51 protein-coding genes, 8 tRNA genes and 3 rRNA genes (2 of these 62 cut by a window edge) are annotated in these 57,671 nt (G+C 47.3%); 6 read left to right on the top strand and 56 right to left on the bottom strand.

The genetic code is table 11. The annotated features are described in order from the left end of the window. From H9Q78_RS08595 to aroE, 17 genes are all read right to left on the bottom strand, one after another. Positions 1-762, bottom strand: the beginning of a protein-coding gene (locus H9Q78_RS08595) for an ATP-binding protein (RefSeq protein WP_249300998.1). Its footprint begins 3,162 nt before the window's first position; only the first 762 of its 3,924 coding nucleotides appear in the window; its start codon is at positions 760-762; its stop codon lies beyond the left edge, outside the window. Positions 763-814: 52 nt separating this feature from the next. Continuing rightward, positions 815-2,302, bottom strand: a complete 1,488-nt coding sequence (locus H9Q78_RS08590; protein WP_249300996.1) for an extracellular solute-binding protein — start codon at positions 2,300-2,302, stop codon at positions 815-817. An 84-nt stretch (positions 2,303-2,386) separates the two neighbouring features. Further along, positions 2,387-3,064, bottom strand: coding sequence for a nucleoside recognition protein (locus tag H9Q78_RS08585; protein ID WP_249300994.1), 678 nt, complete (start codon positions 3,062-3,064; stop codon positions 2,387-2,389). 623 nt (positions 3,065-3,687) lie between these two features. Next, complete coding sequence (locus H9Q78_RS08580; RefSeq protein ID WP_249300992.1) at positions 3,688-5,265, bottom strand: hypothetical protein; 1,578 nt, start codon at positions 5,263-5,265, stop codon at positions 3,688-3,690. Then, positions 5,258-5,968, bottom strand: coding sequence for an ABC transporter ATP-binding protein (locus H9Q78_RS08575; protein ID WP_249300990.1), 711 nt, complete (start codon positions 5,966-5,968; stop codon positions 5,258-5,260). Before H9Q78_RS08575 ends, H9Q78_RS08580 begins: the two co-directional genes overlap by 8 nt. Before the next feature lie 119 nt (positions 5,969-6,087). Next, the gene (locus H9Q78_RS08570) at positions 6,088-7,143 is read right to left on the bottom strand and encodes an NAD(P)H-dependent flavin oxidoreductase (RefSeq protein WP_249300988.1); all 1,056 of its coding nucleotides are present in this window, start codon (positions 7,141-7,143) and stop codon (positions 6,088-6,090) included. 46 nt (positions 7,144-7,189) lie between these two features. Further along, positions 7,190-8,923, bottom strand: coding sequence for an acetyl-CoA carboxylase carboxyltransferase subunit alpha (locus H9Q78_RS08565; protein ID WP_249300986.1), 1,734 nt, complete (start codon positions 8,921-8,923; stop codon positions 7,190-7,192). Positions 8,924-8,935: 12 nt separating this feature from the next. Then, positions 8,936-10,252, bottom strand: coding sequence for an acetyl-CoA carboxylase biotin carboxylase subunit (gene accC, locus H9Q78_RS08560; protein WP_249300983.1), 1,317 nt, complete (start codon positions 10,250-10,252; stop codon positions 8,936-8,938). Positions 10,253-10,281: 29 nt separating this feature from the next. Next, positions 10,282-10,704, bottom strand: a complete 423-nt coding sequence (gene fabZ, locus H9Q78_RS08555) for a 3-hydroxyacyl-ACP dehydratase FabZ (RefSeq protein WP_147597114.1) — start codon at positions 10,702-10,704, stop codon at positions 10,282-10,284. Positions 10,705-10,774: 70 nt separating this feature from the next. After that, complete coding sequence (gene accB / locus H9Q78_RS08550) at positions 10,775-11,263, bottom strand: acetyl-CoA carboxylase biotin carboxyl carrier protein (protein ID WP_249300981.1); 489 nt, start codon at positions 11,261-11,263, stop codon at positions 10,775-10,777. A 29-nt stretch (positions 11,264-11,292) separates the two neighbouring features. After that, positions 11,293-12,531, bottom strand: coding sequence for a beta-ketoacyl-ACP synthase II (gene fabF / locus H9Q78_RS08545; protein WP_249300979.1), 1,239 nt, complete (start codon positions 12,529-12,531; stop codon positions 11,293-11,295). A gap of 32 nt (positions 12,532-12,563) precedes the next feature. Then, the gene (fabG, locus tag H9Q78_RS08540; protein ID WP_249300977.1) at positions 12,564-13,304 is read right to left on the bottom strand and encodes a 3-oxoacyl-[acyl-carrier-protein] reductase; all 741 of its coding nucleotides are present in this window, start codon (positions 13,302-13,304) and stop codon (positions 12,564-12,566) included. 1 nt (position 13,305) lies between these two features. Further along, complete coding sequence (gene fabD, locus H9Q78_RS08535; RefSeq protein ID WP_249300975.1) at positions 13,306-14,235, bottom strand: ACP S-malonyltransferase; 930 nt, start codon at positions 14,233-14,235, stop codon at positions 13,306-13,308. Then, positions 14,223-15,164 carry an enoyl-[acyl-carrier-protein] reductase FabK gene (gene fabK / locus H9Q78_RS08530; RefSeq protein WP_249300973.1) on the bottom strand — a complete coding sequence of 314 codons (942 nt, stop codon included), beginning with the start codon at positions 15,162-15,164 and terminating at the stop codon, positions 14,223-14,225. Before fabK ends, fabD begins: the two co-directional genes overlap by 13 nt. 40 nt (positions 15,165-15,204) lie before the next feature. After that, complete coding sequence (acpP, locus tag H9Q78_RS08525; protein ID WP_249300971.1) at positions 15,205-15,438, bottom strand: acyl carrier protein; 234 nt, start codon at positions 15,436-15,438, stop codon at positions 15,205-15,207. Positions 15,439-15,521: 83 nt separating this feature from the next. Next, on the bottom strand, positions 15,522-16,502 hold the full coding sequence (locus H9Q78_RS08520) for a beta-ketoacyl-ACP synthase III (protein ID WP_249300968.1): 981 nt from the start codon (positions 16,500-16,502) through the stop codon (positions 15,522-15,524). Positions 16,503-16,614: 112 nt separating this feature from the next. Next, positions 16,615-17,469: a shikimate dehydrogenase gene (gene aroE, locus H9Q78_RS08515; protein WP_249300966.1), complete on the bottom strand. Its 855-nt coding sequence runs from the start codon at positions 17,467-17,469 to the stop codon at positions 16,615-16,617. Between the two features lie 140 nt (positions 17,470-17,609). On the opposite strand from aroE, the gene H9Q78_RS08510 reads away from it, so the two are divergent. Further along, the gene (locus H9Q78_RS08510) at positions 17,610-18,413 is read left to right on the top strand and encodes a Cof-type HAD-IIB family hydrolase (RefSeq protein WP_249300964.1); all 804 of its coding nucleotides are present in this window, start codon (positions 17,610-17,612) and stop codon (positions 18,411-18,413) included. 107 nt (positions 18,414-18,520) lie between these two features. Further along, the gene (locus H9Q78_RS08505; protein WP_249300962.1) at positions 18,521-19,291 is read left to right on the top strand and encodes an IclR family transcriptional regulator; all 771 of its coding nucleotides are present in this window, start codon (positions 18,521-18,523) and stop codon (positions 19,289-19,291) included. A gap of 805 nt (positions 19,292-20,096) precedes the next feature. On the opposite strand, the gene H9Q78_RS08500 is transcribed toward H9Q78_RS08505, so the two are convergent. The 39 genes from H9Q78_RS08500 to dnaA all read right to left on the bottom strand — a co-directional run bounded on the left by H9Q78_RS08500 (position 20,097) and on the right by dnaA (position 55,605). Next, on the bottom strand, positions 20,097-20,483 hold the full coding sequence (locus H9Q78_RS08500) for a 4Fe-4S binding protein (RefSeq protein WP_249300960.1): 387 nt from the start codon (positions 20,481-20,483) through the stop codon (positions 20,097-20,099). Between the two features lie 155 nt (positions 20,484-20,638). Beyond that, on the bottom strand, positions 20,639-21,481 hold the full coding sequence (gene rsmI / locus H9Q78_RS08495; RefSeq protein WP_249300958.1) for a 16S rRNA (cytidine(1402)-2'-O)-methyltransferase: 843 nt from the start codon (positions 21,479-21,481) through the stop codon (positions 20,639-20,641). A 14-nt stretch (positions 21,482-21,495) separates the two neighbouring features. Next, positions 21,496-22,233 carry a tRNA1(Val) (adenine(37)-N6)-methyltransferase gene (locus H9Q78_RS08490; protein ID WP_249300956.1) on the bottom strand — a complete coding sequence of 246 codons (738 nt, stop codon included), beginning with the start codon at positions 22,231-22,233 and terminating at the stop codon, positions 21,496-21,498. Then, on the bottom strand, positions 22,223-23,143 hold the full coding sequence (locus H9Q78_RS08485; RefSeq protein WP_249300954.1) for a PSP1 domain-containing protein: 921 nt from the start codon (positions 23,141-23,143) through the stop codon (positions 22,223-22,225). The genes H9Q78_RS08490 and H9Q78_RS08485 overlap by 11 nt, the downstream gene beginning before the upstream one ends. Next, entirely contained in the window at positions 23,140-24,135 is a 996-nt protein-coding gene (holB, locus tag H9Q78_RS08480) for a DNA polymerase III subunit delta' (RefSeq protein WP_249304793.1), read from the bottom strand. The genes H9Q78_RS08485 and holB overlap by 4 nt, the downstream gene beginning before the upstream one ends. Positions 24,136-24,235: 100 nt before the next feature. After that, positions 24,236-24,835: a nucleoside/nucleotide kinase family protein gene (locus tag H9Q78_RS08475; protein WP_249300952.1), complete on the bottom strand. Its 600-nt coding sequence runs from the start codon at positions 24,833-24,835 to the stop codon at positions 24,236-24,238. Positions 24,836-24,887: 52 nt separating this feature from the next. After that, the gene (locus H9Q78_RS08470) at positions 24,888-26,324 is read right to left on the bottom strand and encodes an aminotransferase class I/II-fold pyridoxal phosphate-dependent enzyme (RefSeq protein WP_249300950.1); all 1,437 of its coding nucleotides are present in this window, start codon (positions 26,322-26,324) and stop codon (positions 24,888-24,890) included. A 17-nt stretch (positions 26,325-26,341) separates the two neighbouring features. After that, a complete protein-coding gene (locus tag H9Q78_RS08465) occupies positions 26,342-26,758 on the bottom strand; it encodes a C-GCAxxG-C-C family protein (protein WP_249300948.1) in 417 nt (138 codons plus the stop codon). Further along, the gene (gene yfcE / locus H9Q78_RS08460) at positions 26,758-27,312 is read right to left on the bottom strand and encodes a phosphodiesterase (protein WP_249300946.1); all 555 of its coding nucleotides are present in this window, start codon (positions 27,310-27,312) and stop codon (positions 26,758-26,760) included. The genes H9Q78_RS08465 and yfcE overlap by 1 nt, the downstream gene beginning before the upstream one ends. A gap of 37 nt (positions 27,313-27,349) precedes the next feature. Beyond that, complete coding sequence (locus H9Q78_RS08455) at positions 27,350-28,183, bottom strand: Mrp/NBP35 family ATP-binding protein (RefSeq protein WP_249300944.1); 834 nt, start codon at positions 28,181-28,183, stop codon at positions 27,350-27,352. A 172-nt stretch (positions 28,184-28,355) separates the two neighbouring features. Further along, positions 28,356-29,198, bottom strand: a complete 843-nt coding sequence (locus H9Q78_RS08450) for an MBL fold metallo-hydrolase (protein WP_249300942.1) — start codon at positions 29,196-29,198, stop codon at positions 28,356-28,358. A gap of 268 nt (positions 29,199-29,466) precedes the next feature. After that, positions 29,467-29,958, bottom strand: a complete 492-nt coding sequence (locus H9Q78_RS08445; protein ID WP_249300940.1) for an L-2-amino-thiazoline-4-carboxylic acid hydrolase — start codon at positions 29,956-29,958, stop codon at positions 29,467-29,469. A 25-nt stretch (positions 29,959-29,983) separates the two neighbouring features. Continuing rightward, positions 29,984-31,249: an L-cysteine desulfidase family protein gene (locus H9Q78_RS08440; RefSeq protein ID WP_249300938.1), complete on the bottom strand. Its 1,266-nt coding sequence runs from the start codon at positions 31,247-31,249 to the stop codon at positions 29,984-29,986. A gap of 40 nt (positions 31,250-31,289) precedes the next feature. Beyond that, positions 31,290-32,012, bottom strand: coding sequence for an ABC transporter ATP-binding protein (locus tag H9Q78_RS08435; RefSeq protein WP_249300936.1), 723 nt, complete (start codon positions 32,010-32,012; stop codon positions 31,290-31,292). Continuing rightward, positions 31,999-32,799 (bottom strand): ABC transporter ATP-binding protein, encoded by an 801-nt coding sequence (locus H9Q78_RS08430; RefSeq protein ID WP_249300934.1) that lies wholly within the window; start codon positions 32,797-32,799, stop codon positions 31,999-32,001. Before H9Q78_RS08430 ends, H9Q78_RS08435 begins: the two co-directional genes overlap by 14 nt. Beyond that, the gene (locus tag H9Q78_RS08425) at positions 32,799-33,833 is read right to left on the bottom strand and encodes a branched-chain amino acid ABC transporter permease (protein ID WP_249300932.1); all 1,035 of its coding nucleotides are present in this window, start codon (positions 33,831-33,833) and stop codon (positions 32,799-32,801) included. Before H9Q78_RS08425 ends, H9Q78_RS08430 begins: the two co-directional genes overlap by 1 nt. Continuing rightward, a complete protein-coding gene (locus tag H9Q78_RS08420; protein WP_147597066.1) occupies positions 33,833-34,711 on the bottom strand; it encodes a branched-chain amino acid ABC transporter permease in 879 nt (292 codons plus the stop codon). The genes H9Q78_RS08425 and H9Q78_RS08420 overlap by 1 nt, the downstream gene beginning before the upstream one ends. 164 nt (positions 34,712-34,875) lie before the next feature. Continuing rightward, positions 34,876-36,096: an ABC transporter substrate-binding protein gene (locus H9Q78_RS08415; RefSeq protein ID WP_249300930.1), complete on the bottom strand. Its 1,221-nt coding sequence runs from the start codon at positions 36,094-36,096 to the stop codon at positions 34,876-34,878. A 513-nt stretch (positions 36,097-36,609) separates the two neighbouring features. Then, positions 36,610-37,644, bottom strand: a complete 1,035-nt coding sequence (locus tag H9Q78_RS08410; protein WP_249300928.1) for a LacI family DNA-binding transcriptional regulator — start codon at positions 37,642-37,644, stop codon at positions 36,610-36,612. 294 nt (positions 37,645-37,938) lie between these two features. Beyond that, positions 37,939-39,081 (bottom strand): hypothetical protein, encoded by a 1,143-nt coding sequence (locus tag H9Q78_RS08405; protein ID WP_249300926.1) that lies wholly within the window; start codon positions 39,079-39,081, stop codon positions 37,939-37,941. A gap of 349 nt (positions 39,082-39,430) precedes the next feature. Then, positions 39,431-39,503 (bottom strand) — tRNA-Lys (locus tag H9Q78_RS08400). Positions 39,504-39,530: 27 nt separating this feature from the next. Beyond that, a tRNA-Phe gene (locus tag H9Q78_RS08395) sits at positions 39,531-39,603 on the bottom strand. 21 nt (positions 39,604-39,624) lie between these two features. After that, positions 39,625-39,698, bottom strand: a tRNA-Met gene (locus H9Q78_RS08390). Positions 39,699-39,724: 26 nt separating this feature from the next. Beyond that, positions 39,725-39,806 (bottom strand) — tRNA-Tyr (locus H9Q78_RS08385). A 6-nt stretch (positions 39,807-39,812) separates the two neighbouring features. Beyond that, positions 39,813-39,885 (bottom strand) — tRNA-Thr (locus H9Q78_RS08380). Positions 39,886-39,930: 45 nt separating this feature from the next. Next, positions 39,931-40,003 (bottom strand) — tRNA-Val (locus H9Q78_RS08375). Positions 40,004-40,023: 20 nt separating this feature from the next. Further along, positions 40,024-40,097 (bottom strand) — tRNA-Asp (locus H9Q78_RS08370). A 63-nt stretch (positions 40,098-40,160) separates the two neighbouring features. Beyond that, a 23S ribosomal RNA gene (locus tag H9Q78_RS08365) occupies positions 40,161-43,047 on the bottom strand. A 230-nt stretch (positions 43,048-43,277) separates the two neighbouring features. After that, positions 43,278-43,395, bottom strand: a 5S ribosomal RNA gene (gene rrf / locus H9Q78_RS08360). A gap of 65 nt (positions 43,396-43,460) precedes the next feature. After that, a 16S ribosomal RNA gene (locus H9Q78_RS08355) occupies positions 43,461-44,995 on the bottom strand. Together the 16S, 23S and 5S rRNA genes with 8 tRNA genes alongside form the textbook arrangement of a ribosomal RNA operon. Positions 44,996-45,327: 332 nt before the next feature. Next, positions 45,328-45,415: transfer RNA gene (locus H9Q78_RS08350), tRNA-Ser, on the bottom strand. A gap of 72 nt (positions 45,416-45,487) precedes the next feature. After that, positions 45,488-46,036, bottom strand: coding sequence for a Fe-S-containing hydro-lyase (locus tag H9Q78_RS08345; protein WP_249300924.1), 549 nt, complete (start codon positions 46,034-46,036; stop codon positions 45,488-45,490). A gap of 44 nt (positions 46,037-46,080) precedes the next feature. Next, positions 46,081-46,926: a fumarate hydratase gene (locus H9Q78_RS08340; protein ID WP_249300922.1), complete on the bottom strand. Its 846-nt coding sequence runs from the start codon at positions 46,924-46,926 to the stop codon at positions 46,081-46,083. Between the two features lie 99 nt (positions 46,927-47,025). Then, complete coding sequence (gyrA, locus tag H9Q78_RS08335; protein ID WP_249300920.1) at positions 47,026-49,551, bottom strand: DNA gyrase subunit A; 2,526 nt, start codon at positions 49,549-49,551, stop codon at positions 47,026-47,028. A gap of 20 nt (positions 49,552-49,571) precedes the next feature. Further along, positions 49,572-51,485, bottom strand: a complete 1,914-nt coding sequence (gene gyrB, locus H9Q78_RS08330) for a DNA topoisomerase (ATP-hydrolyzing) subunit B (protein ID WP_249300918.1) — start codon at positions 51,483-51,485, stop codon at positions 49,572-49,574. A gap of 13 nt (positions 51,486-51,498) precedes the next feature. Beyond that, a complete protein-coding gene (recF, locus tag H9Q78_RS08325; RefSeq protein WP_249300916.1) occupies positions 51,499-52,587 on the bottom strand; it encodes a DNA replication/repair protein RecF in 1,089 nt (362 codons plus the stop codon). A gap of 11 nt (positions 52,588-52,598) precedes the next feature. Then, positions 52,599-52,808: an RNA-binding S4 domain-containing protein gene (locus H9Q78_RS08320; RefSeq protein ID WP_249300913.1), complete on the bottom strand. Its 210-nt coding sequence runs from the start codon at positions 52,806-52,808 to the stop codon at positions 52,599-52,601. Between the two features lie 9 nt (positions 52,809-52,817). Beyond that, positions 52,818-53,915, bottom strand: a complete 1,098-nt coding sequence (gene dnaN, locus H9Q78_RS08315) for a DNA polymerase III subunit beta (RefSeq protein ID WP_249300912.1) — start codon at positions 53,913-53,915, stop codon at positions 52,818-52,820. A 313-nt stretch (positions 53,916-54,228) separates the two neighbouring features. Continuing rightward, entirely contained in the window at positions 54,229-55,605 is a 1,377-nt protein-coding gene (gene dnaA, locus H9Q78_RS08310; protein ID WP_249300909.1) for a chromosomal replication initiator protein DnaA, read from the bottom strand. 396 nt (positions 55,606-56,001) lie between these two features. Between dnaA and rpmH the strand changes: the two genes are divergently transcribed. The 4 genes in view from rpmH to H9Q78_RS08290 are tightly spaced (at most 50 nt apart) and all read left to right on the top strand, a layout consistent with a single transcriptional unit that may run on beyond the window. Further along, the gene (rpmH, locus tag H9Q78_RS08305) at positions 56,002-56,136 is read left to right on the top strand and encodes a 50S ribosomal protein L34 (protein WP_147597494.1); all 135 of its coding nucleotides are present in this window, start codon (positions 56,002-56,004) and stop codon (positions 56,134-56,136) included. 50 nt (positions 56,137-56,186) lie between these two features. After that, positions 56,187-56,522, top strand: a complete 336-nt coding sequence (rnpA, locus tag H9Q78_RS08300; RefSeq protein WP_147597495.1) for a ribonuclease P protein component — start codon at positions 56,187-56,189, stop codon at positions 56,520-56,522. 9 nt (positions 56,523-56,531) lie between these two features. Beyond that, positions 56,532-56,747 carry a membrane protein insertion efficiency factor YidD gene (gene yidD, locus H9Q78_RS08295; protein WP_147597496.1) on the top strand — a complete coding sequence of 72 codons (216 nt, stop codon included), beginning with the start codon at positions 56,532-56,534 and terminating at the stop codon, positions 56,745-56,747. Between the two features lie 16 nt (positions 56,748-56,763). Then, positions 56,764-57,671: the 5' portion of a YidC/Oxa1 family membrane protein insertase gene (locus tag H9Q78_RS08290; RefSeq protein WP_249300907.1), read on the top strand. The gene runs 316 nt beyond the window's last position; only the first 908 of its 1,224 coding nucleotides appear in the window; its start codon is at positions 56,764-56,766; its stop codon lies beyond the right edge, outside the window.

Here is a 57,671-nt window from a genome sequence, read left to right as displayed (position 1 = left end):
CATGATGCCGTACACAGTGCCGTCCTTATGAATCAGCGGTACAGAATAAGTGATGACCTCAGATCCGCCGTTCTTCCAGTCTCCCTCCAAATAAAATGGGCGGCTCCAATAACAGAGATTTTTATATCCCAGCTGAGGATTTTCCTCCGCCTCCATGAGCGGTTCATAATAAAAACTATCCGCCTCTTTTTCTCCGGCCGCTCCAAAAGCAAAATCCGTAGTCCAGTAGCTGTCAAGCGGCACATTTAATTCATGGGAGAAACGTGAACTTCCCCGTTTCATCAGTACATCCGAATAATCTCCGGGATTTGTCATGGGGTCCGCGTCGTGAAAATAAACACCCTGGCATTCCTGGGCGCTCAAACCGTCCCGCCCATTGGCCAGGATAATGAAAGTACCAGTCACAGAATTTTTTCGCAGCATATAAAGGCAGGAGGAAAGCATTTTGTGCAAAAGCTCTTCCTTCATTTCACTGCTGTTTAGAAACTCAGAAATGGACACATCCCTGTTGTTTAGGATCTCTCCAAGTCCGTTTTCAATCGTTTCCACTTCTTCGCTCACATTGGACCACTGCTGGATCATATTATTCTCCAGCAAGATCTGTCTGTTCTCCACTGTCCTATCCTGGATGCTCACCAGATACTGGTCCAGAAGGGAAGTCGTACCCCCGAAGATTACCGTTCCGAGGGAGACCACCGCCTGTACCAGCAGGATTACAAGAAGCGGTATGATAAACAGCCTGTAAATTGTACGTTTTTTCATCGCTTTCACCGTTTTCGACCACTTTCAAAAGAGCGCCCCGTCATTCAGCATCTCACTGCGCCGGTTCCTCCGCCGCAGCGTCAAGTCCCGCCTTCAGTGACTCATACCAGGCGTCAAAGGCTTCCTCCGTAATAAATGGAGCCGCCGCTTCTTCCAGCGTCTTTCCCGCTTCCAGCTCCGCTTTCACTTGTTCCCTGTCCGCGGCGGCTTTATCCGACAGATTGTATTCCAATACCTTTCTTGCGGCGCTTCCGCCATCAAATGCCTTATTGGTATACATCTTATTTTCAGTTACAGTATCAAAGCCGATTATCAGTGAATCATATGTTTTGTCCGATACATCAATATTATGCTCACGGATCGTATCGTCCAGCTTATCTTTATCATAGGCATCCTTCTTGACCGGCATATAACCGCTGCTGCAGCCAAAATCATAGCTGTTCTGTTCCTCGGTAAACCATTTCAGAAATTCCACAGAGGCCTTTTCCTTGGCCTCGTCTGATTTCGTCACTACCATGCCCGCACCCTGCTGCACCGCATACGGCTCTCCGCCCTCAAACTGAGGCGCCGGCATCACGACATAGCCGATTGGATAGGTTTCTCCATTTTCCAGCTCCACCGTATCGGGGAAATAGGTGGCAGACGTGATGGATCCGGTAAAGGAAATGATCTCCCCAATCTTTACATCGTCCGAACGGAACCGTCCGTAAGCACTGAAATATCCCTTTATAAAGGGAACATAATAATTATCCCAGATCTTTTTCATTACATCCCGGTCTACATTATAAGTCACCTTGCCATCCTTCACCTGGAAAATCTCCGTTCCCAGCTGCATGGAACCTACAATGAAATAATTCGCCATAGCGTCTCTTCCATAAAAAGCATGTCCGTCATTGGGCACATCCGGCGTCAGGCTGTCCGTCCAGTTGTAATAATCCTCCGCCGTTTTGGTCACGCCCTCGATGGTCGAGAGCTGAGACATATCCGCTCCGGTAGCTTTTGCGAACTTCTCCCAATCCTCCTTGTTCAACATAAATACTTCACTGGATTTCGCCACGGGAAAGATATAAAGCTCTTCCCCGGAGCCAATCCGCCCTTCCTCTATGTAAGAGTCCACATAGCTGTCAAACTCATCCTCACCCATATATTTTGAAATATCCGCCAGGCAGCCCATCTTTTGGACGGCATAAGCCGTATCCGCATAAGATGAAAAAATGTTGGGAGCGTCGCCGCTTCCGACCTCTTTATTAAGCGCTGCCAGCACGTTAGTCTCCAGCTGGTTCACATCTCCCTGGCTGTGCCCTTCCACATGGATTCCTTTTTCCTGTCCGACTGTGCGGTTGAATTCTTCCACCAGATTATCAAATGCCGCCTGCTGCACCCCGTTGTAATAATGCCATACGGTGATCGCCACAGGGCTGTCTTTGCTCTGCTTACTTTCCTTCGGAGCCGTTCCGCAGCCCGAGAGCCCCAGAAGCATCACTGCCATCCCTGCCGCCGCAGCCCGTATCCACGCCTTTTTCTTTTGTATCCTTCTCATCTTTTCTCCTCACATGGCCTACCCGGCCCATTTTTATTCTTCCTCATAATTGTAGGTGATTTTAAATCAGATGTAAAGGTATATCTACTTTTTCCTTACTCCTGCGATCTTTGCAAAGGCCACGCCTGCGGCGGTGCTGACGAGTGTGGCCAAAATCGCGGGGGCCACAATGGCAGTGGGATTCACCGCGCCATACTGAGCCCGGTAAGCAATCATATTTATGGGAATCAGCTGAAGGGATGAGATATTCAGGATGAGGAATGTGCACATTTCCGTGCTGGCCGTCCCTCTGGGCACCGCTTTCCTCCGTCCGCGGAGTCTTTCCCCTGTCCCTGCTGTCCGTCCGCGCTCATTGCCGCCGTCACTTCCGACAGCGGCGCCGTTTCTCCGTTCTTCTTCCAGCTCCTCCAGGCTTTCCATAGCTTTCAGTCCGGCGGGAGTGGCCGCCCATCCAAGTCCCATGACATTTGCCACGATATTTGTCGAGATCTCGTCCCTGGCTTTGTGTCCAGGCGGGATATCAGGGAACATAAAGCCTACGAACGGCCTCAAGAGCCTGGTGATCTTCTGAATGATGCCCGCTTCCTTGGCCACCTCCATCATGCCGGTCCAGAAGGCCATTACCCCCGCCATGGTAATGCAGAGGGAGACTGCGTCCTTCGCCCCTGTAAGGATTCCGTCGGTCAGCTCCGCCGGCCTTCCCAATAGGACTCCCCATACGATGCCGAGAATCAGCATGGCGCCCCATAAATAATTTAACATGCTCTGTCTTCTCCTGAATCATCTTCTTTTCCACCACCATATGAAAAACGGACGGAAATCATTCCGTCCGTTTCTGTATGAAACGCGGTTTTCATCTCATACCTTGCCGCACGAAGTGCGCCTGCCCGGAGGGCATAAATTAAGGGATGCCCTTGGGTATACCTTTGAATACTTTTAAAACAAATATGTCTTATGAATCAGATGAGACAGGAGGAAATCCGCATCCATCCAGGCGGCTCGCTGGCAGCCGTAACCAGAATTTTTACGGCCTCCAGTCGGTCCTTTCCAACTGACATGGATAAATCGATATTTTTCCATGTCAGATTCCAACAAAAATCCGCATGATATGCGATTTTTGCCTCCCTGCGTCCGGGAAAATTCTGCCAACGCCTTTGCGGCGCTCGCCTTACGATGGAATCGGATTGTTCCTCCTGCTCCTCTTTCCACACCGATATAAGGCTTCCGCGTGTTTTGAAAACCATTGGAGCGGACACTGCAGCCCGCTGCGGTACGCGTGCGGGCCGTTGGTCCTGATCTGGATACTTTTTGAGATCAGAACCTTTCATTGCTGCCAGAATAGTGCGGCAGGCAGGGCGCCGGCAGAAAGATTCCGAGCCGGCCTATCATCTCCGAAGCCGGAAGGTCTTTGGCGCATACCGATAGACCAGAAAAAGCGCCAACACGATATACACCGCGCAGAAAACGATCACCAGAACGCCAAACAGGAGGACCGGGATTCTCTTTCCCACGAGCACATAGCAGACCAGATAAGTAACGCCGTCCGCAATGCTGTAGAGCATACTTTTCATCTCAATCTCCACATTATAGGGCTGCAGCAGATAATAGAGCACCAGATTATGGACAGAGAAAAACACGCTCATGAAAAGGATGGACACAAACAATATCGCATAGTTCATGTATTGATCTGTACCGCCCGTAAGATACAATAAGAGCGGCAGTCCGGCGGCCAGGACCAGCGTAGGCGGAAGATTCAGCCAGATCACTGATTTAAGCCGCTCCCTGAACAGGCTCAGAATCACGTGGGGCTGCCGGTAAAACCGGTATGTCAGCATACTGTGGTCACAGTTCATGAACATGGCCTGGGAGACCACCTTTCCCCGGTTAGTCAAATACATCACAAACATGAAATATGGAAGAATGGTCAGCATCAACCCGTTTACCTGGACGCCGAACTCGGGTTTTATCAAGCATACCGCAGCAATCATCCCCCAAAGGAGGAGCAGAATGGCAGCCGTTCTTTTCGAGGACCGGATCAATATCTTTCTATGTCTTTTCATAAAAAGATCATGGAAATAGGCAAAGCCGGATTTTCCACTCTCTGCCTCCGCCGTTATATCGATTTTCTTCTGATAGCTGCCCTGCATGATCTCTCTTTTATTTTCCGCTGTATAAAAAATCACGGATGTTCCGCTCAGCATCTTTCGGCACATGGCGCTGTATTTCCGGAACCGAAAGACATAGACGAGGCATACAGTTCCCAGCACGATTCCTATAAGTCCTGCCGCCCAGGCGATTCTTTCATCCAGCGCGTATCCCCAGATCGGCGGGCCGTACGCGGCTGCCAGCAAAAGGGCCATAATAATCCAAGCCGCCGCCGGCAGGTTATTCTCACTTCTTGCCTTTCCATTTTTCTCATAATCCCGCAGCACACAGGCGCTGATCACCAGCTTGAAACCCACGATAAAAAATGGATACAAGATACAAAGCGACAGAGACAACCCGGCCTTGGTCCCGAGCCAGATCATAAACGGCATAAATCCCACTATCATCTTGATCAGGAAATACAGATAGTTGGATACCACATATTCCCGGGCATCCATGTTCATGAGGACAATCCCATAATATTTATCCTTTGTGGGATTGAAAAGATTGGTATTTGTGTAAGCCCCAATGAAGCTTAAAAATAACAAGATATGAGAAAACCCGGCCCCTGTTTCTGCCTTTGTGAGTCCTGTCACCAGGGAGACCATAATGAAAAGATACAGAAATTTCCCCAGAAACACCGACAAAATCTCCCACAGAACCGCTATGACATTGGCAAATGCCTTCAGCCCCCGGCTCGCGTACAGCCGGTCCGGCAAAAGCTTCTTTATTAGAGGTATCTGCTTCAGAGAATAAATCACACTGTTCGCTTTATAGGTATTTCTGAGACGGAAACCTGCCTTAAAGGTACTAATCATTTTCTTCCCCCTTAAGCGCCTGTATGATCTTATCCTTAAAGTCACGGTCAGAAAGGTTTTCTTTTGTGACCGGCTCCAGTACGCCGCCGTTCAAAACCGCGATTTCATCGCACAGATCCAGAGCAAGCTCCATAATATGCGTGGAAAAAATAATGATATGGTCCTTTTTAATCTGCCGGAGCAGCTGCTTCATCTCCTCCGCCACCACCACGTCAAAGGAGGTGAGGGGCTCATCCAGCAGAAGCACGGCCGGATCCGCGATCAGATTGACAAGAAGCTGCATCTTGTTCTTCATGCCGTGGGAATAATCCTTCAGCAGCCTGTCTCTGTCCTCCGAATCAATATCCATGAAATCAAAATATTCATCCTCTGATTTCACTTCCTGTATCCGTTTCCTGTTGATATCCAGAAAAAACTTAAGAAACTCCCTTCCGGTCAGGAATTCAGGCACCACCGGTGTGGACAGCACATACCCGATATCCTCCGCCGCAGGCTTCCGCGCTGCGCCGTCCTCGTCCTCCAGAAAAAACTCTCCGCCGTCGATTTCCATATCTTCATTGATACAGTTAAAAAATGTCGTCTTGCCTGCCCCATTCCGTCCCAAAAGCCCATAAATCTTTCCCTTTTCAAAGGAAAAGCTGGCCCCGCTCAGAACCTCCTTTTTGTCAAATGATTTCTTCAGCTCCCGGATAACTAATTTCACTGCTGTTTTATCCTCCTGTCATATGTCGTACATAAAATTTTGTATCCCTTCTATTATAGCAGATACTATATCCTATGGAAACCCCGGCATTATGAAAACAGATTTCACCGCTCTTTTTGTCACATCAGATCTGCGATCACTTCCCGGACCGTCTCAATCCTCTCGGCCCGAAATGCATTGGCTCCGCAGAACAGCAGAGCGTCCTGGATCTTCCCCCTGGCCGCGTTCAGCAGAGCGTCCGTGATGCAGTACGGCATCTCCTTTGGATTACATTTCTCCAGGCATTGGCGGCATCTGGACGCTGGCTTCCGCTTTTCCTTTACCTCCTGGAGGAACTTATTGAGAATCGCTCTTCCCGGCATGCCCACCGGGCTCTTTGTGATGACGATGTCTTCCTTTTTCGCGGCTATATAAGCCTGCTTATAAGCGGCCGGCGCGTCACATTCCCTGGTGGTCACAAACCGGGTTCCCACTTGTACGCCGTCGGCTCCCAGGTCATCCATGCAGTGTTCCACGTCTTTCCTGTCGTATACGCCCCCTGCCACGACAACCGGAATCTTTTTTCCATACTTCATTCCACATTGTCTGACCTCTTCGGCGATCTTCCGTATTTCTCCGTCATAATCCAGGTCCCCGATATGGGACAGTTCCTCCTCCCGGAATCCAAGATGGCCTCCGGCTTTTGGCCCTTCTATGACCACCATGTCCGGCGCCGTCTGATAATGCCGGTCCCACAGCTTGCAGATGACGGCCGCCGCTTTGACAGAGGAAACGATCGGTGCGATTTTCGTACGAAAACCGCGTACCAGCTCCGGAAGCTTTGACGGAAGTCCTGCTCCGGAAATAATAATATCGGCCCCGGCTTTTACCGCCGCCCGCACATAATCCTCATACCGTTTTGTAGCCACCATGATATTGCAGCCGATGATTCCTCCCGGCGCTATTTCCCTGGCCTTATTAATTTCCTCACCGATACATCTCAGATTTGTCTCGATGGGAGCCTCGTCAAATTCAGGATCCCGAAATCCAATCTGTGCTGTGGAGATGACGCCGATCCCGCCTTCCTTCGCCACGGCGCCTGCCAGCCCAGACAGGCTGATCCCGACTCCCATGCCACCCTGCACCAGCGGGATTTCCGCGGTCAGATCTCCAATGACCAATGGCTCTCTTTTCATATATATCTTTCCTCCATTGTCCGGACCCCCGGCAGTATTCCCAGGTTCACATGGCCCGGAAACGTCCATATCGGCGTGCCATGAGTTCTTGCCCGCTCATGGAACCGTACCGATCCAGGAACTCTTCAAATCCGTTTTCCAGTATTCCGCAGATAGTTCCACAGTTTGCCCGGCCGGCCGGCTCCTCCTCCGGAATTACACGCTCAATGATTCCAAGCTCCATAAGATCGGCCGCTGTGATCTTCATAATGGCGGCCGCCTCATCCGCCCTTTTGCTGTCTTTCCACAATATAGAAGCGAATCCTTCCGGGGAGAGGATCGAATAAATGGCATTTTCCATCATCCATACCTCGTCGGCTACCGCGAGGCCCAATGCGCCGCCGCTTCCTCCTTCTCCAATCACTACCGAAAGAACCGGCACCTTCAGTCCGGACATTTCAAATAAATTCCGGGCTATGGCCTCGCCCTGTCCCCGTTCCTCTGCTTCCAATCCGCAGAATGCTCCCGGCGTGTCCACAAAGCAGAAAACAGGACGGCCGAATTTTTCCGCCTGTTTCATCAGCCGGAGGGCTTTCCGGTAGCCGTCCGGCGAAGGCATGGAAAAGTTCCGCTCAATATTCTCCTTGGTATTTCTGCCCTTTTGCTGTGCGATCACTGTCACCGGACGTCCATGGAATTTCGCGATCCCTCCCACGACAGCCTTATCGTCACGGCAGTACCGGTCTCCATGAAATTCAATGAAATCGTCAAATATACCTTCAATATAATCAATCCCGGTGAGACGCCCAGGTTTTCTGGAAAGCTTTACTTTTTCCCAGGCAGGCAGATTCTGCTGTCTGCCGGAGCTCCGGTCAGCCATTATCCCGCCGGCCCGAGGCAGATCTTCTTTTTTATTCTGGGCTTCCGCATTGTATTTATTATTATCATGAAGCATAAGAATCCGAATGAGCATTTCCCTGGATTCTTCTCTTTTCATGATAGCATCCACAAAGCCATGGTCTTTCAGAAACTCGGAACGCTGAAATCCTTCCGGAAGCTTCTGCCCTATGGTCTGCTCGATCACTCGGGGGCCGGCAAAACCCACCAGCGCTCCTGGCTCGGCCAGAATGATATCTCCCAGCATGGCAAAGCTGGCGGTCACGCCCCCCATGGTGGGCTCTGTCAGTACCGAGACGTAGAGAAGTCCTGCGTCGCTGTGCCTTTTCAGCGCGGCGGAGGTCTTGGCCATCTGCATCAGCGACACGATTCCTTCCTGCATCCTCGCTCCGCCGGAACAGCAAAACAGGATCACCGGAAGCCGTTCCTCTGTGGCTCGCTCCACCAGCCTGGTGATTTTTTCGCCCACATTATGGCCCATGCTCCCCATAATAAACCGGCCGTCCATGACGCCAACAGCCGTTCCATGTCCTCCCATGGTCATTTTTCCCGTGATGACCGCCTCATCAAGTCCAGTCCTTTCCTGAAGCTCCGCTATCTTTTTTGGATAGCCGGACAGCTGCAGAGGATTCTGTACAGGAAGCCCTTTATCCCATTCTTCAAAGCTTCCTTCATCCGCCAGCATATGAATCCTACGGTAAGCATGTACGCGGAAATATCCTTTACATTTGGGACATATATAATTGCCTTCGATAACGTCTTCCGTATAAATGGGAGCGCCGCATTTATTGCATTTGCGCCACATTCCCTTGGGCACTTCCGGCTGCGCCGTTCCTTTTTTCTCTGGCATTTCAATTTTAATATAAGTATTGGACGGTGTCCTCTTAAATAAATGTTTCCGCATATTCTCTGCCTCTTATTTAAAATAAGTCTCCATAAAACCGGTATCTACAGGACCGGCTTCATAAACCGGATGGGTGAATATCTCGTACTGATCCTCCAGGTTTGTATCCACTCCTTCTATGACCAGCTCTCCCAGCGCGCACTGCATTTTTTTGACCGTATCTTTTCGGTTTCGGTCATGGACAATGAGCTTTAACAGCATGGCGTCATAGTTGGGCGGAACCAAATATCCGTTGTATACCGCAGTATCCACCCGGATGCCGTTTCCTCCCGGCACCAGGATATTCTTGATCTTTCCTGCCATCCGGGCGTTGATTCTGCACTCAATGGAGCAGCCGGTCAGGCGAACATCTTCCTGGCGGATGCTCAATGGCTCTCCCGCGGCAATCCGGATCTGTTCTTTGACAAGATCCAGACCCGTGACTGCCTCTGTCACCGGGTGCTCCACCTGTATCCGGGTATTCATTTCTATGAAATAGTAATGGCCGTCACGGTCCAGTAGAAATTCGATGGTGCCGGCGTTTATATATCCGGCGGCTTTTGCCGCTTTTACCGCCGTTTCTCCCATCTCTTTCCTGAGTTCTTCCGATATGGCGGCCGATGGTGATTCCTCGACCAGCTTCTGGTGGTTCCTCTGCACGGAGCAGTCGCGCTCGCCCAAGTGGATCACATGACCGTGTTCATCAGCCAATATCTGAAATTCGATATGCCTTGGATTCTTTACATACCTCTCCAAATACATCGTATCATCTGAGAACCCTTTTACCGATTCTCTTTGAGCGTTCAGAAAATTTGTCTCAAATTCCTCCTCCCGCTCTACGACTCTCATCCCTTTTCCGCCGCCGCCGGACGCTGCCTTTATCATAATTGGATAACCGATCTCCGCCGCCATCCGAATTCCCGTTTCCGCGTCCCATACCGGTTCTCTGCCTCCCGGCACCACCGGAACTCCCGCGGCGATCATGGTATTCCTCGCCTCCGACTTATTACCCATCCTGGCTATAACCTGGCTGTCCGGGCCGATAAACTTAATACCGCAAAGCGCGCACAGCTCCGCAAACCGGGCGTTCTCGGACAAAAAGCCGAAGCCGGGGTGGATGGCGTCGGCTCCCAGAGACACAGCCGCAGACAGGATTCTCTCCATATTCAGATAGCTTTCCGAAGATTTGGCCGGACCGATACAGATGGCCTCATCCGCCAGCAAAGTATGGAGCGCCTCGCTGTCGGCCTCTGAATATACGGCTGCCGTGTGGATTCCCATCTCCCGGCAGGCCCGGATGATCCGCACCGCGATTTCTCCTCTGTTGGCAATCAAAACCTTGTTAAACATGCTGCTCCTCCATTTCAGGCTCATCTGTGTCAGCCCACCATAAAGGTCAGCTCCGCCGTCACCGCTGTCTGTCCGTCCACCGTTGCCGTCGCTTTTCCGACGCCCAGGGGACCTTTTCTCTTAATCAGCTCACATTCCAGCTTCAGCTTATCTCCAGGCTGCACCTTTTTTTTAAATCTGGCGTTATTAATGGCGCCGAAATACGCCACTTTCCCTTTATTTTCTTCCAGGCTCAATATCGCCACAGCCCCTACCTGGGCAAGAGCCTCGACAATCAGGACTCCCGGCATCACCGGTTCCTGCGGAAAATGGCCTTTGAAAAAATCCTCGTGATAAGTCACACATTTATAACCTGAGGCCCTGACGCCCGGCTCCAGCTCCTCGATACAGTCCACCAGCAAAAAAGGATGCCTGTGAGGGATGATCGCCTCAATTTCTTTTATACCTAACATTTCCTGTGCTCCTTTCCCCTGTCCACCGGCGTTCTTTCTCTGGAAAATTCAAAACACCGTGCTGTCCATATCAGCGGATGCGGAACAACGGCTGGCCGTATTCTACCACCTGCTCATTTTCAATCAGCACCGCCTCCACGACTCCGTCATAATCGCATTCAATCTCATTCATGAGCTTCATAGCCTCGATGATACCCAAAACCTGGCCTTTTTTCACCGTATCCCCTGCCTTTACAAAAGGCTCCGCCTCCTCAGACGGCGCGGCATAAAAAATACCGACCAGCGGGGATTTCACAATCTGATCGGACTGAAACCCTACATCCTTCCGCACTTCCTCCTGGGTTAGGACTCCAGAAGCCTGGACGGCCGAAAAACCGGCCGTCTCAGAAACCGCACCGGAGGCTGCCGGTATGGATACCGGACCGGCCGCCTTCCTGTCCTCTGTGCAGCTCCTCCCCGCAGTAAGCGAAATCTTAGTTCCGCCATCCTCCAGCTCAAAGCTGGTCAGACCAGACGCCGACACCGTCTCTATTAATTTTATTATCTGTCCGAATTCCATAAAATTCCCTCCTGTCCCGGCACTTATATTTAATCCTTGTATTTTTTCACCAGGATGGTGGCGTTGTGACCGCCAAAGCCCAGAGAATTACTCATGGCATATTCCACGTCCATATGAACCCCGTTTCCGAGGGTATAGTCCAGATCGCATTCCTCATCCGGCACCTTGAACCCCACCGTGGGATGAATATATCCTTCTTCAATGGACTTCACACATGTGATAAATTCCACGCCTCCGGCCGCTCCCAGAAGATGGCCCGTCATGGATTTGGTGGAGCTTATCTTCACCGACGACGACGCTTTTCCCATGGCCAGCTTTATGGCCCTTGTCTCAAACAGATCATTATGGTGGGTTCCGGTGCCGTGGGCGTTAATATAGCTTATCTGGTCCGGCGAAACGCCTCCGTCCTTCATCGCTTCCTCCATGGCCCTGGCCGCGCCGGCTCCGTCCTCCGCCGGAGAGGTGATATGATACGCGTCACAAGTGGATCCATATCCTGCCACTTCGGCATAGATATGGGCGTTCCTGGAAAGGGCGTGGCCAAGCTCTTCCAGGATCACTACGCCGGCCCCTTCTCCCATGACAAAGCCTCCCCGCTCCTTATCAAAGGGAATAGAGGCTCTATAAGGATCCTCCGCGGTGCTGAGGGCCGTGAGAGCCGCAAAGCCGGCAATCCCCAAAGGCGTGATGGAGCTCTCGCTTCCTCCGGCGGCCATGATGTCCGCTTCCCCATACTGAATGGAACGATAGGCTTCCCCGATGGAATGAGTGCCGGTGGCGCAGGCCGTCACCACATTGATGTTCTTTCCCTTAAGACCGAACTGAATCCCCACATTTCCAGCCGCCATATTGCATATCATGAGCGGCACCATCAGCGGGCTGATTCTCCCAGGTCCTTTTTCAAGTAGTCTTGTATGTTCCCGCTCCATGGCCTGAAGGCTTCCAATCCCTGAGCCGATGCTGACTCCCAGACGATACGGATCTTCCTTATCCATTTGGATCCCCGCATCCTTGAGCGCCTCTCCTGTGGCCGCCACCGCGTACTGGCTGAAAAGCTCCATACGCTTCGCCGCCTTGAAATCCATGTGCTCTTTTCCCACAAAGCCTTTGACCTCCGCCGCCAGCTTCACTTTATAATCTGTGGTATCGAATCTGGTGATCTCACCGATTCCCACCTTATTTTCTTTGATGTTCTTCCAGAATTCCTCTGCGGTATTCCCGATGGGAGTGACGGCGCCCAGTCCAGTCACTACTACTCTCCTGCTCATGGGTTCTCCTTTCCTGCCTGTGTTCTTCTGATCTACATGGCCATGCCGCCGTCTACCCGGAGCACCTGGCCCGTGATATATCCCGCCCGGTCGGACGCCAAAAATACCACAGCGTCTGCTATATCCGCGGGGGTTCCAAAATGGCCCAGCGGTATCTGAGCCTCTGCCTTTCTTCTGACTTCTTCCGATAAGACTCTGGTCATCTCCGTGTCGATAAACCCGGGGGCCACCGCATTCACCGTGATCCCCCTGGACGCCAGCTCCCTGGCCGCAGATTTCGTCAAGCCGATGACTCCCGCCTTGGAAGCGCAGTAATTGGCCTGGCCCGGATTTCCCAAGACGCCGGAAACAGAAGAGATATTGATGATCCGTCCGCTTTTTTGTTTCAGCATCTGCCGGGATGCGTGGCGAATACAGTTGAAGGTGCCTTTGAGATTTATATCCAGCACCGCGTCAAAATCCTCCTCACTCATCTTCATGAGCAGTCCGTCTCTGGTGATGCCGGCATTGTTCACAAGAATATCGATTCTGCCGTACTTTTTTATCACCTCGCAGAGGAATACACCCGCGGCTTCAAAGTCGGCTACGTTACAGCGCACCGCCTCCGCGCAGCCTCCATTCTTCCGAATCTCCTCTGCCGTTTCTTCCGCTTTTCCTGCGGAACCATTATAATTTATGATGACAGCCGCGCCGGCTCCTGCGAGGGCCAGGGCGATCTCTCTCCCAATTCCTCTGGATGCCCCGGTCACAACCGCGATTTTCCTTTCTGGCATTTTAATTCCTCCCAAGCACTGTTTCCAGCTTATGGAGATCCTCCCAGACCTCCACATTATAGACCGACACGTCCCGGCGTATCTTTTTAATGAAAGAGCTGAGTGTCTTTCCCGGTCCGATCTCCACAAAGGTATCCACTCCGGACGAGAGCATGGTTTCTACGCTCTGCTGCCATTTCACCGATGAGAATACCTGTCTCTTCAGATAATCCTTTACGTTCTCTGTTCCCGTCACATATTCCGCCGTCACATTGGATACGTAAGGGATTTCATGTTCCATAAGCTTTACCGGCGCCAGCGCCTCATAAAGCTTTTCACCGGCCTCCTTCAGAAGTGACGAATGAAAAGGCCCGCTGACGTTCAGCTTCACCGTCCGTCTCGCTCCGGCCTCCTGTAAAGCGGCACACGCCTTTTCCACCGCTTCTGTCTCCCCGGAGATCACGGTCTGTCCGGGGCAGTTATAATTGGCGATCTGCACCTCTTCCATATTCTCCAGGATATGCTCGATATCTTCCGCTTTCATGGCCAGAACCGCCGCCATAGCCCCCTGCCCAGCAGGCACTGCCTCCTGCATGAGGATTCCCCTCCGGCGCACAATTCTGACGGCATCCTCGCCGCTCATGACTCCCGCCGCCGCCATGGCACAATACTCTCCGAGGCTTAAACCCGCCGTCACATCCGGCTCCCGCAGACCGCGTTCCCTCATCGCCGCCAGCATAGACAAGCTCGTCGTCACCATGGCCGCTTGTGTATACTCCGTGATATCCAATTTTTCATTCTGTTCAAAGCAGAGCGCCTTCATATCCAGAGAGAGAATTTCCCCCGCCCGTTCAAACACCTTCGCCGCTGCCGGGCTGTTCTCATAAAAATCCTTGCCCATCCCGGCTTTCTGAGCGCCCTGTCCGGGGAACACGTATGCTATCCTACCCATGTATTACATCTCCTGAACAGAGCCTCCGTCTGCGCCGTCAGCTCCTCTATGATTTCCCGGCATGACTGTTCTTTGTGGATCAGCCCGGCAATCTGGCCAGCCATTACGCTTCCTTCCGACACATCCCCATCCATGACGGCTTTTCTCAGCCCTCCCAGGGTCAAATATTCCAGCTCTTCAAAGGTCGCGCCGCTGTCCTCCAGCTTTATGTACTCTCTGGTCATTTTATTGCGGATCGCACGGACCGGATGCCCTGTGCTTCTTCCTGTCACCACACTATCGATATCTTTAGAAGACAGAATCTTCTTTTTGTAATTGTCATGAACAATGGATTCGTGAGACACTACGAAACGTGTTCCGATCTGTACCGCCTCGGCGCCCAGCATAAACATGGCCGCCATCCCTCTGCCGTCGCCTACGCCGCCGGCGCCGATGACAGGGACCGAAACCGCGTCCGCAATCTGAGGAACCAGAGCCATAGTCGTCAGCTCGCCGATATGGCCCCCGGATTCACATCCCTCTGCTACCACGGCATCGACGCCGCAGCGCTCCATCCTCTTTGCCAACGCTACAGATGCCACTACGGGTATTACCTTCACTCCGGCTTCCTTCCACATCTCCAGGTATTTCTCTGGATTTCCGGCTCCGGTGGTGACCACCTTGACTCCCTCTTCCACGATTATCCGCGCCACAGCATCCGCGTGGGGACTGAGCAGCATGATATTCACACCGAACGGCTTTTTTGTCAGTTCCTTAGCTTTGCGGATTTCTCCCTGTACCCATTCCGCGGGGGCGCTGGCCGCACCGATCAGTCCCAAACCGCCGGCCTCCGATACCCCGGCCGCCAGATTATGTTCTGCCACCCAGGCCATACCGCCCTGAATGATGGGATGTTCAATCCCTAAAAGCTCTGTAATTCTCGTCTTCATGACCATCTGTCCCTTTCCTGTTTTCCTTCCCGTTCAAAGCTTATGCATCCACACCTTTCGCTTTTAAATATTCCATTACTGCGCCCACAGTAGTCAGGCTTTCCAGGTCCTCTGAGGGAATCTCCACACCGTATTCCTCTTCCAGGGACATGACCAACTCAAACAGATCCAGGGAATCTGCGCCCAGGTCATCCTTAAAGGACGTAGCTTCTGTGATTATTTCTGCTTCTGCGTTCAGCTGCTGTGCGATAATTTCTTTCATTTTTTCCAACATGATTATGTTCTCCTTCATATCTGACATTTTTATTTTATCTATATACAAGCCGGAAGCGGTTCTGCCGCCTGCGCTTATACTCTTTACCAGACGACCAGCGTCGCTCCCCAAGTGAGTCCTGCCCCGAATCCTGATATTATCAGCTTATCACCCTGCTTCAGGAGCCCTTTTCTGTTTATCTCATCCAGCAGTACCGGGATGCTGGCTCCTGATGTATTCCCATACTGAGCCAGGTTCATGGGAAATTTAGCGCTATCCTGCTTCATTCTCTTTGCCACAGATGCAATAATCCTTTCGTTTGCCTGATGGAGAATAAAATATTTTATCTCATCCGGGGTTACTCCCGCTTTTTTCAGCACCTCTTCTATGGATCTCGGCACCGTCTTTACCGCGAAGCGAAAGACCTCCTGCCCGTTCATAGTCATAAATCCGGAAGTCTTTTTTTCTCCCAGAAAGGGACTGCAAAGCTCTGTGGAGCGGCAGGCAAGGCATTCTCCCCGGCTTCCGTCGGATCCCATGATAAAATCCCCAACTCCCCGGTTCCATAGAGACTGCTCAGCTGCGCTGCTTTCCAGTACCGCAGCCCCAGCCCCGTCACCGAACAGAATACACGTGCTTCTGTCGCTCCAATCCACTGTTTTAGAAAGAGTATCCGCACCGACGACCAGAGCAGTCCTGTATGCACCAGACTCCAGGTAAACCTTAGCGGTATTCAGAGAAAACAAAAACCCGGAACAAGCGGCGCTCAGATCAAAGCAGACAGCTTTCTCCGCTCCCAGGGCAGCCTGCACCTCACAAGCTGTATTGGGAAACAGGCAGTCGCCGGTGGACGTCCCCACAATGATCAGTTCCAGTTCCTCCGGCGGCAGCCCTGCATTTTCCATGGCATTTCTCGCCGCACGGACCGCCATATCTGTCGTACCCGTCTCCGTTATCCTGCGCGAGTGAATTCCTGTTCGCTCTACGATCCAGGCGTCGCTGGTTTCCACCATCTCTGCCAAATCGTCATTTGTAATAATCCTGTCCGGAACGTAGCTTCCGGTTCCGATAATTCTAGCCGCCATAATATTTTTATGTCCTTATTATTTGAATATCAAACTATTTTACTACAAAAGTATATGGGATGGTTTGTGATTTGTCAAGCAGATTTTATTTTCTATGACCCTGTAATTGTTTCTATAACCCAAATTCCTTTTTTAGTGTGTCGGTCATGACATCCAACGGCGCCTCTGCCCCTGTCCAAAGTGTAAAATTGAGAGCTCCCTGATTCACCAACATCCCCAGTCCGTTGATCGTATGAGCCCCTCTTTTCGCCGCCTCCTGTAAAAACAGTGTATTCGGGTCATTAAATACCACGTCGCTGACCACCATGGACGGCATTACCGTATCATAATCCACATCCGGTTTTTTGTCCACGTCAGGATAAAGGCCGATGCTGGTGGCGTTGACCAGGATATCCGTATCCGGTTCTGCCTTATAGGAAGTGTCCCAAGGTACATATATGGAATCCGCGGAAGTTTTTTCCACGATCAGATCCGCCAGATCCTGTCCCCTTTCCCGGCTGCGGTTCACGACGGTGATCTTCTTTGCTCCTGCAAGCGCGCACTCCACACCGATCGCTTTCGCTGCGCCTCCCGCTCCCAAAATGACCACATTCTTTCCCTCAACCGATACGTCCTCATTTTTTAAAGAAATCAGAAAACCTTTCCCATCCGTATTCTCTCCCCACAGTATCCCATCCTTATTCACCACCATATTCACGGCTCCGATGATGTGGGCGGCTTCGGATAGCTCATCTAGGTATTCCAGCACCTTCACCTTGTGGGGAATCGTCAGATTTATCCCTTTCATCTGAAAAGCCTTTACCCCGTTCATCGCCGCTTCAAGATCCTCTTTTTCCACCTTCACCGTCAGATACCGGAAATTAAGGCCCTTCGCCGCAAAGGCTGCCTCCTCCATCACCCCCGTCGGATTCTCGTCAATGGGATTTCCAAATGCTCCTACCAATTCCGCACGATAATTTTTACTCATATTGATTACCTCCTGTCTTTCTTAATTATAGCACGGGGCTACGCTGCCTTCCAGCACAAAACGCCGACGCGCCTGAATCCCCTTGACTGACCATCGGCGGAAGCTTATAATTTCATATATACCTTTAGGAGGAATTATCTATGTGTGCATTTCAGGCTGTTTTCTGTGATATTGACGGCACTTTGCTCGACAGCAGCCATCAGATCACGCCTGATACGAAAGAAAAGATCCGGACACTTCACGGAAATGGAATTCCTTTTGTGCTGGTATCCGCCAGGATGCCTGCCGCCATTTATCCGATTCAGGAAGAACTGGGCATTCATGCCCCTATCATAAGCTACGGCGGTGCTTTGATCTTAGATAAAGATAAGAACACGCTCAGCAGCACCGGCCTTTCTTTGTCTCTGGCGGCAGAGATTGAAACGCATGTTCCTCTGGACACGGATACCTATTGCTTCTGCGTCTATTCCTACGACAAATGGATTACCAGAGACAGCCTTCATCCCATCATCCGCCGGGAAGAGGAGGTCACTCAGGTCATTTCCATGACCGGTTCTATGGAAACCCTTCTCGGTCCGGAGGATCCAGTCCATAAGCTCATGTGCTTTGGACCTTCCGGTCTTCTCGACCAGATTGCCGGGCAGCTGAAGTCAGAATTTCCCCAATGCACCATTTACAAATCTTTTCATACTCTTTTGGAGATCATGGACGGACGAGCTTCCAAATCGAAGGCAGTCCACACCCTTTGTAAAAAGCTGGGGATTTCTCCACAAAATGCCGCCGCATTTGGGGATAACTATAATGATGTCGATATGCTCCAGGCCGTGGGATGCGGAATCGCCATGGGCAATGCCCCAGAGGAAGTAAAACGGATGGCGTCCGGTGTGACCGGCGACCACGACCATGAAGGGCTGCTGCAGGCCCTTAATCATTTGTTTCCATAATTTAAAAACGAATTGTGTTCCTTTTTCTTTAGAAACGGTTACATGTTTAAAGGGAATATGATAGAATTGTATATATAATTGAAACGACTGACAGGAGGAAAAAGTAATTGTCCGATGAAATAGTGATTGTGCCGGCGGTAATGCGGGCTTTAAATGTAATAGAGGCATTATTTTCCGGTACGACGCCGAAGTCTCTCAGCGATCTTTCCAAGGAACTGGATATCCCTACGGCTTCCTTATTCCGCATTATGAAAAACCTGGCCAAGCGGGAATATGTGACGGTATTAGAAGGGAACCCGGTCCGTTACACCATTGGGCACAAGCCCTTCCAGCTGGTGACTGAATACCGGAGCCGTCTCGACCAGAAGGATGTCATCAAACCGGTGATGCAGGAGCTCACCGCCAAAACAAACCAAACTGCCCAATACGCCGTATTTCAAAACGGGCAGTTTATTTATATTGAACAGGTACTTTCTGCGGCAGAGCTGAATATCATCGCCCAGCTCTATATGCCCCTTGAGGTCAACGCCAGTGCCGGTGCAAAGGTCATTTTAGCCAACCAGCCGGAAGAGCTGATCGATCAATATCTGTCGGGAATCCTGCTGCACAAAAGAACCGTTCACACCATTGACGAAATAGAAGCCTTTAAAAGGGAACTGGAATTAACAAAGAAACGCGGTTTTGGAATGGACAATGAAGAGTTCACCATTGGGATCGGATGTATGGCAGTACCGGTTTTTGACGGTGACGGCCAGTGCACCGCGGCCATTGGCGTAACCGGATATATCGAAGAATATCGGAATAAAGAAAATTTCGAATACATAAAAAAATGCCTGCTGGAAGCCGCAGGCGAAATAAAAGGAAAACTGTCCATATAAATATGATACAAAACACTTTCTGGAATCATTTTTAATTACTTCCGATTAAGCTCCAGTTAAGTCACCGGCAGAAGTTTCGGACCGTCACGATTTCGGTTCGCTGGCGATGCAGAGGCCGCTTTATCCCCACTTCAGGAGTACCGCTCACATGTCGCCGGGAAATCCGGATGATTTTCCGTCTCCGGTTCGCTCAGAAACGGAATCGGTATTTTTCGTTTCTGCCTCCCTCCGTTTGGGAAACACCGGCCGCTGCCCTGCGGCGCTCACCTTTAGGCCGGTCCGGAATCATTCTGCCGGCGCCCTGCCTGCCGCACCGTTCTGGACGTTTTTCGTTCTATTGATTCCAGAAAAGAATCGGATATCCACACGGCCCGCGCGCCTTATGGCAGCGGGCTGCGATAGACCGCCCCAATAGCTTTCAAGTCAAACGGAAGATACTTCGGTGCGGGAGGAGGAGCAGGAGGAATGATCCGATTCCATCGTAAGGCGAGCGCCGCAAAGGCGTTAGCAGGATTTTCCCGGCCGCAGGGAGGTAAAAACCGAATTTCATGCAGGTTTTTATTGGAATCTGACATGGAAAAATATCGATTTATCCATGTCAGTTGGAAAGGACCGACTGGAGGCCGTAAAGATCCTGGTTACGGCTGCCAGCGAGCCGCCTGGATGGATTCGGATTTCCTCCTGTCCCATCTGGTTATAGAGATAAGTTTGTTTTAAAGATATTCAAAGGTATACCTAACAAAAACGGCCCGCATGCATAAAGCAGCGGGCCGTGCTCGTTTCAATGATGAGAATATGTATGGGATCAGCTTTCTACAACCTCTAAAATCTCCATGGGACATGCTTTGGCGCAGATGCCGCAGGCGATACATTTCGTAGGCGCGGAAGCCTCTGCAGGCATGACCATCACGCCGAAGGGACATGCCTCTACGCACTTTCCGCAGCCGACACAGAGCTTCTTGTCAATCATATAAACTCCTTTTGCATTCTGCTTGATAGCGCCCTGCTCACACGCTTTGGCACACTTCCCGCACTGGATACAGACCATGGGCTTAATGGCGCCTTTCTTTTCAGTGATCTGGATGCAGGACTTATCCGGATCAAACTCTTTATAAAATGCCTGGGAACACGCGATTACACATTCCAGACATGCGTGGCAGTCTCCGCCTTTTTTCATTGTCAGCTTCTTCATGATACTTCCTCCTATTGCATTTTCCGGCCGCCGGAAAACGCCCTTATTGATATTATTTTCTATTAAATACTTTACCATATCGGCTGTGCGATAACAAGATTATATTGTAATTTCCTGTCGAAAGGCATCATCTTCCAATTATATATTTCATTTTTTCAAACTTCTAAAAGTCCCTGATATACATCGCGCCTGGAGATCCCCCGATCCTTTGCCACCATACGCATGGCCTCCTTTTTTTCTATTCCCTGGCGCAGATAATAATTCATATGCTCCTCCAAAGACATACTCTCCCACGCCCTTTCTGCTTCCTCTTTAAGCTCTGTCCTGCTCTTTCCGGAAATGATCAGCACCTGCTCTCCTCTGGGGACCTCAGCTTCAAAGCGTTTTACCGCATTTCCCAGAGTCGTCTGAAAGACTTTCTCAAAAGTCTTGGTAAGTTCCTTGCAGATGGAAATCTTCCGGTCACCTAATACTTCCAAAAGCTCCTCCAGAGTCTTTAGAAGATGATGCGGCGCCTCATAAAGGATAATGGTCCTGGTTTCATTCTCCAATTCCTTCAGGATTTCTCTTCGTTCCTTTTTATCAGAAGGCAAAAAGGCTTCAAAACAAAACCGTCTGGTGGAGAGCCCCGATACGGTCAGCGCCGTTACGCACGCAGCCGGGCCCGGAAGTGACGTGAGGGGAATCCCCGCCTCATAGCACTGTCTCACCAGCTCCTCGCCGGGATCCGATATTCCCGGAGTTCCTGCGTCGGTCACAAGAGCGACGCTGACCCCCTCCCTCATCTGATCCACCAAATATCTGGCCTTGTCCACTTTATTATATTCATGGTAGCTGGTCATCGGCGTCTTAATCTCAAAATGATTCAGAAGCTTTATGGTATTTCTGGTATCCTCTGCCGCTATCAAGTCCACTTCTTTCAGTGTACGGAGTACCCGCAGAGTAATATCTTCCAGGTTTCCAATCGGCGTGGCACAAATGTATAACTGTCCTGTCATCTGCATCCCTCTTCCTAATATCCGTATATTTCATAGATTTCCGGGGTATATACGCCCGGCCGTTCGTACACAATGATGGGGGCTTCTACCCGCATTTGAGGCCGGCCGCCCCGAAATGCTTCAATCAAGACCATGTTAGCCTCTTCATCCTCGTAAGGATGGACATATTTCATCCGTTTCGGTTCCAGATGGTATTCCTTCAGTGTACAGATGATCTCTGCCAGACGATGGGGTCTGTGCACAAGATAAAACCGCCCTCCTGTACGCAGAAGAGCTGCCGCCTCCCTCGCCACGTCACGGAATGTACAAAGGATTTCATGGCGGGCTATTGCCTTCGGTTCATCGGGATTCTTTAAACCATGATTCTGATTCATATAAGGCGGATTGCATGTAACTACATCAAAAGAAGCCTTTCCGAATATCTTCGAGGCCTCTTTGATATCTCCTGCCACTATGGTTATTTTATCCTCCAGGTTATTTAGGGCCACACTCCGCCCAGCCATCTCGGCCATATCTTTCTGGATCTCCAGCGCAGAAAAATGCTTCCCGTCTGTCTTTGCCTCCATCAATATAGGAATGATTCCGGTTCCCGTTCCCAGGTCCAGAACTTCCTCTTGCCTTTCCGCCCTGGCAAAACCGGACAACAGCACGGCGTCCATGCCAAAACAAAATTTTTTTTCATTCTGTATGATGCGGTAGCCGTTTCGCTGAAGATCGTCTATGCGTTCATGCTCTAAAAGCTCAATTGTCATCTAGCTTTGACTTTCCTTCCTTTTTCTCCAAAGCCTCCAGTTTTTTTAGCTCCTGCTCTTCTCTGGTATTCAGCTTTTCTTTATCTCTCTTCTTTTTCGGCCGGAATTTAAGCTGATCTGACCGGTATTCCCGGATATCCTTTTCATCATTGTCCAGGTATACGATCACCTTTACCCTCTGACGGAGTACATTGACGCTGGACACCTCGCCCTTCAGTCCGTCATCTGTCGTCACATGATCTCCCACATTAGGCAGCTTGCTGTTCAGATACCGGTATGTTTCTTCTTCGTTCTTTAAACAGCACATCAGCCTTCCGCACGTCCCGGAAATCTTCGTAGGGTTCAGGGACAGATTCTGCTCCTTTGCCATCTTAATGGACACCGGAATAAATTCCGACAAATAGGAGTGGCAGCATAAGGCCCTGCCGCAGATACCCACGCCTCCCAGAATCTTTGTCTCATCCCGGACGCCGATCTGGCGCAGCTCAATCCTTGTTTTGAACACCGATGCCAGATCCTTAACCAGCTCACGGAAATCAATACGGCCATCCGCCGTAAAATAAAACAGCACCTTATTATTGTCAAAGGTGTATTCCGCATCTATAAGCTTCATCTCCAGATTATGCTTTTCAATTTTTTTCTGGCAGATTTTAAATGCTTCTTTTTCCTTCTTTTTGTTCTTTTCCTCGACCGCGTCATCTTCCTTCGTGGCGATCCGGATGACCGGTTTCAGAGGCTGTATTACCTTTTCATCCTCAACCTCCCGCTCTCCCATCATCACATAGCCATATTCCACTCCGCGGGCAGTCTCCACGATCACATTCTGCCCCTTCTTGATCTGAAACTTTCCGGGATCAAAAAAATATATTTTGCCTGCCGTACGAAACCGCACGCCTATCACTCTCGTCATACAATGTTCTCCTTCATCACAAGCAGCATGAGCTCCATGGCGAGCTCAAAATTCACATTGGCGTCCAAACGCACTTTCACCTTGTCGAGGGCCGCCAATATTTTTTCTATTCCGTCAAAGGAACTGTGGTCTGCAATTTCCTTTATATATTTGTACTCATCCTTGAAAATGAACAAGGAAGTATCCATCGTAGCCTTAAACATCAGAATATCCCGGAACCAAAGCTGCATGAAATCCAGGCAGTCCTTAATATTCAGGTTCGCTTCCTTCATCTCTTTCAGCGACGCCACCATCTCATATACCGGCATATCCGGTACATGCTTCAATAAATTCAGGACGATCTCCTGCATCTGGGCAAACTCCTCAGAGGATGACAAGGCAATCGCTTTTCCCAGATTCCCCCGTGCGAACGCCGTACAGATATCCGCCTGATGGGCCGGTACCTTCAGCTGCTTCTTCAGGTAATCTTTGATGACCTGGTCATACAGCGGTTTCAGCTTGAGTACCGTGCATCGGGACAAAATCGTTGGCAGAAAAGAATCTGAATTTGTGGTCAGGAAAAATATCACCGCGTATTCCGGCGGCTCCTCAATGGTTTTTAAAAGAGCATTCTGCGCCTGCACCGTCAAAAGCTCCGCCTGATCCACAATATATATTTTATACGGGCCGCTGTAGGGTTTGATGGTCACGTCATTGATGATCTGTTCCCTCACATCGTCCACGCCTATGCTTCCCGCCTTTTCATGGCGGATATAAATTACATCAGGATGATTTCCGCTTAAAAACTGGCGGCAGGAATGACACTCGCCGCAGGGATCTGCTTTACCGCTCTCGCACTGCAGCGCCATGGCAAATGCATTGGCCAAAGTTTTCCTGCCCATGCCAGCCTCTCCGGTCAGAATATATGCGTGGGACACCTGATGACGTTCCAAAGCATTCTTGAAATATTCTTTTATCTGTTCATGACCCAAAATATCCTCGAATCTCATCATCATGAAAGCCCCCTCGTTCCGTCTGATTCTGTCTGATTCACTCAGACCTGTCCTTTACGGACATTATATCATATATTCTTTCAGGAATATATAATATATTTCAGGTTAATTGTTCCAAAATTGTTGTTTTTATTTTTTTGACACAGGAATCCAAATCCTGATTTTCGAAAATTCTGTCGATTCCGCACCGATCCAGATTTTCCTTTTTAAAGTCCTCTTCATCTGCCAGAAATCTCCGGCAAAGTTCCGCGTACTGAGGCGCGGCCTGCATTCGCTCCCGTTTTACGGCACGCATGAGCCGTTCTCCCGCCTCCACATGAATATAAAGCGGTATCATCGCGCTTCTTCCCTTCCGGCCAAAATATTTCTTCGTCTTTTCATATGAATCCGGCGTGCCGATCATCACATAGTTATATTTATCCAGATCAATCTGTCCGTCATCCAGCGTAAAATAACTCCAGGGTCCGCAGGCAGTCTCATAGGTACGGCTCTCGATCAGCTTTTCTTCCGTTTCCATCCTGTTAAGAAACGCGGCGTCACGGAAAAAATACTCCCTGCCATCCTCCTCGCCGTCTCTGGGAGGCCTGGTCGTATACATTGTCACCGTCCTCAGGCCCAGCTTTTTGTCGGACACCAGCATCTTAAATACACTGTCCTTGCCACATGCGCTTTTACCCATGATATAAAATATTTTACCCATAGCAGTCCCTCCATTCACAACGCTTTTTCCTGAAGCCCGCCTGAAACCGGATTTACTCCAGGACACGGATCGTCCCGCCGCCGGAATCCTCCAGCCCGAGGATTTCAAATCCGTTCTCACTATAGCTGCTGAGTACCTCCAGCACCTCGCCGGTAATTCTTTCTCCCGGTGCCAGCACTGGAACACCCGGCGGATAGATATACGCAAATTCTCCGGAAATCTGTCCCTCACTGTCCTCTTTCCTGCACGCCCGCATCTTATTACCCTCTGTCTCGGCCGGTGCAAGCACCACCTGCGGTCTTGGAAGGAAGACAGCCTTTTTCCGGAACGGCCATCCGCTGTCTGCCGCCATTTTTTTGTCTATATCCTTAAGTGCGTTTTTCAGCCTTTTAAATGCCTGATCAGAATCTGCCACCGATGTCATCAAAATCACATATATCTCTGTGCACATTTCCGGTTGTATATGGTATTCCTCCCGGAGCAGTTCATACAGTTTTGGCCCGCTCATGGTTTCTCCCCGGATGACCAGCTTGGAAGGATCATAACAAACGCCTCCTCCAATATCTGATTCCCGTTCCGACAGCAGCCGTATGTGAGATAATTCCGTGAACGTCCTCCTGATGCCTTCCAAAGAAGACTCATACTTTATCATGGCCCTTTTTCCATCCTCGCTCCCCATATAAGAAATACAGGAATCTATGGATGCCATCAGCACGTAAGACGGGCTGGAGCTTTGATAGACCTGCAGATACCATTCAAGATCACGTTCCTTTACCATGTCCGATCTCTTATGCAGGATCGCCGTCTGAGTCAGAGAAGGAAGCGTTTTGTGAAGGCTTTCTATTACGATATCTGCCCCCGCCTCCACTGCGGAAACTGGAAATATTGATTCGCCGCTCTTTTTCCGAAAGGGCAGGTGTGCTCCATGGGCAGAATCCACAATGAGCGGTACTCCGTGAGAATGTGCCGTCTCGCTGATTTTTCGGATATCCGAGCAAATCCCCTCGTATGTAGGAGACGTCACAAACACGGCCTCTGCGTCGGGATGCTCTGAAAGAGCTTTTTCCACATCTTCCGCTGAGACGCCGCCGCACATTCCCCAATCAGAAACGGCCGGCGGGCATAAATATTCCGGTCTCAGTCCCCGGAGGAATAAAGCATGGTAGGCAGACTTATGGCAATTTCTAGCCATGAGGATTTTCCCTCTCGGTCTCACACAAGCCGATATTGCCGCCAGAATCCCTCCGCTGCTTCCGTTTACCAGAAAATAGCTTTTTTCCGCGCCATAGGTCAAAGCCGCCTGCTCCATTGCCTCCTTCAGAATCCCCTCCGGATGATGCAGATTGTCAAATCCGTCAATCTCCGTGATATCAAAAGAAAAAGGATTTTCAAAGCGGAACGTCTTCCCGTCTCTCTTATGTCCGGGCATATGAAAAGGGCAAGCATCTGTTTTTCCGTATGAAACCAGCTTATCATATAAGCCTGCCATCTGCCCATCCTCCCGGCTTAATTTTCCTCTTCGAATAAAAGTCTCTCTATGATCTCCGCAGCATCCATGATACAGCCCTCGCAGGAGCGGAGAATCTGTTTTGTCTCCACGCCTTTCAGTTCCTTGCATATGATACTCCCGTTCTTTTTCCGGAATTCCTCGGCAATCTTCTTGGAAATCTTATACGTCTTCCCTTTGCTGACCGGCCGGTTTAAATCCCCGCAGCTGTTCTTAAGACCTGCCAAAAACACAGCGCCGGATACGGCCCCGCAAGTGCCCTGCATGCCTCCCATTCCCGCACCAAAAGCCTCGCATGCCTTAAACGCGGTCTCTTCATCCATACCGACCAGGTCACAGTACGTACATGCCACTGCCTGACAGCAGTTAAATCCCTTATCATGCCGTTCCTTGGTTTCCATTACCCGTGTTTTCATTACGCATCCTCCTTCAGAGAATAAGCTCTGATTTCTTCTCCATCCATGTTCTTTATGGTAAACACTCCGTCCTCATAAATCATATAGCTGTTTTCATTTCCATTTTTAGGGATGGCAACGGAACCTGGATTCAAATAGAGATGGCCTCCGCAGTTATCCATGGCCTGTACGTGCGTATGTCCGTGGAGGATAATATCTCCCTTTTTTAGAGGCGGAAGATTTTCTTCATTGTGAATATGGCCGTGAGTCGCAAAGACCATCCGTTTATCCAGGTATAATATCATATAATCTGCCATAATCGGGAACTGAAGCACCATCTGGTCCACCTCGGCATCACAGTTTCCCCTGACACAGAGAAGCTCCTCCTTTTTTCCGTTGAGCAATGCGATCACAGCCTTAGGATCATAATCCCTGGGGAGGTCATTTCTGGGGCCGTGATACAGCAGATCTCCCAGCAGCAAAAGCTTTTCGGCCTTTTCTTCCTCATAGCGGAGCAGCATTTTTTCACAGTAGTACCTGGAACCATGGATATCTGATGCAATCATCAACTTCATTAACCGTATCCTCCTCTGTCATTTTTCTGTATTGTAACTACATTTCTTCCAGCACGCCGGCCGCTTCATCCATACAGGACCCCTCGAACTCTTCAATGAATCCCTTGTCGCAGGCTTCTGCCAGCGAAGGGTCAATGGGAATCCTCGCCAGCACCTTAAGATTATGGTAATCAGCCACCTCATCAATATGGCTCTCACCGAAAATCTGATAGGATTTCCCATTGTCAGGACATTTAAAATAAGACATATTTTCCACTAAGCCCAATACGGGAACCTTCATGAGCTCTGCCATCTTCACGGCCTTTTCCACGATCATGGATACCAGCTCCTGAGGAGAAGTCACCACAATGATACCGTCCACCGGCAGGGACTGGAACACTGTCAGCGGCACATCCCCGGTTCCCGGAGGCATATCAATAAACAAATAATCCAAATCTCCCCATATCACATCCGACCAAAACTGTTTGACCGTATTTGCTATCACAGGCCCCCGCCAGACGACGGGATCTGTATCGTTTTCCAGGATCAGATTAATGGACATGATCGGGATTCCGCTGCTGCTGCATACTGGCAGCATCCCCTGGGCCGACGCCATGGCCTTGTCCTTTATACCAAATGCTTTTGGTATGGAAGGTCCTGTAATATCCGCGTCCAAAATCCCGCATTTATATCCTTTCTTACTCATGGTAACGGTCAACAGGGAGGTCACCAGTGATTTCCCTACCCCGCCTTTTCCGCTGACAACGCCGATGACTTTTTTCACATGGCTCATTTTATGCGGCTTCACGGAAAAATCAACCTTCGCCTTATCACAGCCTTTGCAGGATTCCTTTCCGCATGTAGTACTGGAACATTTTCTCTCTTCCGCCATTTTCTTTTCCTTCTTTCTTTTTCTTCTATTTTTTGTATTATTCTTATTTTCATGTATAAATCGTATATCTTCGCTATACCGGCCCACCGTATCCGGGGGCTAGTCCATTATAGCAGACAAGAACCATTTTCATCAAGCAGAACAAATTTAGTCCGCTCCTTCTACTATACCGCTACAAAAAAATCTCACAGCCAGCTGACAAATATGAAACACGATCTCCCATCTGTTCTTTCAAAATCCCATATGCTTCCATTCCGGTGCAGTGGCAGGTATAATATCTGGTGACATTTTTTTCTCCTTCATAACATAGAAGCTTGTCCGCTACCGCCTCAACCTGGTCCTTGGGAATGGACCGTCCGTTCCCCGGCTCCATCAGGTGAAAACCGCCGATCACCACATCCGGCGCTATACCCTCAAGCTCTTTGAACCTCTCTATGATATTGACAATACCGTTGTGCGCGCATCCTGATATCAGCAGCCTCGTCCCGTCCTTCTTCCGGACAATCAGGTTCTGCTCATGGAAAAATTTGTCTTTCTGATATTCTCCATCCTTTCTTTCGAGCAGGACATCATTCGCCTCCGAGCGAAGCTCCTGTCCTGTAACGTCGGAAAAAATCGTAAGTTCTTCGTCAATATCCACGGTACCATTTATTGGATGGATTTGGGAATTTTCCCGCAAATTCTGGTCGATTCCGATATAATCGATCCCTCCTTCTCCCCGCTTTACAAAATAGGGTTCAAAGGCTTCCTCATGGAGATATACGACGGCCTTTTTATTCTGTTCCAAGAAAGCTGGCAGACCACCGCCGTGATCGTAGTGTCCATGGGAAATCACCACTGTATCGATCTTCGATACATCCACTTCCATTCTCGCAGCATTGGTAAGAAACAGACCGCTTTTCCCTGTATCAAACAAAAGCCTGTGCTTGTCCGTCTCCAGATAAAGGGACAAACCATGTTCCTTTTCCCAAAGCTCTCCGCTGCTGGTATCCTCCATTAAAGTCTTAATCACCATAAACAACAACCTCTTTTCCAATATGGTTCTATTATACTTTATTAGGCGATTAAAATCCATAGATATTCCTTTGAACACCTTTTAAACAAGCTTTCTATGTCTAATCTACAAAGCAAGAAGAAATCCTTCAGGAATGATTCCAAAAAGTATTTGGTTGTATGAAAAAAACACTCCCATGACCAGGAGCCGCTTTTAACAGACAGTTCCTGATCTGGGAGTGAATATTGCTGCTGATCTCTGATTCAGCGGCTATGTATCATAATTCAATTTATTTATGAAAATGCAGCTTACATACTTCACAGCCTTTGGCAATGGTATCTGTAAGATCCAGCTTAAGTCCCATTTCCTCAGCGATGGCTCTGTCTCCGTCCATGGCGATATCACAAAGCTTCGCGCAGGTCTCGTCATCGATACCCAGCTTCTGCCATGCGCTCAGCAGAGGACAGTAGTGGAACTCCACTTTCAGATTGTCCTCATTCAGTTCCGTTACATCCTGCTGGAATGTAGATTTACCAAGGTCATTCAGGAATGCCTTCTCAAACTGCACGCAGTTGGTCGGATCTTCACACATTGCCTTGAAATTCTTTCCATGGACATGTCCCGTTTCTGTAATCGCTTTCCGTGCAAAGGCTTCTCCGTCCGCTCCGGCTTCCACAGCAGCTTTGTAAGTCAGGCCCATCCAGGTCGCGCGGTGTTCGATGGCGCTCCTGTTGATATCCACCTTTTCGTCGTAAACCAAAGAAATATTTTTGATGCTCATTGTAGTGTCCTCCTATATTTTAATATTATTGTCCTATCATGATATTTAAAATTTCAACATCCGTAGATGCCATACCGACACGTCCCATTCTTCCCACATTCCGAATCGTAGTCTCGGCATCCTTTTCAACAAGTCCCTCGCCGCTCTGATACACTCTTCCGTCCTTAGCCAGACGGTATGCCAGCATGGCGGTGTCCACAGCGCTCCGGATCTTCGCAGCACAGGACGGCTTCGCTCCGTCGCAGACCATCCCGCCGATAGTAGCTATGGAATTTATGATGGTATTGGATATGACCTCCATCGATTCATCATACAGATATGCCACCCCACAGGCCGCGGCTGTCGCCGCGCTGGTCGCCCCGCAGTATGCGGACAAGTTTCCGATAAACCTCTTTTGATGAATCGAGATCAGATTTGCCAGGACCATTGCCCGTATGAGCTTTTCTCCTGAAACCTTAAGGTCCTTTGCATAGGTGACCACCGGCGCGGTCAGTGTGATCCCCTGATTTCCGCTCCCAGAATTGATGACAACGGGCATGGGACAGCCGCTCATCCTGGCGTCGGAACCGGCCGCCGCCAGAGCTTCCGCCCTCCGCAGCGTATCATCTCCGGACATTTTCAGACATTCGGCTCCCACGTTCACTCCCCAGGAATTCTGTACCCCTTCCTCGGCAATGGCCATGTTCATCTGTATCTGACGTTCGATGACCTCTTTGACATCATCGATTTTCACACAGTTTGCAAATTCATAGATTTCCTCCAGATTCAGCAGTTTTTTGTTTCCTGCTTCCTCTGTCACCACATCCGGCTGAGAAAAAATCACTTTTCCGTTTTTTTCAATCTTGGAGATATGATTATGCTTGGTCTTCAGTTCGACCGATGCCGTATCCGTACCACTTTTCAGCGTGCACATCACATACAGATTCTCCTCTCCCTCCTGAAGGGATACCGTACATTTCCCGGTCTTCAAAAAGGCCTCCGTCTCTTCAATATCTCTGCCTGAAACATGCTCCAGGACTTCCAGCTCTTTTTCCGCGTCACCGCCGATGATGCCCAGGACTGCTGCAGCTTCTACCCCCTTAAGACCGCCGGAATTGGGCACGGTCACACCCTTTACATTTTTGATGATGTTCCCGCTGCATGCCACGCTGACCATATCCGGCATACATCCCAACGTCTGTCTGGCCTTTGCGGCACAATAGGCGATCGCAATCGGTTCCGTGCATCCCAATGCCGGAAGCAGCTCGCTCCTAAGGATAGAAACGTAATTGTTATAGCTTGATTTGTTCATATATTTCCCTCAATTGTAACTATCTTATGTTTAGATTCTTCTAGTCATCTGCGCCAAGATACAATCTCTTGACATCTTCATTATGGAGTAATTCTATGCCTTTTCCCTGAAGGGCGATCCTTCCGTTCTGAAGCACATAGCCTCTGTCAGCAATGCTCAGAGCCATGGCGGCATTCTGCTCAATCAGCAGTACAGTCTTTCCTGTATCACGGATTTTCAGGATCAGTTCAAAGATTTCTTCTACCACGATGGGCGCAAGGCCCAAGGACGGTTCATCCAGCATGATCAGATCCGGATCCATCATCAGACCTCTGGCGATCGCCAGCATCTGCTGCTCTCCTCCCGAAAGGCTTCCGCCTCCCTGATTTCTTCTTTCCTTCAGTCTGGGGAACAAATCATACTGTTTTTCCACAAGCTCCTGGACATCTTTCTTTTTGATGTTCTGGTTCCCGATCGTCCCCAGCCACAGGTTTTCATAGACCGTCAGAGCCGGGAATATCTTCCGCCCTTCCGGAACATGGCATAAACCGTTTTTCACGATTTTATGAGACGGCACCTTACTGATGTTCTTTTCCTTAAAGAATATCTGACCCTGGTTCTTCTGCACGAGGTTAGAAATAGACATTAACATTGTCGTTTTTCCCGCTCCGTTGCTTCCGATCAGAGTGATGATCTCACCCTTATCCACTTCGATACTGGCATTTGTCAGCGCGGTAATATATCCATAATTCACTGAAAGGTTCTGAACTTTAAGCATTTCCATCTGTCATTACCTCCCCCCGTGCGATTCTGCCCTTCCCGAAGTAAGCTTCATTTACCAGCTTATCCGCCTGCACGATTTCCGGCGTACCCTCGCAGATTTTTTCCCCGAAGTTTAACACCATGATCCTGTGACAGGTCCTCATGACGAATTTCATATCATGCTCGATAACTGCCACTGTATAGCCGTCTTTGTTGATATTCTTAATGAACTCGCTGAGAGACGCCGTTTCATTTGGATTCATTCCGGCTGCCGGCTCATCCAGCAGTATGATCTTCGGGTCAGTGGCCAGGGCCCTGGCGATCTCCACCTTTCTCTGAACTCCGTATGCCAGATTCCCGGCACGAGTCCCGGCCAGATCCTGCAGACCCAGGTATTCCAGAAGTTCCATTCCTTTTTCCTGAATCAGCTTCTCATCCTCTTTATAACGCTTTGTATGAAGGATGGCGTCAGCCATCGTGGTCTTTGTCTTAATATGGAATCCGATCTTCACATTTTCCAGCACGGTCATATATTTAAACAGCTGGATATTCTGGAAGGTACGCGCCATTCCAAGTCTCGCGATCTTCTCCGGAGCAAATCCGGATATATCTTTTCCCTCCAGCACTACCTGACCTGCCGTAGGTGCATAAATCCCGGAGCAAATATTGAAAAAGGTGGTTTTTCCGGCTCCGTTGGGACCGATGATCCCAAAGATCTCACCTTTGTTGATGTTCATGTTGACTCCGTCGACGGCCTTAAGGCCGCCAAAATGCTTGCTTATATTTTTTGCTTCCAGAAGTACACTCATCAGCACACCTCCTCTTTCGTTTCCGTATCCTGTTTTACCTTCTGTTCTTTCTCTCCGGCAAGGATACTGTTGGATGCTCCTGCGATTCCCTGTGGCCTTACCCACATCACTACCAGGATCAGGAGTGCATATACCACATACCTCCAGTCACCGAAGGATCGGAGCGCCTCCGTCAGCGTATTGATGACCGTCGAGCCTACAAGTGCTCCGGACAGTGTACCTTGGCCTCCGATGATCAGCATCGCCAGCACGTTCCATCCGGTATCAAGAGTAAACAGTGTGGAATCTATGTAAGAAACGTAGGGGGCATATACAGCGCCGATCGCTCCTACCCAAAATGCTCCGTACATAAAGCTGGTGATCTTGTAGGTGCCGTTTTCCACACCAAGGGATTTCGCTGCCAGCTCATCTTCACGAATCGACATCCACGCACGGCCGATCCTGGAATTGACCACGCGGCGTGTGCAGAATAAAAAGATGATAGCCAGTACCAAAAAGATATAATAATAATGTCTCGGTCTTGAGAAAACAAAGCCAAACAGAGTCGGCGCGGGGATATCCTTGATTCCCATGGTTCCTCCCGTAAGGCCTGTCCAGTTGAGACAGACAATTCGGATGACTTCAGAAAATCCCAATGTGATGATCGCCAGATAAATACCGGACAGTCTCTTTGTGGGAAGTGCGAGCACCGCTCCGAAAATCATAGAGACGATTCCGGACAACAGAATACAAACCCACATACTGAGACCAAACTTTGTAGCTAATATGGCTTCCGTATAAGAACCAATGGCGAAGAATCCGGCAACACCCAGGCACATCTGACCGGAATAACCGTTGATAACATTCAGGGCGCCTGCCATGGTTCCATAAAACAGGATCCGGCAGAACACACCGCATATATATCCTCCCGGGAAAACCAGAGGCAGCAGAATACTGAGGACTACGCCTATCAGCAGACACAGCTTTTTATGCTTTAAAAAAGCGGAACGTATGGTATCAAGCGCTCCTGATACCGGCTTCATCAATTCCTTCATCAAGGCCTTCCTCCTTTCTTAGAAGCAAATCCCTGAGGACGGATCAAAAGTATGATGATCAAGAAAACAAAGGCAAAAATGTCACGATATGTAGCGGAAGTGACGGTAATTCCTATGTTCTCCACAAGACCGATGCACATACCGCCGACTGCTGCCAGCGGCACGCTTGTCAGTCCGCCCAGCACGCTGGCTGTGAATGCTTTCATACCGAAAGTGGAACCCATACTGGGATACAGGATGGCGTAGCTCATAGCTATCAAAAGTCCCGCTACGCCGGCCAGTCCGGAACCTATACAGTTTCCGACCATTGCGTCTCGTTTTACATTGATCCCGATCAATGCGGCAGCGCTTTTATCCTGACTGATTGCTCTCAAAGATACTCCCCAACGGGTTTTCTTAAAGATAAAAAGCAGCAGCAGCGATAAAACAACAACAGTCAGGATGATCACAATCTGAAGCCTTGAGATCTGAACCGGTCCCATAGTATAAATCTTATTGTCGATAACGTTAATCATCGGCTTTCTGGCCGCTCCGAATACGATCTGCATCAGATTCTTAAGCAGTATGCTGACTGCTATGGTACAGATCAGAGCAATATGCCTGGGGGCTTTAAAAAAGCGCTCGTAACAGACTTTATAAACAAAAATACCCACCAGCCAGGATGCCACAAACGCCGCCAAAATGCCCAACGGCAGGTTCATGCTCCCCACAAATTCAAACGCATAGTATGCCGCGAAAGCGCCCATGATTATTACTTCACCATGTGTAAATGTGACAAAACCGACGACTCCCACGATTACGGAATATCCAATAGCCATCAACGCGTAGATGGAACCCTGGCAAAGCCCGTTCACAATCTGACTAATGAAATATTGCATCCGATTACCTCCTTTTCTTTTGATGCCCCGTATGCAGGTCTGTTTCCCGTACGGGCCTTATCCTATAGGAGTACCAGAAAACATCTCCTATACGACAGGAAAGCACCCTTTCATTTACAGAACTGGTGCTTTCCTAAAATCATTTGCGTTCTGTTAAAACTCTGTCAGTCGAAATATCCGTAATCACATTTAACAACATATTCTCCATTTTCCACTGCAACTACCAGCATATCTCTGTTGGAACCGTGGAGTTCATTGAATTTTACAAGTCCGATGGGGCTGTCAAATTCAGCAGTTTCCAGATAATCTTTGATCACTGTACGATTAATTTCTGTTTTTCCGTCAGCTACCGCATTTTCAATGGCAGTTGCGATCATATAAACCGTGTTGTAAGCGCATATTGCGTGGTCGGCCGCGTCAAATCCTGCCTCCTCATAAAAGGTCTTCATGAAGCCGGATACTTTTTCATTGTCATATGTCAGTAAGGATGCCGTATTGGTCACAACGCCTTCGGAATTATCACCGGTTTGATCAACGATCTGCACTGCTGCGCCAGGCCCTAACAGCTGAATCTGAGTCTCAACTCCCGCGCTGCGAATCTGATTGATGATAGTCGCTGCGTTACTCTGGTCTACTACTACGATCACGTCAGGCTTTTCACTGCTGAGCTTAGATACGATAGAGCTGAAATTCGTTTCCGTATCCAGATAGGACTCATTGGCCAGAACTTCAACACCAAGCTCTTCATAAGCTTTCAGTAAGAATCCGTCTACCTGTGTTCCCCAGTCTGTATTCAGGTACATGATACCGACTGATTTTGCGCCCAGATAATCTTTTGTTACATGCTCTGCAGCCCAGGGGGATTCATATTCCTGAGTATGGGACATAGAGAAGAACCAATCGCTGATACCGGGAAGCTGAGAACCGGAAGCCGTAGGTGTGATCATCGGAATCTGGTATTTATCTACGATCTCCGCATCCACTACACAGCAGCTGGTAGTAAAGTCTCCAATGATCACAGAGTATTTATCATTTTCAGCGTACTGTCTCACGATATCTGCACTTTGGTTTGCATCACTGGCTGAGTCATTGCTGTCGTATGTAAGCTTATAGCCTGCAGCGCCGCCCGCCGCGTTGATCTCGTCAACGGCGATTCCAACCGCTACCTTAAAGCCGATTCCGTCTTCTGCATTCGCACCCGTCATCGGGCCGACCACGCCGATGTTGATCTCACCGGATGTATTGCTTTCCTGCTGTTCTTTGTTGTCTGCTGCTTTTGTTGTTTCCTTGGCATCTCCGCCCCCGTTTGAACATGCGGTCAGGCCAATCACCATGCTTATCGCGGCCGCCAATGCCACTACTCGCTTCATTGTCTGTTTTTTCATAGCTATACCTCTTCCTTTTACCTTTCCTTTAATCTAAGCTTTGGCGCATAATATGCGCCTATTTTTTGATTCTCATCGATTTCATATAAATAATACTTTGTTCTCTCTTTATTCCACCTCCTCTTGGCATTTTTTCAGGAACACCATATTATTGGGCATTATGTATAGTTAATCCCCAATTCATTCCTTTTTTACCGCCATTATTATGTTTCTCTTTCCCTTACCGTATAGGTACATTATAATGATATCGTTTGCATATGTCAATATAGCTTTTTTATTTTAACTATATTGCACAATTATATCCTAATTTTAATGGAAAAAAAGATTAATAATTTGTCTAATTTGCCATGTTTATGTATTATAATGTCTTTAATAAAGTTCATTTATGGCTGTTTTTATCACTGATAACGTTACCATTTTTAAATTGTCACCAGCCCTTTAAACATAAAAAAAGACAGATATGCTCTGTCATAAGATCCATATCCGCCTTTTTTATTTATATGTTATAACGCTTCAGCTGCGGCATTTTCCCGTTGATTCCCGTATGATCAATTCCGGCTCCATAATGACAATATCCGCCTTATATTCCTCGCCCAGCTCTATTTCCTCCATGATCATCTCAACAGACTTTTCCGCCATATTTTTAAGGGGCTGTCCGATGGTTGTAAGAGAAGGATATATCATATCTGTAAGTCCTATGTTATCCACACCCATAACAGATATCTCTTCTGGTATTTTTATTTTTCTTCTGTGAAGCTCTTTGATCACGCCGGAAGCCACGTTGTCATTATGAGCCCAGATCGCTGTGGGAATATCTCTGTCACTTCTTCCATCCAGAAATGCGCGCGCCGCGTCTTCCCCACTCACAAAATTGGGGACACGATAGTTAAAATCACATTCAAGCACATTTTCTTTTTTAATTTCAATTCCCTGCTCCGTCAGCTCATCCCGAAATCCAAAAAAGCGATCCTGAACGTAATGCATCCCCATGGGGCCAACGGTACACGCAATATTTTTATGATTTAAACCAGCAAGATATTTTGCCGCCATTTTTCCTGCTTTATAATTGTCAAATCGGATTCCTCCCATGCGGTTATTATTAAATGTACGTTCGTACATCACCGTGGGGACACTTATATATTCCATTAAATTATTGGACAGATTCTGCTCATCTATGGCCAAACATAATATAAGACCGTCCACATTTCTTCGCTGAAACTCATCTACCAGGGATTTTTCCAGTTCACATTCGTTATGATGAAGGCCCAGAAGCATGCTGTAGCCCTTCTCCATACAAGAACCTTCCACAAATTGGGCAAAACTAGCATATGTATAATGATTCATCTCGGGAAGAATCAGGCCAACCAGCTTACTGCTTTTAGCCCGAAGTCCATATGCGACCAGATTGGGTTTATAATTCAGCTTTTTAATAGCGCTTTCAACAATTTGTTTCGTTTTTTCATCCACTAGGTTACTCTCATTCAATACCCTGGACACCGTTGAAACAGACACTCCCGCTAAACGCGCAACGTCTTTCTGTGTAATCATGTCCCTATTGTATGATATTCTTCAGAAGCCACTCATCATACACCCCTTTCCTTTAATCTGGACCCCAAACAAGCTGACAGTCCCCGCTTGTTTTCATCCCTTTTAAATACCGGCATAGATATTCCCATTGTAAACATTCAATCCGTCCCGTTATATGAAATCTATTACAACTGTGATGGCCTCTGCAAACTTCCCCTTCAGCTGACCGCTTTCATAAACCGTTACAGCTAAAAGGTCACTTTCATCAAAAGTCGTAAAACCTATGCCGGCTATAAGTTTTTAATTAATCTACCTCTATTTCTTCTTTACTCCGCTGACTGTTTTCCCATGTTCTGAGATTGATCTTGCAACATCATACGCAATTTCTTCAATCGTCATTTCTGCATTGGGATCTTTCTTTCCTACCAGCCAATTCTTTAATTCTCCAGTAATGTAATCATAACCTCTCTTATGGAATGTAATCAAGCACATTTCGAGAAAACCGCCCGGCGTAGCGTGGTTTTTGGTGTTCTGAACCAATGTCTCTTTCTTTTCCAGCTGTGCCTCCATCTGATAAGTCTCCATGGTACCGCAAATAAGTCTGTGTGCAGCATCTCTGGGAATATTCTCCGATCCTGCAAATTTCAGTACACCATTATACCACGACTTCATAAGCATTTCCATAAATTCCAGCAGTTTTTTTTCTGCAGCTCCCTGGGAACAAGGCAATACATTCACACAGGACTCGTTGAAAATCTCCCGGAATACAGAGCGGTAGGCACTTGCCGATTCTGCAAGGGACATATTCCTGCCTATCTCTGCTTGCACATCCTGAGCGATATAATTGAATTCAAACATCAAGTGGCAGGCACATTGGCAGGCCAGAAACGGAATGGCCTTATCTCCGTCTACCATGAGAACAGTACCTGTGGGTGTCATAAACTCCAGGGCAGCTCTTTTATTTTCCTCCGGCCATATCCTCCTGGGATCAAAGGCAACAAATGAAACGCCAACTTGAGAAACGTCATATCCTTCGATATCGCTCACCATATTGGGAATCATATTCGCCGCATTCACATCACTTCCCAAAGTATCATAGAAATAGTCAACAGAAGGATCCGGCGCAAAGGAATATAAATCCGGAAGCTTCTTTTTTTCATCACGAAGCTTCTGATAATAAGGTACCAGCGTCTGCTCCGTCATATCCGCAATTTGATTCGGCTTAACTGCCAGTATAATGATATCCGGCTCCCTTTCATTTAAATGTTCCCATACATTTCCAACTACTACTGGAAAAGGGCAAATTTGCTGTTTTTCCTTTAAACCGCGCTCACTGCCCTTTATACCAATTAAATTGGTGCCGATATTCTTTCCCAGCAGTTTTTTATAACAGGGCATAATATAAGTAGCCAAATATCCCAATCCAATAATTACTATTTTCGAATCTTCTTTTTTCATAATAAACGCCTTCCTTTTCTAATATTCCGTACAAATTTCAGGTTTCCAAAATTTTCTTTTTTTCCATTATACCGTAAGGCGTGATTCTTTGCACCTTTTATCTACTTATATTGCATTTGATACAAAGAATTGAATCATAACATTTTTTATAGCAAAATAAATATGAAATCGATTGTATAACAGATTATATAATAAATATCACATATAATCAATATACTTTATATCGATTTCATTAAATAAAATTTGTTTTGTTTTCTATACAGATTCCTATCCTTTTATCTAAATAAAGCAACCGCAAAAAATAGCGGCAAATCCAATAAAATAAGGATTTTCCGCTATTATAAAGTCCTGAGCCACTGGGGATTCGAACCCCAGACAACTTGATTAAAAGTCAAGTGCTCTACCACCTGAGCTAGTGGCCCTTTTAATCTCTTATAGAAATAAGAAAATGCCCAGAGCCGGAATCGAACCAGCGACACGAGGATTTTCAGTCCTCTGCTCTACCAACTGAGCTATCTGGGCAAAGACACAAAATATGTCGAGTTGCGGGGGCAGGATTTGAACCTGCGACCTTCGGGTTATGAGCCCGACGAGCTTCCGAACTGCTCCACCCCGCGCCATTATCAATATTTAGTTGTATGAGTGGGGGAAGGTGGATTCGAACCACCGAAAGCGCTGCTAACAGATTTACAGTCTGCCCCCTTTGGCCACTCGGGAATTCCCCCATATAAAGCCGATGATCGGACTCGAACCGATAACCTGCTGATTACAAATCAGCTGCTCTGCCAATTGAGCCACATCGGCGTATAAATACGCCAACATTACAATCACCATGTTTTAAAGAAAAAGTGGGGCCTATAGGGCTCGAACCTATGACCCTCTGCTTGTAAGGCAGATGCTCTCCCAGCTGAGCTAAGACCCCTATTAAATTATGATAAATAGCGACCCGGATGGGGTTCGAACCCACGACCTCCGCCGTGACAGGGCGGCGCTCTAACCAGCTGAGCCACCGGGCCTTATTAACACATACCTTCAAAACTGCACATTGTCATCCATCTGTCAAAGCCTTCCTAAACCACCTGGACAAGCCCTCGGCCGATTAGTACTGGTCAGCTCCATACATTGCTGCACTTCCACCTCCAGCCTATCTACCTCGTCGTCTTCAAGGGGCCTTACTAGCTCTCGCTATGAGATATCTCATCTTGAGGGGGGCTTCACGCTTAGATGCCTTCAGCGTTTATCCCTTCCCGACTTGGCTACCCGGCCATGCGCTTGATGCGCAACCGGTGCACCAGAGGTCAGTCCATCCCGGTCCTCTCGTACTAAGGACAGCTCCTCTCAAATATCTTCCGCCCGCGCCGGATAGGGACCGAACTGTCTCACGACGTTCTGAACCCAGCTCGCGTACCGCTTTAATGGGCGAACAGCCCAACCCTTGGGACCTACTTCAGCCCCAGGATGCGATGAGCCGACATCGAGGTGCCAAACCACTCCGTCGATGTGAACTCTTGGGAGTGATAAGCCTGTTATCCCCAGGGTAGCTTTTATCCGTTGAGCGATGGCGTTCCCACTTAACACCACCGGATCACTAAGCCCTACTTTCGTACCTGCTCCACCCGTCGGTGTCGCAGTCAAGCTCCCTTCTGCCTTTGCACTCTTCGGATGGTTTCCGTCCATCCTGAGGGAACCTTTGGGCGCCTCCGATACTCTTTCGGAGGCGACCGCCCCAGTCAAACTCCCCGCCTGGCATTGTCCCACCGCCGGCTAACGGCGGCTGGTTAGAAACCCAATATCGCAAGGGTGGTATCCCAACAACGGCTCCAGAAGGACTGGCGTCCTCCCTTCTTCGCCTCCCACCTATCCTGTACATGCAATACCGGATCCCAGTGCCAAGCTGGAGTAAAGCTCCATGGGGTCTTTCCGTCCTGGCGCAGGTAACCAGCATCTTCACTGGTACTTCAATTTCACCGGGTGCATTGTTGAGACAGTGCCCAAATCATTACGCCTTTCGTGCGGGTCGGAACTTACCCGACAAGGAATTTCGCTACCTTAGGACCGTTATAGTTACGGCCGCCGTTTACTGGGGCTTAAGTTCAATGCTTCGCATTCGCTAACATCTCCCCTTAACCTTCCAGCACCGGGCAGGCGTCAGCCCATATACCTCACCTTTCGGTTTCGCATAGACCTGTGTTTTTGCTAAACAGTTGCTTGGGCCAATTCTCTGCGGCCTCTCTCGAGGCACCCCTTCTCCCGAAGTTACGGGGTCATTTTGCCGAGTTCCTTAACAATGCTTCTCCCGTCGGCCTTAGGATTCTCTCCTCATCCACCTGTGTCGGTTTACGGTACGGGTGCAGTATGAGCCATAGCGGCTTTTCTCGACAGCTGGTATGGAAGCTTCCCTACTTATTTTCGGTCCGCGTTACGGCTTTGGATTGCCGGACGGTTTTTCCTATCCGACTCCTCTTCCGCTTGCACCGGTCTTCTCATTCCCGGCTCTTCCTTCCCCTCTGTGTCCCCACAGTTCTGTCATACTGCAGTACAGGAATCTCAACCTGTTGTCCATCGGCTACGCCGTTAAGCCTCGCCTTAGGTCCCGACTCACCCAGGGCAGATCAGCTTTACCCTGGAAACCTTAGATATTCGGCCGGTAGGATTCTCACCTACCTCTCGCTACTCATTCCGGCATTCTCTCTTCTTGATCGTCCACAGCTCCTTCCGGTACTGCTTCTTCCTATCAAGAATGCTCCTCTACCACCCTCTTAAAGGGTCCTCGGCTTCGGTGGTGTGTTTCAGCCCCGGACATTTTCGGCGCAAGGCCTCTCGACTAGTGAGCTATTACGCACTCTTTCAATGTATGGCTGCTTCTGAGCCAACATCCTAGTTGTCTTTGAAACCTCACATCCTTTTCCACTTAACACACACTTTGGGACCTTAGCCGGAGGTCTGGGCTCTTTCCCTTTTGACTGCCCAACTTATCTCGTGCAGTCTGACTCCCGTGCAGCATCTCTATGGCATTCGGAGTTTGATATCCTTTGGTAAGCTTTGACGCCCCCGCGGGAATTCAGTGCTCTACCTCCATGAGACTAACACGAGGCTAGCCCTAAAGCTATTTCGAGGAGAACCAGCTATCTCCGGGTTCGATTGGAATTTCTCCCCTATCCACACCTCATCCCCACCCTTTTCAACGGATGTGGGTTCGGTCCTCCACGGGATTTTACTCCCGCTTCAACCTGGACATGGATAGATCACCCGGTTTCGGGTCTGCCTGTGCTGACTCAACGCCCTATTAAGACTTGGTCTCCCTTCGGCTCCGCGCTCCCCGCGCTTAACCTCGCCAGCACCGGCAACTCGCCGGACCGTTCTACAAAAAGTACGCGGTCGTGCTCATATGGCACTCCCACAGCTTGTAAACACAGGGTTTCAGGTTCTCTTTCACTCCCCTCCCGGGGTCCTTTTCACCTTTCCTTCACAGTACTATGCGCTATCGGTCACTAAGGAGTATTTAGCCTTGGGGGGTGGTCCCCCCGACTTCCCACAAGGTTTCTCGTGTCTCGTGGTACTTTGGATCCCGCTCGCTGGATTCCTATTTCGCATACGGGGCTTTCACCCTCTCTGGCTGGCTTTCCCAAAACCATTCTGCTATAGATCCTCCTCACTTATCGCGGTCCGTAACCCCTGGGTGCACGCACCCAGGTTTAGGCTCCTCCGGTTTCGCTCGCCGCTACTCCCGGAATCGACTTTTCTTTCTTTTCCTCCGGCTACTTAGATGTTTCAGTTCGCCGGGTTCCCCTCCATACGTTATGGATTGGCGTATGGATACTGGAGGGCTCCTCCAGTGGGTCTCCCCATTCAGACATCCATGGATCAATGGATATTTGCTCCTCCCCATGGCTTTTCGCAGCTTATCGCGTCTTTCTTCGGCTCTTAGTGCCAAGGCATCCACCCTGCGCTCTTTCTCGCTTGACCAGGTTTTCCCTCACAGGTAGCGTCCCGTGAGCCTGGCTTAGGTTTTTGCTTTGTTTTGAAATTGAATTGGTTTAAATCATTTCAATTTTTGATGTCTTTTCCAATGTGCAGTTTTCAAGGTACATGCGACTGAATTCTTTATCAGTCATTAAAAACCAAAAATTTTTTGATTTTTAATCACTGGTAAAAACCAGTATATATATAAACAGCTTTCGCTGATTATTTACAAATTCTGGCACCCACCTGCTCTCCCATGCCGTCTCCAGCATAGTACCATCGGCCGTTCAAGTCTTAACCTTCGTGTTCGGGATGGGTACGGGTGTTTCCCCTGAACGTATCGGCACCAGAAATATTCAGTTCTCTCCTCGATCCCTGAACAGCATATTCCAACTCCCTTACTTCTTCTTCCTTAGAAAGGAGGTGATCCAGCCGCACCTTCCGATACGGCTACCTTGTTACGACTTCACCCCAGTTATCGGTCCCGCCTTCGGCAGCTCCCTCCTCTCGGTTGGGTCACTGACTTCGGGCGTTACTGACTCCCATGGTGTGACGGGCGGTGTGTACAAGACCCGGGAACGTATTCACCGCGGCATTCTGATCCGCGATTACTAGCGATTCCAGCTTCATGTAGTCGAGTTGCAGACTACAATCCGAACTGAGACGTTATTTTTGGGATTCGCTCCACCTCGCGGCTTCGCTTCCCTCTGTTTACGCCATTGTAGCACGTGTGTAGCCCAAATCATAAGGGGCATGATGATTTGACGTCATCCCCACCTTCCTCCGGGTTATCCCCGGCAGTCTCCCTAGAGTGCCCAGCTTCACCTGCTGGCTACTAAGGACAAGGGTTGCGCTCGTTGCGGGACTTAACCCAACATCTCACGACACGAGCTGACGACAACCATGCACCACCTGTCTCCTCTGTCCCGAAGGAAAGGGAACGTTACTTCCCGGTCAGAGGGATGTCAAGACTTGGTAAGGTTCTTCGCGTTGCTTCGAATTAAACCACATGCTCCACCGCTTGTGCGGGTCCCCGTCAATTCCTTTGAGTTTCATTCTTGCGAACGTACTCCCCAGGTGGAATACTTACTGCGTTTGCTGCGGCACCGAGGGGCTTTGCCCCCCGACACCTAGTATTCATCGTTTACGGCGTGGACTACCAGGGTATCTAATCCTGTTTGCTCCCCACGCTTTCGAGCCTCAGTGTCAGTTACAGTCCAGCAGGCCGCCTTCGCCACCGGTGTTCCTCCTAATATCTACGCATTTCACCGCTACACTAGGAATTCCGCCTGCCTCTCCTGCACTCCAGCCTGGCAGTTCCAAAAGCAATCCGCGGGGTTAAGCCCCGGGTTTTCACTTCTGGCTTGCCATGCCACCTACGCTCCCTTTACACCCAGTAAATCCGGATAACGCTTGCCCCCTACGTATTACCGCGGCTGCTGGCACGTAGTTAGCCGGGGCTTCTTAGTCAGGTACTGTCATCTTCTTCCCTGCTGATAGGGCTTTACGTACCGAAATACTTCTTCACCCACGCGGCGTCGCTGCATCAGGGTTTCCCCCATTGTGCAATATTCCCCACTGCTGCCTCCCGTAGGAGTTTGGGCCGTGTCTCAGTCCCAATGTGGCCGGTCACCCTCTCAGGTCGGCTACCGATCGTCGCCTTGGTGGGCCTTTACCTCACCAACTAGCTAATCGGACGCGGGTCCATCTCATACCACCTCGGTTTTTCACACTCGGCCATGCGGCCATGTGCGCTCATGCGGCATTAGCAGCCATTTCTAGCTGTTATTCCCCTGTATGAGGCAGGTTACCCACGCGTTACTCACCCGTCCGCCGCTCAGTCACAGAATGGGTCCTCCCGAAAGATTCCCCTCTCTGTGCTTCGCTCGACTTGCATGTGTTAAGCACGCCGCCAGCGTTCATCCTGAGCCAGGATCGAACTCTCATGTTCTGATCTCTTGGTCTTAAGATAAGCTCTAGCTTTTCTTTATCCCATTTACTTACTTTTAAGGTCGATGCTCTCGCATCGGTTCTCTGAAACTTCTTTTTTAAGAATTTTCAGGGGTTGGAATATACTGTTCAGTTATCAAGGTACTGTGTCTCGCTGCGTTAGCGACAACTTCTATAGGATACCATAGCCGCCGCTTCCTGTCAACTATTTTTTTCTTTTTCTTCCATCGCTTTTTCGCGGTGGAATTTTAATATACCATATACGCCTATTTTTGTCAATATTTTTCATAAAAAATGACAAAAAAATAATGGCACTGGTTAATGGAAACGGAGCGGAGAAAGAGGGATTTGAACCCTCGCGCCGGTTGCCCGACCTACACCCTTAGCAGGGGCGCCTCTTCGGCCTCTTGAGTATTTCTCCGAACTTATTATTTCCATATGACACGCCATATGACGCATAGCTTAGTATACTAGAGAACCACTTTCTTGTCAATCATTTTTTATAATCTTTTACCGCAGTTTCATACAAATTCCGACCTGCTGAATCAATTACAACTATTGCGGGTAAATTCTTTACTGTAAGCTTCCGGATGGCTTCTGTTCCCAGATCCTCATATGCCAGTATTTCAGAATCGGTTATACATTTGGACAGAAGTGCGCCTGCCCCGCCAACTGCTGCAAAATAGACGGCGCCATTCCTAACAATCGCCTCTTGTACTTCTTTTGATCTTTTGCCTTTTCCTATCATCCCTTTTAATCCCATATCTAAAAGAGTAGGAGTATATTTATCCATACGGCTGGCTGTGGTAGGTCCTGCTGAACCTATGGGACATCCTTCTTTGGCGGGAGACGGGCCCATATAATAGATCACATTGTCTTTCATGGAAAGAGGCAGTTCTTTTCCCTCCATTATGGTCTCATACATTCTTTTGTGAGCGGCGTCCCTTGCCGTATAAATAGTACCGGTTATGTAAACATAATCTCCTGACCTCAGTTCTTCTATTTCCTCTTTTTTTAAAGGAGCGCTTATATATCTGTCCATATTATTTTCCTCTCCATTTGTATCGTTATTTTATCCCTGCTAATTTATCCGATGACTCTCGTTACATGGCGGTTCACATGGCAGCAAATATTTACCGCCACCGGAAGGCCAGCTATATGAGTCGCATAAGTTTCAATGTTTACGGCAAGCGCCGTGACTCTTCCTCCAAGTCCGCCCGGTCCTATTCCAAGATCATTTATCTTTTCCAGCAGTTCTTCCTCCAGCTCCCTTACATAAGGGATGGGGGAATGTTCCAATACATTTCTAGTAAGAGCTTTTTTTGCCATATACGCACATTTTTCAAAGGTTCCCCCGATACCGACCCCAACTACCATAGGAGGACAAGCATTTGGACCGGCTTCCTCTACCGCTGATAATACGGCTGTCTTTACTCCCTCTATGCCGTCTGCCGGCTTCAGCATAAAAATCCGGCTCATATTTTCGCTTCCAAAACCTTTTGGCGCCACTGTCATCTCTATTTTATCTCCCGGTATTATTTCATAATGAATAACAGCCGGTGTATTATCCTTTGTATTCTCTCTTATCAGTGGATCCCCTACCACAGATTTTCGAAGGAATCCTTCCACATATCCACGGCGTACACCTTCATTCACCGCTTCATCCACAGAGATTCCCTCAATATGCACATCTTGTCCTATTTTCATAAACACTACTGCCATACCTGTATCCTGGCAGATGGGTATTTCTTCTTTTCCGGCGATCTCCAAATTTTCTTTTAACTGTCCCAATACTCTCTTACCCACAGGTGATTCTTCTTTTTCTGACGATCTATTAAAAATTTCTTTCATATCAGGAGATAACTGCAGGTTAGCTTCCATACACATTTCTTTAAGATTACTTATGATTTCATCTGTATGAATAATTCTCATTTCCATTTCCTCCGCATAACTTTTATTTTGTTAATAAAACAGGCTGCCGCAATTCATCCATGCGGATATCACCACGTCAGCCATGTTTTATAATATTATTTATTCTGTATCTTTTTTCTCTTCCTGCAGCTCAAGAGAAGTCTGTATTTCCTCTTCTTTGTTTTCTTCATCCATATTGTTCGGATCTTCTCTCACTTTAGCGATGCTGGCCACAGAAATTTCCTCATCGTCAATGTTGATAAGCTTTACTCCAGAAGTGATTCTTCCCAGCGTGGAGATATCTTCCACGTTTATACGTATGATGATTCCCTCCGTTGTAATGATCATAATTTCCTGATCTGCCTTTACCACCTTTGCTCCTACTATGGATCCTGTCTTATTATTGATCTTATAGCATTTTACGCCTTTTCCGCCGCGCAGCTGAGGAGTGAACTCTTCCAGAAGTGTCCGTTTCCCCATTCCATTTTCAGATACAATCAGCAGAGCCTCTCCCTGGGTATCCATCTGCATGCCGATCACTTGATCGTTTTTGCTTAATTTCATACCGATCACACCCATGGAAGTTCGTCCGGTAGGCCTTACATCCGTTTCATGGAACCGGATACACTGTCCTTCTTTGGTCACCAGTATGATATCTTTTTTATTGTTAGTGGATTTTACCTCTATAAGCTCGTCATCTTCCCGCAGATTAATTGCCTGAAGGCCTGACTTTCTGATGTTCTGATATTCCGTGATAGAGGTCTTTTTTACCATTCCGTTTTTCGTCGCCATGAACAGATAACGGCCCTCTTCATATTCCCTGATGGGAATAATCGCCGTCACTCTCTCCCCAGGAAGCAGCTGAAGCAGATTTACAATGGCAGTCCCTCTCGCCGTCCTGCTCGCCTCCGGAATTTCATAGGTCTTCAGCCTGTATACTTTACCTTTATTCGTAAAGAACATGATATAATGATGGGTCGTGGTCATCATGAGGTCTTCAATATAATCTTCCTCAATTGTCTGCATCCCCTTGATGCCCTTTCCGCCCCTATGCTGTGCCTTGAAATTGTTCTCTGACATTCTCTTGATATAGCCCAGGTTTGTCATTGCAATCACTGTATTTTCATCAGCGATCAAGTCTTCCATGGACATATCAAATTCATCAAATCCAATGGATGTTTTTCTGTCATCTCCATATTTAGCAGAAATAATTAATATTTCTTCTCTAATTACTGCCAGAAGCTTATTCTCATCCGCCAGGATGGCCTTTAATTCCGCTATGCGAATCTCCAGCTCTTTATATTCATTTTCAATCTTTTCCCGTTCCAGTCCTGTAAGCGCGCGCAGACGCATGTCCACGATAGCCTGTGCCTGTGCATCGCTTAGACCAAAACGTTCGATCAAATTACTTTTTGCATCCTGTGTATTTTTAGAAGCACGGATTATTTTTATGACCTCATCGATATTATCCAACGCAATGAGCAGGCCCTCCAGAATATGGGCCCTTTCTTCTGCCTTGTTTAAATCATATTTGGTCCTTCTTGTTACAACCTCTTCCTGATGTCTTAAATAGAATCTAAGCATCTCCAGAAGATTCATAACCTTTGGCTCATTGTTCACAAGAGCCAGCATGATCACACCGAAACTGTCCTGAAGCTGCGTATGTTTAAATAACTGATTTAGGATAATATTGGGATTCACATCTCTCCGAAGCTCAATGCAGATCCGCATTCCTGTCCTGTCCGACTCATCCCTCAAATCGGTTATCCCATCTATTTTTTTGTCCCGTACAAGCTCCGCAATCTTTTCTATCAGACGAGCTTTATTCACCATATAGGGAAGCTCTGTCACAATGATGCGATGCTTTCCATTCTGCATCGGTTCAATATCTGTTACAGCACGTACACGTATTTTTCCGCGTCCTGTCCTGTACGCGTCCTCGATTCCAGTCCTTCCAAGAATCTGGGCTCCCGTAGGGAAATCCGGTCCTTTTACGATTTCCAGGATTTCTTCCATCCCGGTCTCTCTGTTTTCCTGAATCCGATTATCAATAATCTTTACAACGGCTCCGATAATTTCTCTGAGGTTATGGGGAGGAATATTGGTGGCCATGCCTACTGCTATTCCTGATGTTCCGTTTACAAGAAGATTGGGAAATCTGGCCGGGAGTACGGCCGGTTCTTTTTCCGTATCATCAAAGTTGGGAATAAAATCAACGGTATCTTTTCCAATGTCCGCAAGCATTTCTATGGATATTTTGCTGAGCCTTGCTTCCGTATAACGCATGGCTGCAGCTCCGTCACCGTCCACGGAACCAAAGTTTCCGTGTCCGTCCACGAGCGGATATCTGGTAGACCATTCCTGAGCCATATTCACCAGTGCTCCATAGATGGAGCTGTCGCCATGGGGATGATATTTACCCATGGTATCACCGACAATACGCGCACATTTTCTGTGGGGCTTGTCAGGGCCGTTGTTAAGCTCGATCATGGCATAGAGGACTCGCCGCTGTACCGGCTTAAGTCCATCTCTTACATCAGGAAGTGCACGGGCGGCTATAACGCTCATGGCATAATCGATGTAAGATTTTTCCATGGTCTTCTGCAGGTCGACGTCATGGATTTTATCGAAAATCGTGCTGTCCATTTATTGTTCCTCCATCTCTTTTACACATCAAGTTCTCCATATCTGGCATTCAATTCTATGAATTCACGCCTAGGCTCTACTTTATCTCCCATCAAAGTAGTAAAGGTCAGATCAATTTCGGATGACGCTTCTTCATCCATTGTGACACGGAGGAGAATTCTTCTTTCCGGATCCATGGTAGTCTCCCACAGCTGCTCCGGATCCATCTCTCCAAGCCCCTTATAACGCTGAATTTTATTGTTGTTATCGCGCCCAACTTCTTTCAGAATATTATTGAGCTCGTTGTCATCATAGGCATACCATACCTTTTTGTTCTTTTCCACCTTATAAAGGGGCGGCTGAGCCAGATATACATATCCCTGCTTAATGAGTTCCGGCATGAAACGATATAAAAATGTAAGCAGCAAGGTACTGATATGAGCGCCGTCCACATCGGCATCCGTCATTATGATTATCTTGTGATAGCGGAGTTTTGAAATATCAAAATCTTCATGAATTCCTGTACCAAAGGCCGTGATCATGGCCTTTATTTCCGCATTGGCATAAATCTTATCAAGGCGTGCTTTTTCCACATTGAGGATTTTTCCCCTAAGAGGAAGAATCGCCTGTGTATTTCTGGAACGCGCAGTCTTTGCAGATCCTCCTGCAGAGTCTCCCTCTACAATGTATATCTCACAATTTTCTGGATTTTTATCGGAACAGTCCGCCAGCTTTCCAGGCAGAGTCGTACTTTCAAGAGCCGTTTTTCTTCTTGTAAGATCTCTTGCTTTTCTGGCGGCAGCCCTGGCCCTTTGGGCTAAAATAGACTTTTCACAGATTATCTTCGCAATCTGCGGATTCTGCTCCAAATAATAAGTAAGCTGTTCACTCACCACACTGTCGACAGCGCTTCTGGCTTCACTGTTTCCCAGCTTCTGCTTTGTCTGTCCTTCAAACTGAGGATCTTCCAGCTTTACGCTGATGATAGCTGTCATTCCCTCTCGTATATCATCACCTGTTAAATTCGCTTCCTTTTCTTTCAGGAGATTATTTTTTCTGGCATAATCGTTAAAGGTTTTCGTAAGAGCGTTTCGAAAACCTGCCATATGAGTTCCGCCCTCCGGCGTATTGATATTATTTACAAAACTATAAGCACTCTCTGTATAAGAATCATTATGCTGAATCGCCACTTCCACGGCTACCCCGTCGATTTTTCCTTCACAGTAGATGATCGTAGGATACAATGCCTCCTTGCTTCGGTTCAAATACTGAACAAATTCACGGATTCCTCCTTCATAATGAAATTCTCTGTCCTGCTTGCTTCCCTCTCTTTCATCCTTTAAGATGATCTTAAGTCCTTTTGTAAGGAAAGCCATTTCTCTGAGACGCTGTTTCAATACGTCAAAGTCATAGACGGTTTCTTCAAAAATAGAACTGTCCGGCTTAAATGTTACCATGGAGCCGTGCTTAGATTTTTTGCAGGCGCCTATGATTTCCAGCTTTTTTACTGTTTTGCCTTTCTCATATCTCTGTCTGTAGATATTTCCGTCCCGGTATATAGTGACCTCCAGCCAGTCAGAGAGTGCATTCACCACGGAGGCGCCGACGCCATGAAGACCGCCGGACACTTTATACGCCCCTCCGCCAAATTTTCCTCCCGCATGAAGCTGAGTAAAAATAACTTCCACAGCCGGAACCTTCATTTTGGGATGTTCGTCAACAGGCATACCACGTCCGTTATCAATTACTGTAATGGAATCGTCCTGATTGATCGTCACTTCAATGGTATCACAAAATCCCGCCAAAGCTTCATCTACAGAATTATCCACAATCTCATATACCAGGTGATGAAGGCCCCTGGAAGACGTGCTGCCGATATACATACCCGGCCTTTTTCTTACGGCTTCCAATCCCTCTAAAACCTGGATTTGATCTGCGCTATAATCGGAACTCATAAGTATCCTCCTGTCATTGTTTTTCATTGATTACATTTCCGTTTACAACATGATAAATTTGATTCATCGAAAAATGATTATTTACAAAATCATCAAGACCTGTGCAAGTGATGATAGTCTGTATATCCTGAATACCCTCCAGAAGATGATTCTGTCTTCTGCTGTCCAGCTCAGAAAGTACATCGTCCAGCAGCAAAATAGGTGATTCTCCAGTAGTTTTTTTTATCATCTCTATCTCAGACAGCTTTAAAGACAACGCAGCACTTCTTTGCTGGCCCTGGGATCCATATTTACGGATATCGATTCCATTAATGATAAACAAAATATCATCTCTGTGAGGACCGCGCATTGTCAATCTGTTTTTTAGATCTTTTTCTCTGGATAAATGCAAGGTTTCTTCAAAATTCTCCGGATTTATATCTGGTTCATAGGAAATCCATATTTCTTCTCTTCCGCCTGTCAGCCTCTTATGGATACCGGAAATCAATCCATTCAGTTCCTTCACAAATTGATTTCTTCTTTTCATGACCTCGCAGCCAAATTTTACAAGCTGCATGTCCCATACTTGAAGAGTATCCACATAATCCGGATGAAAAGGGACGTCTTTAAGCAGCTTATTTCTTTGATTTAAGGCTTTGTTATAGCTGACCAGTCCCGATGTATATATTTTATCCAGCTGGCAGAGCTCCATATCAAGAAAACGCCGTCTTTCCGAAGGACCGTTTTTTATGATATTCAGATCCTCCGGTGAAAAAAAGACCACATTTATATTTCCAAAAAGCTCACTAGCTTTCCGTATGGGAATCCCGCCTATTGCAATCCCTTTTGTTTTATTTTTTTTCAGGTGCATATCAATGCGGGTCTCTACTCCCTTTTTATCTACAAAAAGTTTTATATGGGATTCCTCATCGTTGAAATGAATGATTTCTTTATCTTTGCTTCCACGATGAGATTTAGAGGTGGCACATACATATATGGACTCCAGGATATTTGTTTTGCCTTGCGCGTTGTCCCCATAAAGAACATTCGTACCGGAATCAAAATCTATATGCAGTTTTTCATAATTCCGATAGTTTCTAAGCTCCAAGGATTTTACAAACATGCCTGCACCACTTATTTTTCTATTTTGATGGATTTTCCCTCAAATTCCACGACATCGCCGTCATAAAGTTTTTTTCCCCGCTGCAGGCATACTTCTCCGTTTACTTTAACGGCCCCGTCTAAAATGACCATTTTCGCTTCTACGCCGGAAGCCGCAAAATGAACGGCTTTTAAAGCCTGCCCCAACTTTATATATTCTTCTTTCAGTTTTACTTTTTCCATAAGTCCCCCCTAAATGTTTACAGGAAGTATCAAATAGATATACCTTCCTTCTCCATCCCGGATGAAGCAGGGAGCTTTTGAATTTACCATATAGAGATCTACTGTTTCATCATCTATGACTCTAAGAGCATCGATTAAAAATTTAGGATTAAAGCCTATGGTAATATCCTTGCCTTCCTTGTGAATCATGATTTCTTCCTGCAGAGAACCTATGGCAGAGCGAATCGCCACTTCCATACCATTATCGGTGATGGTAATGATGATTGGTTTCTTATCACTTTCTCTTATGAGAAGCACGGCTCTTTCAATGGAATTCAAAAATTCCTGCTTATTAAGAGAAAGCTTTGTTTCATAATCGTTGGACAGCATCTGATTTACATTAAAATACTGTCCTTCTATAAGCCGGGAAACCACCACCGTATCATCAAATTCAAAAAGGATATGATTACTGGTAAAATAAATGAGGACTTCTTTTTCAGTTTCACCGGATAATATTTTGCTTATTTCTGTAAGAGTCTTGCCAGGGACGATTACTTTTTCATCTTCATAATGATCCTTTAACTGAACATTGCGGATGGATATTCTGTGTCCGTCTAGAGATACTACCTTCAGACAATCATCCTTTACCTCAAAAAGCTCACCTGTCATAAGTTTGTTGTTTTCATTGGCGGCAATGGAAAAGATAGTCTGCCGTATGATTTCTTTCAGAGTGAACTGAGATACACTTATATAGTGGTCCCTCTCAATATAGGGCAGATATGAAAATTCATCTCCCGGTTTTCCAGCAATCTTGAAGTTGGATTTTTCACAATTGATAATAACGTTAAGTGAGTCATCTGTTTCAATCCATACTTGGCTGTCCGGAAGCTTTCTTACGATTTCAGAAAAAAGCTTGGCATCAATGGCTATTTTCCCATGTTCCAAAATATTACCTGCTACTTTTGTTTCAATACCAAGTTCCATATCGTTGGCAGTGAGCTTGATTTCGTCTTCGGAAGCGTCCATAAGGATACATTCCAGGATGGGCATGGTCGTACGGGAAGGGACTGCCTTCATAACAATACTAATAGCACTCAGAAGAGCGGATTTTTCAAAGGAAAGCTTCATAATTGTGTATAACTCCTTTCACATAGAAATACAGATATATAATAAATGATTTAGTAGCAGTAATAGTAGGGGCTGTGGATTTGTTCATAAGTATCCTCAAGGCCCATTAGAAAAGGGTTTAAGACCTTGATAACTATGTGGATAAGGCAGATATTATGTGTGGATAAAAGGTGAGTTTTCCACATGAAGGATAAAGTAGAAAATTATCCACAACATATCCACATAATATAAACAATATTATCCACATAATAAAATCACAAAATGTAGTATTTCTTCTATATTAATAGTGCACATATAGTCATGCGGATAAATCTCAGGTTGGATTGATCTTTTTTTTCAATACGTCTATGGTCGTTTTCATGTTTTCATCGGTATCAAGCTGTTTTGTAATCTTTTTAATACCGTTGATGATCGTGGTATGATCCTTTCCTCCCAGATATTTTCCTATCATCTGAAGGGGACAGTCTGTCATAGAACGGCACAGATACATGACAATCTGCCGCGGTATCACGATTTCCTTGTTTCGCTTAGAGGAAATAAGGTCTGCGGGAGTACATTTATAATGATCTGCCACCACGTTGATGATCGTCTCTGGAGTGATCTCCATATCTTGATTGGGAGAAATAAAATCTTTTAGGGCTTCCTCGGCCAGATCCAGATTGATTTCTTTATTATCCAGTTTTGAAAGAGCTATCACTTTTGTAAGAGCGCCTTCCAGCTCCCGTATGTTGGATTTAATATTGTTGGCTATATATTTGATGACTTCATTATCAATGTTGTAGCCGTCCATTTCTTCCTTTTTGCGAAGAATGGCCATCCTGGTTTCATAGTCAGGAGATTGAATATCAACCGTCAGACCCCACTCAAAACGGGAAACAAGCCTGTCTTCCAATGTTTCAAATTCCTTTGGAGGCCGGTCGCTGGATATGATGATCTGTTTTTTTGCTTCATGCAGTGTATTGAAGGTATGAAATATTTCTTCCTGCGTACTTTCTTTTCCTATGATAAATTGAATATCATCTACCAGAAGGACATCATTATTTCTGTATTTTTCACGAAACTGAGTGGCCGTGGTAAAATTTTTATTTCGGATGGAATCTATAAGCTCATTTGTGAACTTTTCGGAAGTTACGTACATGATCCTTTTAGAAGGATCGTTTTTTAAAATGAAATTTGCGATAGAATGCATCAAATGAGTCTTTCCCAGTCCTACGCCTCCATATATAAAAAGAGGATTATAAATTTCAGCAGGGGATTCCGCTACGGCAAGTGCCGCTGCATGGGCCATTTTATTGTTGGAACCCACCACAAAGGTATCAAATGTGTATTTGGGGTTCAGATTCGCATTCTGCATGATCGTCATCAGAGAAGAATCTTTTACTTCAGGAAGCTCCGGTTCTTTTATGGTATCTGCCTGTCCTTTGGAATAGAAATGGACGGTACATTTAAAACCTGTCACTTCTTCTATCGATATCTGGAGGACAAAAGAGTATTTCTTCTTAATAAAATTGAGGCCTATGGTCTCAATTTTAGGATCCATAATAACGATGTTGACAATATGGTTGTCCTCATCCACGGATTCCACCTGAAGCGGCTTCAGCCATGTTTCATAGCCAACAGGAGAAATATCATATTCATCTCTCATAAGTTGTAAAATTTTATCCCAGTTTTCCCGTATTTTCTGAAGCATTGTAATATCTCCTGAAGTGAAGAATGGTTTGTGGATATTGTGGATTCCGTTGAGAGAGCACAATAACCCATATACTTTTTCTATTCTATAACAATTCCGTAAATATTTCAATCAGAATATTGTGGATAACTTTTATACACAGGAAAAAATCCTATAAAATGGAGATTTTTAAGAGTTTTACACATAGAAATAACAAGAAAACCACAGAGTTATCCACATGTTATCCACATATTGTGGATATGTGTGGATAACCTTGTGGATATTATGTGAATTATATGTAGATAAGTTTGGATTTTACAAATACTTTAAATTTAACTTGACGTAATATCCATCATTGCCTATAATGGAAATGATGTTTTATTATCTCTAAATATAAGTAAAGGAGGTGTTTGGATCATGAAAATGACATTTCAGCCTAAAAAGAGATCCCGTGCAAAAGTTCATGGCTTCCGTGCAAGAATGAGTACTAAAGGTGGAAGAAGAGTATTAGCAGCCAGAAGAGCAAAGGGAAGAAAGCAGTTATCAGCGTAGGCCGCAGATTTGTGGCCTTTTGTTTTCTCTTCAGATAATTAGGTAAAAATATGGATAAATTTCATTCATTGAAGAAGAATCAGGATTTTCAGGCTGTTTATCGGAATGGAAGGTCCTTTGCGAATTCATGTCTTGTAATGTACGCAAAGAAGAGAAATGACGAAGAGGAAAACAGAGTCGGTATATCGGTCAGTAAAAAAGTCGGAAACAGTGTAGTGAGACATCGTTTAAAGCGTCTTATCCGCGAAGCTTACCGGATAAACTGCGGACAGGCAGTGCGCGGATATGATTTAGTGGTCATTGCCAGAGAAAAAAGTAAAGAAAAAACATATAAAGAAATAACAGGAGCCCTTTTAAGTCTTTTAAGAAGCCACCGTTTGCTGTAGGTGAAAACCATGGTAAAAAAACTGTTGATCAGATTAATTCGTTTTTACCGGAAATATTTGTCCGGCCTTAAAACAAGGTCGCATTGCATTTATATTCCGACCTGTTCCCAGTATGCCATAGAGGCTCTGGAAAAATATGGCGCCTTAAAGGGCTCATTTCTGGCAATTAAAAGGATTTTAAGATGTAATCCTTTTGCAAAGGGCGGGTACGATCCTGTTCCTTAATTTGGAGGTTAGAACATTGGATTTTCTATTGTTGACGAAAAGTACTACGTTTATTATAGGGCCTATTGCTACTGTATTGGGCTATATCATGGAGGGAATCTATAATTTAGGCGTTCATAATATTGCTGCCTGTATTATACTGTTTACGATCATCGTAAACTTGATTTTGCTTCCTCTTACCATAAAGCAGCAGAAATTTATGAAACTAAATGCAGTCATGCAGCCTGAAATAGCCGCTATACAGAAAAAGTATAAAGGAAAACAGCAGGACCAGGCTGCTATGCAGAAGCAGAATATGGAAGTGCAGGCTGTTTATCAGAAATATGGGACAACTCCTACTGGCGGATGCCTTCAGACAGTTCTGCAGCTGCCGATCATGTTTGCTTTGTATCAGGTAATCTATAGGATACCTGCTTATGTTTCAGGAATCAAAGAAGTACTTATGAATGTTGTGACACCTGTTATGCAGCAGCCTGGTTATATAGATAAGATTGCGGAACTGGCTACCAGCAATAAGCTGCCGATTGAAAAAATTGATTACAGTGTAGCAGATAAAATGGTGGATTTGTTCGGCAAATTCAATGCGGCTGCATGGAACCAGCTGAAAGAAATCTTTCCTAGCCTGCAGAATGTAATCTCTGAGAATTCGGATAAATTCCTTCATATGAATTCTTTGTTCGGCGGGATGAATTTAACAGAAGCGCCAGGTTTTAAGATATCAGTTGCGCTTATTATTCCTATTTTGGCAGGACTTACTCAGTGGCTCAGTGTGAAGACCATGAATACTGCGCCTACGGATCCGGATGCTCCTGGAGCCGGTGCCATGAAGTCTATGAATACTGTTATGCCGATCATGTCCGTGATTTTTTGTATTTCTTTCCCCATTGGTATTGGTATCTATTGGGTGGCCAGCAGTACAGTACG

It is taken from the genome of Qiania dongpingensis (assembly GCF_014337195.1).
GTDB classification, from domain to species: Bacteria; Bacillota; Clostridia; order Lachnospirales; family Lachnospiraceae; genus Lientehia; species Lientehia dongpingensis.
This window is presented reverse-complemented; position numbering and strand designations above follow the sequence as displayed.

Excerpts from the sequence above, each read along its gene's own strand:
- H9Q78_RS08590 (WP_249300996.1), bottom strand. The coding sequence starts at position 2,302 with ATGAGAAGGATACAAAAGAAAAAGGCGTGGATACGGGCTGCGGCGGCA.
- H9Q78_RS08585 (WP_249300994.1), bottom strand. The coding sequence starts at position 3,064 with ATGTTAAATTATTTATGGGGCGCCATGCTGATTCTCGGCATCGTATGG.
- H9Q78_RS08580 (WP_249300992.1), bottom strand. The coding sequence starts at position 5,265 with ATGATTAGTACCTTTAAGGCAGGTTTCCGTCTCAGAAATACCTATAAA.
- H9Q78_RS08570 (WP_249300988.1), bottom strand. The coding sequence starts at position 7,143 with ATGAAAAGAGAGCCATTGGTCATTGGAGATCTGACCGCGGAAATCCCG.
- H9Q78_RS08565 (WP_249300986.1), bottom strand. The coding sequence starts at position 8,923 with ATGCGGAAACATTTATTTAAGAGGACACCGTCCAATACTTATATTAAA.
- accC (WP_249300983.1), bottom strand. The coding sequence starts at position 10,252 with ATGTTTAACAAGGTTTTGATTGCCAACAGAGGAGAAATCGCGGTGCGG.
- fabZ (WP_147597114.1), bottom strand. The coding sequence starts at position 10,704 with ATGTTAGGTATAAAAGAAATTGAGGCGATCATCCCTCACAGGCATCCT.
- accB (WP_249300981.1), bottom strand. The coding sequence starts at position 11,263 with ATGGAATTCGGACAGATAATAAAATTAATAGAGACGGTGTCGGCGTCT.
- fabF (WP_249300979.1), bottom strand. The coding sequence starts at position 12,531 with ATGAGCAGGAGAGTAGTAGTGACTGGACTGGGCGCCGTCACTCCCATC.
- fabG (WP_249300977.1), bottom strand. The coding sequence starts at position 13,304 with ATGCCAGAAAGGAAAATCGCGGTTGTGACCGGGGCATCCAGAGGAATT.
- fabD (WP_249300975.1), bottom strand. The coding sequence starts at position 14,235 with ATGGGTAGGATAGCATACGTGTTCCCCGGACAGGGCGCTCAGAAAGCC.
- fabK (WP_249300973.1), bottom strand. The coding sequence starts at position 15,164 with ATGAAGACGAGAATTACAGAGCTTTTAGGGATTGAACATCCCATCATT.
- acpP (WP_249300971.1), bottom strand. The coding sequence starts at position 15,438 with ATGTTGGAAAAAATGAAAGAAATTATCGCACAGCAGCTGAACGCAGAA.
- H9Q78_RS08520 (WP_249300968.1), bottom strand. The coding sequence starts at position 16,502 with ATGGCGGCTAGAATTATCGGAACCGGAAGCTACGTTCCGGACAGGATT.
- aroE (WP_249300966.1), bottom strand. The coding sequence starts at position 17,469 with ATGAGTAAAAATTATCGTGCGGAATTGGTAGGAGCATTTGGAAATCCC.
- H9Q78_RS08510 (WP_249300964.1), top strand. The coding sequence starts at position 17,610 with ATGTGTGCATTTCAGGCTGTTTTCTGTGATATTGACGGCACTTTGCTC.
- H9Q78_RS08500 (WP_249300960.1), bottom strand. The coding sequence starts at position 20,483 with ATGAAGAAGCTGACAATGAAAAAAGGCGGAGACTGCCACGCATGTCTG.
- rsmI (WP_249300958.1), bottom strand. The coding sequence starts at position 21,481 with ATGACAGGACAGTTATACATTTGTGCCACGCCGATTGGAAACCTGGAA.
- H9Q78_RS08490 (WP_249300956.1), bottom strand. The coding sequence starts at position 22,233 with ATGACAATTGAGCTTTTAGAGCATGAACGCATAGACGATCTTCAGCGA.
- H9Q78_RS08485 (WP_249300954.1), bottom strand. The coding sequence starts at position 23,143 with ATGACGAGAGTGATAGGCGTGCGGTTTCGTACGGCAGGCAAAATATAT.
- holB (WP_249304793.1), bottom strand. The coding sequence starts at position 24,135 with ATGATGAGATTCGAGGATATTTTGGGTCATGAACAGATAAAAGAATAT.
- H9Q78_RS08475 (WP_249300952.1), bottom strand. The coding sequence starts at position 24,835 with ATGGGTAAAATATTTTATATCATGGGTAAAAGCGCATGTGGCAAGGAC.
- H9Q78_RS08470 (WP_249300950.1), bottom strand. The coding sequence starts at position 26,324 with ATGGCAGGCTTATATGATAAGCTGGTTTCATACGGAAAAACAGATGCT.
- H9Q78_RS08465 (WP_249300948.1), bottom strand. The coding sequence starts at position 26,758 with ATGAAAACACGGGTAATGGAAACCAAGGAACGGCATGATAAGGGATTT.
- yfcE (WP_249300946.1), bottom strand. The coding sequence starts at position 27,312 with ATGAAGTTGATGATTGCATCAGATATCCATGGTTCCAGGTACTACTGT.
- H9Q78_RS08455 (WP_249300944.1), bottom strand. The coding sequence starts at position 28,183 with ATGGCGGAAGAGAGAAAATGTTCCAGTACTACATGCGGAAAGGAATCC.
- H9Q78_RS08450 (WP_249300942.1), bottom strand. The coding sequence starts at position 29,198 with ATGGTGATTAAGACTTTAATGGAGGATACCAGCAGCGGAGAGCTTTGG.
- H9Q78_RS08445 (WP_249300940.1), bottom strand. The coding sequence starts at position 29,958 with ATGAGCATCAAAAATATTTCTTTGGTTTACGACGAAAAGGTGGATATC.
- H9Q78_RS08440 (WP_249300938.1), bottom strand. The coding sequence starts at position 31,249 with ATGAACAAATCAAGCTATAACAATTACGTTTCTATCCTTAGGAGCGAG.
- H9Q78_RS08435 (WP_249300936.1), bottom strand. The coding sequence starts at position 32,012 with ATGGAAATGCTTAAAGTTCAGAACCTTTCAGTGAATTATGGATATATT.
- H9Q78_RS08430 (WP_249300934.1), bottom strand. The coding sequence starts at position 32,799 with ATGAGTGTACTTCTGGAAGCAAAAAATATAAGCAAGCATTTTGGCGGC.
- H9Q78_RS08425 (WP_249300932.1), bottom strand. The coding sequence starts at position 33,833 with ATGAAGGAATTGATGAAGCCGGTATCAGGAGCGCTTGATACCATACGT.
- H9Q78_RS08420 (WP_147597066.1), bottom strand. The coding sequence starts at position 34,711 with ATGCAATATTTCATTAGTCAGATTGTGAACGGGCTTTGCCAGGGTTCC.
- H9Q78_RS08415 (WP_249300930.1), bottom strand. The coding sequence starts at position 36,096 with ATGAAAAAACAGACAATGAAGCGAGTAGTGGCATTGGCGGCCGCGATA.
- H9Q78_RS08410 (WP_249300928.1), bottom strand. The coding sequence starts at position 37,644 with ATGATTACACAGAAAGACGTTGCGCGTTTAGCGGGAGTGTCTGTTTCA.
- H9Q78_RS08405 (WP_249300926.1), bottom strand. The coding sequence starts at position 39,081 with ATGAAAAAAGAAGATTCGAAAATAGTAATTATTGGATTGGGATATTTG.
- H9Q78_RS08345 (WP_249300924.1), bottom strand. The coding sequence starts at position 46,036 with ATGGACAGATATATAAGCGCTCCTTTAAAAAAAGAGGAAATAGAAGAA.
- H9Q78_RS08340 (WP_249300922.1), bottom strand. The coding sequence starts at position 46,926 with ATGAGAATTATTCATACAGATGAAATCATAAGTAATCTTAAAGAAATG.
- gyrA (WP_249300920.1), bottom strand. The coding sequence starts at position 49,551 with ATGGACAGCACGATTTTCGATAAAATCCATGACGTCGACCTGCAGAAG.
- gyrB (WP_249300918.1), bottom strand. The coding sequence starts at position 51,485 with ATGAGTTCCGATTATAGCGCAGATCAAATCCAGGTTTTAGAGGGATTG.
- recF (WP_249300916.1), bottom strand. The coding sequence starts at position 52,587 with ATGTTTGTAAAATCCTTGGAGCTTAGAAACTATCGGAATTATGAAAAA.
- H9Q78_RS08320 (WP_249300913.1), bottom strand. The coding sequence starts at position 52,808 with ATGGAAAAAGTAAAACTGAAAGAAGAATATATAAAGTTGGGGCAGGCT.
- dnaN (WP_249300912.1), bottom strand. The coding sequence starts at position 53,915 with ATGAAGCTTTCCTTTGAAAAATCCGCTCTTCTGAGTGCTATTAGTATT.
- dnaA (WP_249300909.1), bottom strand. The coding sequence starts at position 55,605 with ATGCTTCAGAAAATACGGGAAAACTGGGATAAAATTTTACAACTTATG.
- rpmH (WP_147597494.1), top strand. The coding sequence starts at position 56,002 with ATGAAAATGACATTTCAGCCTAAAAAGAGATCCCGTGCAAAAGTTCAT.
- rnpA (WP_147597495.1), top strand. The coding sequence starts at position 56,187 with ATGGATAAATTTCATTCATTGAAGAAGAATCAGGATTTTCAGGCTGTT.
- yidD (WP_147597496.1), top strand. The coding sequence starts at position 56,532 with ATGGTAAAAAAACTGTTGATCAGATTAATTCGTTTTTACCGGAAATAT.